This is a genomic window from Micromonospora sp. URMC 105 (assembly GCF_051386295.1).
Lineage (GTDB): Bacteria > Actinomycetota > Actinomycetes > Mycobacteriales > Micromonosporaceae > Micromonospora.
This window is the reverse complement of the sequence record NZ_JBPQTL010000040.1, coordinates 1-49369: the sequence shown is the minus strand read 5'-3', so window position 1 is coordinate 49369 and position 49369 is coordinate 1. Positions and strand designations below refer to the sequence as shown.

At 72.3% G+C, this 49369-nt stretch carries 44 protein-coding genes, 2 pseudogenes and 1 riboswitch; of the genes and pseudogenes, 9 read left to right on the top strand and 37 right to left on the bottom strand.

Features of this window, described 5'->3' with window-relative positions:
• Nucleotides 1-121: 121 nt before the first annotated feature.
• Nucleotides 122-904, bottom strand: coding sequence for an IclR family transcriptional regulator (locus tag ACSNN7_RS15475; RefSeq protein WP_436681482.1), 783 nt, complete (start codon nucleotides 902-904; stop codon nucleotides 122-124).
• Between the two features lie 156 nt (nucleotides 905-1060).
• Between ACSNN7_RS15475 and ACSNN7_RS15470 the strand changes: the two genes are divergently transcribed.
• The gene (locus ACSNN7_RS15470) at nucleotides 1061-2245 is read left to right on the top strand and encodes an MFS transporter (RefSeq protein WP_436681481.1); all 1185 of its coding nucleotides are present in this window, start codon (nucleotides 1061-1063) and stop codon (nucleotides 2243-2245) included.
• 115 nt (nucleotides 2246-2360) lie between these two features.
• Here the strand turns inward: ACSNN7_RS15470 and ACSNN7_RS15465 are convergent, their stop codons facing one another.
• The 27 genes and pseudogenes from ACSNN7_RS15465 to paaA form a co-directional block, all read right to left on the bottom strand.
• Nucleotides 2361-3446 carry a polyprenyl synthetase family protein gene (locus tag ACSNN7_RS15465; protein WP_436681480.1) on the bottom strand — a complete coding sequence of 362 codons (1086 nt, stop codon included), beginning with the start codon at nucleotides 3444-3446 and terminating at the stop codon, nucleotides 2361-2363.
• Between the two features lie 91 nt (nucleotides 3447-3537).
• Nucleotides 3538-5091, bottom strand: a complete 1554-nt coding sequence (gene nuoN / locus ACSNN7_RS15460) for an NADH-quinone oxidoreductase subunit NuoN (RefSeq protein ID WP_436681479.1) — start codon at nucleotides 5089-5091, stop codon at nucleotides 3538-3540.
• Nucleotides 5088-6620: an NADH-quinone oxidoreductase subunit M gene (locus tag ACSNN7_RS15455; RefSeq protein WP_436681478.1), complete on the bottom strand. Its 1533-nt coding sequence runs from the start codon at nucleotides 6618-6620 to the stop codon at nucleotides 5088-5090. The genes nuoN and ACSNN7_RS15455 overlap by 4 nt, the downstream gene beginning before the upstream one ends.
• A gap of 64 nt (nucleotides 6621-6684) precedes the next feature.
• Nucleotides 6685-8610 (bottom strand): NADH-quinone oxidoreductase subunit L, encoded by a 1926-nt coding sequence (gene nuoL / locus ACSNN7_RS15450; protein WP_436681476.1) that lies wholly within the window; start codon nucleotides 8608-8610, stop codon nucleotides 6685-6687.
• A gap of 10 nt (nucleotides 8611-8620) precedes the next feature.
• Nucleotides 8621-8920, bottom strand: a complete 300-nt coding sequence (nuoK, locus tag ACSNN7_RS15445) for an NADH-quinone oxidoreductase subunit NuoK (protein WP_088959269.1) — start codon at nucleotides 8918-8920, stop codon at nucleotides 8621-8623.
• Entirely contained in the window at nucleotides 8917-9687 is a 771-nt protein-coding gene (locus ACSNN7_RS15440) for an NADH-quinone oxidoreductase subunit J (RefSeq protein ID WP_436681475.1), read from the bottom strand. Before ACSNN7_RS15440 ends, nuoK begins: the two co-directional genes overlap by 4 nt.
• On the bottom strand, nucleotides 9684-10325 hold the full coding sequence (gene nuoI, locus ACSNN7_RS15435) for an NADH-quinone oxidoreductase subunit NuoI (protein ID WP_436681474.1): 642 nt from the start codon (nucleotides 10323-10325) through the stop codon (nucleotides 9684-9686). The genes ACSNN7_RS15440 and nuoI overlap by 4 nt, the downstream gene beginning before the upstream one ends.
• A gap of 1 nt (nucleotide 10326) precedes the next feature.
• Entirely contained in the window at nucleotides 10327-11676 is a 1350-nt protein-coding gene (gene nuoH, locus ACSNN7_RS15430) for an NADH-quinone oxidoreductase subunit NuoH (RefSeq protein WP_436681473.1), read from the bottom strand.
• A complete protein-coding gene (locus tag ACSNN7_RS15425; protein ID WP_436681472.1) occupies nucleotides 11673-14189 on the bottom strand; it encodes an NADH-quinone oxidoreductase subunit G in 2517 nt (838 codons plus the stop codon). The genes nuoH and ACSNN7_RS15425 overlap by 4 nt, the downstream gene beginning before the upstream one ends.
• On the bottom strand, nucleotides 14189-15505 hold the full coding sequence (gene nuoF, locus ACSNN7_RS15420) for an NADH-quinone oxidoreductase subunit NuoF (RefSeq protein ID WP_436681470.1): 1317 nt from the start codon (nucleotides 15503-15505) through the stop codon (nucleotides 14189-14191). Before nuoF ends, ACSNN7_RS15425 begins: the two co-directional genes overlap by 1 nt.
• A gap of 293 nt (nucleotides 15506-15798) precedes the next feature.
• Nucleotides 15799-16641, bottom strand: a pseudogene (gene nuoE, locus ACSNN7_RS15415) (NADH-quinone oxidoreductase subunit NuoE); the annotation flags it as partial.
• On the bottom strand, nucleotides 16638-17963 hold the full coding sequence (locus ACSNN7_RS15410; protein ID WP_436681469.1) for an NADH-quinone oxidoreductase subunit D: 1326 nt from the start codon (nucleotides 17961-17963) through the stop codon (nucleotides 16638-16640). The gene ACSNN7_RS15410 and the pseudogene nuoE, both read right to left, overlap by 4 nt.
• Nucleotides 17960-18697, bottom strand: coding sequence for an NADH-quinone oxidoreductase subunit C (locus ACSNN7_RS15405; protein WP_436681468.1), 738 nt, complete (start codon nucleotides 18695-18697; stop codon nucleotides 17960-17962). The genes ACSNN7_RS15410 and ACSNN7_RS15405 overlap by 4 nt, the downstream gene beginning before the upstream one ends.
• A gap of 55 nt (nucleotides 18698-18752) precedes the next feature.
• Nucleotides 18753-19430, bottom strand: a complete 678-nt coding sequence (locus ACSNN7_RS15400) for a NuoB/complex I 20 kDa subunit family protein (RefSeq protein ID WP_436681466.1) — start codon at nucleotides 19428-19430, stop codon at nucleotides 18753-18755.
• Between the two features lie 14 nt (nucleotides 19431-19444).
• Nucleotides 19445-19810 (bottom strand): NADH-quinone oxidoreductase subunit A, encoded by a 366-nt coding sequence (locus ACSNN7_RS15395; RefSeq protein ID WP_088977004.1) that lies wholly within the window; start codon nucleotides 19808-19810, stop codon nucleotides 19445-19447.
• A 133-nt stretch (nucleotides 19811-19943) separates the two neighbouring features.
• Nucleotides 19944-21221 carry a geranylgeranyl reductase family protein gene (locus tag ACSNN7_RS15390; protein ID WP_334452145.1) on the bottom strand — a complete coding sequence of 426 codons (1278 nt, stop codon included), beginning with the start codon at nucleotides 21219-21221 and terminating at the stop codon, nucleotides 19944-19946.
• 134 nt (nucleotides 21222-21355) lie between these two features.
• Nucleotides 21356-21580: a hypothetical protein gene (locus tag ACSNN7_RS15385; RefSeq protein WP_334452143.1), complete on the bottom strand. Its 225-nt coding sequence runs from the start codon at nucleotides 21578-21580 to the stop codon at nucleotides 21356-21358.
• A gap of 86 nt (nucleotides 21581-21666) precedes the next feature.
• Nucleotides 21667-22377, bottom strand: coding sequence for a demethylmenaquinone methyltransferase (locus ACSNN7_RS15380; RefSeq protein WP_436681464.1), 711 nt, complete (start codon nucleotides 22375-22377; stop codon nucleotides 21667-21669).
• Nucleotides 22378-22481: 104 nt separating this feature from the next.
• On the bottom strand, nucleotides 22482-23705 hold the full coding sequence (locus ACSNN7_RS15375; RefSeq protein WP_436681463.1) for an LPXTG cell wall anchor domain-containing protein: 1224 nt from the start codon (nucleotides 23703-23705) through the stop codon (nucleotides 22482-22484).
• Nucleotides 23706-24175: 470 nt separating this feature from the next.
• Nucleotides 24176-24997, bottom strand: coding sequence for a hypothetical protein (locus ACSNN7_RS15370; protein ID WP_436681462.1), 822 nt, complete (start codon nucleotides 24995-24997; stop codon nucleotides 24176-24178).
• A complete protein-coding gene (locus ACSNN7_RS15365; RefSeq protein ID WP_436681461.1) occupies nucleotides 24960-25370 on the bottom strand; it encodes a hypothetical protein in 411 nt (136 codons plus the stop codon). The genes ACSNN7_RS15370 and ACSNN7_RS15365 overlap by 38 nt, the downstream gene beginning before the upstream one ends.
• Nucleotides 25371-25520: 150 nt before the next feature.
• Nucleotides 25521-26711 carry a cyclic dehypoxanthinyl futalosine synthase gene (mqnC, locus tag ACSNN7_RS15360; RefSeq protein WP_334452136.1) on the bottom strand — a complete coding sequence of 397 codons (1191 nt, stop codon included), beginning with the start codon at nucleotides 26709-26711 and terminating at the stop codon, nucleotides 25521-25523.
• 199 nt (nucleotides 26712-26910) lie between these two features.
• Entirely contained in the window at nucleotides 26911-28020 is a 1110-nt protein-coding gene (paaE, locus tag ACSNN7_RS15355; protein ID WP_436681460.1) for a 1,2-phenylacetyl-CoA epoxidase subunit PaaE, read from the bottom strand.
• A complete protein-coding gene (gene paaD, locus ACSNN7_RS15350) occupies nucleotides 28017-28493 on the bottom strand; it encodes a 1,2-phenylacetyl-CoA epoxidase subunit PaaD (protein WP_436681459.1) in 477 nt (158 codons plus the stop codon). Before paaD ends, paaE begins: the two co-directional genes overlap by 4 nt.
• Complete coding sequence (paaC, locus tag ACSNN7_RS15345; protein ID WP_436681457.1) at nucleotides 28487-29212, bottom strand: 1,2-phenylacetyl-CoA epoxidase subunit PaaC; 726 nt, start codon at nucleotides 29210-29212, stop codon at nucleotides 28487-28489. Before paaC ends, paaD begins: the two co-directional genes overlap by 7 nt.
• Nucleotides 29209-29496, bottom strand: coding sequence for a 1,2-phenylacetyl-CoA epoxidase subunit PaaB (gene paaB / locus ACSNN7_RS15340; RefSeq protein WP_088959289.1), 288 nt, complete (start codon nucleotides 29494-29496; stop codon nucleotides 29209-29211). The genes paaC and paaB overlap by 4 nt, the downstream gene beginning before the upstream one ends.
• Entirely contained in the window at nucleotides 29493-30560 is a 1068-nt protein-coding gene (paaA, locus tag ACSNN7_RS15335) for a 1,2-phenylacetyl-CoA epoxidase subunit PaaA (RefSeq protein WP_436681455.1), read from the bottom strand. The genes paaB and paaA overlap by 4 nt, the downstream gene beginning before the upstream one ends.
• 367 nt (nucleotides 30561-30927) lie before the next feature.
• On the opposite strand from paaA, the gene ACSNN7_RS15330 reads away from it, so the two are divergent.
• Together ACSNN7_RS15330 and ACSNN7_RS15325 are read left to right on the top strand one after the other, a co-directional pair.
• On the top strand, nucleotides 30928-31941 hold the full coding sequence (locus tag ACSNN7_RS15330; protein WP_436681454.1) for a hypothetical protein: 1014 nt from the start codon (nucleotides 30928-30930) through the stop codon (nucleotides 31939-31941).
• A complete protein-coding gene (locus tag ACSNN7_RS15325) occupies nucleotides 31941-32876 on the top strand; it encodes a hypothetical protein (RefSeq protein WP_436681453.1) in 936 nt (311 codons plus the stop codon). The genes ACSNN7_RS15330 and ACSNN7_RS15325 overlap by 1 nt, the downstream gene beginning before the upstream one ends.
• An 18-nt stretch (nucleotides 32877-32894) precedes the next feature.
• Here the strand turns inward: ACSNN7_RS15325 and ACSNN7_RS15320 are convergent, their stop codons facing one another.
• Nucleotides 32895-33746, bottom strand: coding sequence for a menaquinone biosynthetic enzyme MqnA/MqnD family protein (locus tag ACSNN7_RS15320; RefSeq protein WP_436681452.1), 852 nt, complete (start codon nucleotides 33744-33746; stop codon nucleotides 32895-32897).
• 33 nt (nucleotides 33747-33779) lie between these two features.
• Complete coding sequence (locus tag ACSNN7_RS15315) at nucleotides 33780-34529, bottom strand: MFS transporter (RefSeq protein ID WP_436681450.1); 750 nt, start codon at nucleotides 34527-34529, stop codon at nucleotides 33780-33782.
• Between the two features lie 234 nt (nucleotides 34530-34763).
• On the opposite strand from ACSNN7_RS15315, the gene ACSNN7_RS15310 reads away from it, so the two are divergent.
• Both ACSNN7_RS15310 and ACSNN7_RS15305 read left to right on the top strand, forming a co-directional pair.
• A complete protein-coding gene (locus ACSNN7_RS15310) occupies nucleotides 34764-36851 on the top strand; it encodes a HelD family protein (protein WP_436681449.1) in 2088 nt (695 codons plus the stop codon).
• Nucleotides 36852-36975: 124 nt separating this feature from the next.
• A complete protein-coding gene (locus ACSNN7_RS15305; protein WP_436681448.1) occupies nucleotides 36976-37746 on the top strand; it encodes a VOC family protein in 771 nt (256 codons plus the stop codon).
• Nucleotides 37747-37771: 25 nt separating this feature from the next.
• Here the strand turns inward: ACSNN7_RS15305 and ACSNN7_RS15300 are convergent, their stop codons facing one another.
• The 3 genes from ACSNN7_RS15300 to ACSNN7_RS15290 are packed head-to-tail and all read right to left on the bottom strand — an operon-like array spanning nucleotide 37772 to nucleotide 40648.
• On the bottom strand, nucleotides 37772-38548 hold the full coding sequence (locus ACSNN7_RS15300) for an ABC transporter ATP-binding protein (RefSeq protein ID WP_436681447.1): 777 nt from the start codon (nucleotides 38546-38548) through the stop codon (nucleotides 37772-37774).
• Complete coding sequence (locus ACSNN7_RS15295; protein ID WP_436681446.1) at nucleotides 38545-39696, bottom strand: FecCD family ABC transporter permease; 1152 nt, start codon at nucleotides 39694-39696, stop codon at nucleotides 38545-38547. The genes ACSNN7_RS15300 and ACSNN7_RS15295 overlap by 4 nt, the downstream gene beginning before the upstream one ends.
• 13 nt (nucleotides 39697-39709) lie before the next feature.
• The gene (locus ACSNN7_RS15290; protein WP_436681445.1) at nucleotides 39710-40648 is read right to left on the bottom strand and encodes an ABC transporter substrate-binding protein; all 939 of its coding nucleotides are present in this window, start codon (nucleotides 40646-40648) and stop codon (nucleotides 39710-39712) included.
• A 109-nt stretch (nucleotides 40649-40757) separates the two neighbouring features.
• A riboswitch (cobalamin riboswitch) is annotated at nucleotides 40758-40819 on the bottom strand.
• A 156-nt stretch (nucleotides 40820-40975) separates the two neighbouring features.
• On the opposite strand from ACSNN7_RS15290, the gene ACSNN7_RS15285 reads away from it, so the two are divergent.
• Complete coding sequence (locus ACSNN7_RS15285; protein ID WP_436681444.1) at nucleotides 40976-41278, top strand: hypothetical protein; 303 nt, start codon at nucleotides 40976-40978, stop codon at nucleotides 41276-41278.
• Nucleotides 41279-41382: 104 nt separating this feature from the next.
• On the opposite strand, the gene ACSNN7_RS15280 is transcribed toward ACSNN7_RS15285, so the two are convergent.
• Nucleotides 41383-43245: a M14 family zinc carboxypeptidase gene (locus tag ACSNN7_RS15280; RefSeq protein ID WP_436681443.1), complete on the bottom strand. Its 1863-nt coding sequence runs from the start codon at nucleotides 43243-43245 to the stop codon at nucleotides 41383-41385.
• Nucleotides 43246-43449: 204 nt separating this feature from the next.
• On the opposite strand from ACSNN7_RS15280, the gene ACSNN7_RS15275 reads away from it, so the two are divergent.
• Complete coding sequence (locus ACSNN7_RS15275) at nucleotides 43450-44778, top strand: C39 family peptidase (RefSeq protein ID WP_436681442.1); 1329 nt, start codon at nucleotides 43450-43452, stop codon at nucleotides 44776-44778.
• Between the two features lie 48 nt (nucleotides 44779-44826).
• On the opposite strand, the gene ACSNN7_RS15270 is transcribed toward ACSNN7_RS15275, so the two are convergent.
• From ACSNN7_RS15270 to mqnE, 3 genes are read right to left on the bottom strand one after another with little or no spacing between them, the layout of a single operon-like run.
• Nucleotides 44827-45117 (bottom strand): DUF4229 domain-containing protein, encoded by a 291-nt coding sequence (locus tag ACSNN7_RS15270; protein ID WP_436681440.1) that lies wholly within the window; start codon nucleotides 45115-45117, stop codon nucleotides 44827-44829.
• Nucleotides 45118-45160: 43 nt separating this feature from the next.
• Complete coding sequence (locus ACSNN7_RS15265; RefSeq protein ID WP_436681439.1) at nucleotides 45161-45583, bottom strand: hypothetical protein; 423 nt, start codon at nucleotides 45581-45583, stop codon at nucleotides 45161-45163.
• 24 nt (nucleotides 45584-45607) lie between these two features.
• Nucleotides 45608-46777, bottom strand: coding sequence for an aminofutalosine synthase MqnE (gene mqnE, locus ACSNN7_RS15260; RefSeq protein ID WP_334452096.1), 1170 nt, complete (start codon nucleotides 46775-46777; stop codon nucleotides 45608-45610).
• A gap of 240 nt (nucleotides 46778-47017) precedes the next feature.
• On the opposite strand from mqnE, the gene ACSNN7_RS15255 reads away from it, so the two are divergent.
• Nucleotides 47018-48586, top strand: a complete 1569-nt coding sequence (locus tag ACSNN7_RS15255) for a C40 family peptidase (RefSeq protein WP_436681438.1) — start codon at nucleotides 47018-47020, stop codon at nucleotides 48584-48586.
• Between the two features lie 125 nt (nucleotides 48587-48711).
• Nucleotides 48712-49369, top strand: a pseudogene (locus ACSNN7_RS15250) (hypothetical protein); the annotation flags it as partial.

Sequence of the window (49369 nt, the reverse complement as noted above, 5' to 3'; positions counted from 1 at the left end):
CCGATTGCGGCGTGTCGGGGTGTCCCGGTGGCTGGTCAACCCGACACGCCGCAAACCGGGGGCCAGCACACCCAGCACGGCCCAGCGCCGGCGCAGGGCAGCGGCGGTGGGCGTGGAAGGGTCAGACGTCGGCGGCGATGCCGTCGGCGACGGCGCGGGCGACGGTGAGCAGCTTGGCCCGGACCACCCGGGCGGAGGTCATCATCTCGCTGGCCGGCAGCGCGCAGGCGAGCACGACCCGGCGTTCCATGTCCTTGTCCGGGGTGACCAGCACCGAGGCGCAGGCCACTCCCTGCCGGAACTGCCCCAGCTCGAGCTGCATGCCGCGCCGGTCGCCGGCCGCCAGGTCGGCCTCGAACGCCTCGACGCTGGTCAGGGTGGCCGTGGTGAACGGGCGCATGCCGTACTCGCGCAGGTAGCGGAAGCGCTGCTCGGCGGTGAGGGTGGCGAGCAGGCTCTTGCCGAGGGCGGTGGCGTGTGCGCCCTCGTCGAAGCCGGGGACCAGGTCCTCCAGGTACGGCGAGCGCGGCCCCTCGGCGACCGCGGTGACCGCGACCTGGCCGCCGACGAAGCGGCCCAGGTAGTGGCTCCAGCCGGTGTCGGCGGCGGCCCGGCGCAGGGTCTCTCCGACGGCCGGCGGCCCCCGGAAGGCGGTGACCAGTTCCCGGTACCGGTCCGCGATCTCCAGACCCACGATGTACGTGCCGTCCTCGCGCCGGATCACGTAGCCCTCGTAGGCCAGGGTGCGGACCAGGTGGTAGGTGGTGGCCACGGTCAGCTCACAGCGCCGGGCGATCTGCTTGACGGTCAGTCCCTTGGGGGCACGACCGACCGACTCGAGAACGCGTAGCGCGCGAGAGACGCTCCGGATGAGATCCGAAGGCTCCGCCAAGGGGTCGCGCACAACCACCTCCGCAGCCGGGGACTTACACCATATGAAAAACCGCCCGGGGACGGAACGCCCGTTCGGGTCGAGGATGCCAGATCAGGCCCCACGTGGCGTGTGCCGCACCGACACGCCGGGTCGTCGGGAAGGCGACTCACGTAGGTTGGCCAGACGATGACCGACACCGCCCTCACCTCCTCACCCAGCCGCCCGGCCGTACCCCCGCTGCGGGCCGGCGCCGGCGCCATCGCCACCACCATCGCGTCGGTGCTGCCGGTCTTCCTCGTCGGCGGCCTGGCCGTGCAGATGGGTGCCGACCTCGGCTTCTCCCCCGCCGGTCTGGGCCTGGCCGTGTCGGTCTACTTCGGCATCAGCGCGCTGGCCTCGGTGCCGTCCGGCCGCCTCGTCGAGCGGTACGGCCCGGCGGTGGTGGCCCGCGCCGGCATCCTGCTGGCCGCCGGCTGCCTGCTCGCCATCGCGGTGGCCGCCCGGTCGTACCCGGTGCTGGTCGTCCTGCTCGGGTTGAGCGCCGCCGCGAACGCGCTCGGGCAGCTCGCCAGCAACGCGGCGCTGGCCCGGCACGTGCCGGCCCGGCGGCAGGGCCTGTCGTTCGGGGTGAAGCAGGCGGCCATCCCGGTCTCCACCCTGCTGGCCGGTGCGGCGGTGCCCACCATCGCGCTCACCGCCGGCTGGCGCTGGGCGTTCGTGGCGGCGGCCGGCGCCGCACTGGCCGCCCTGCCCGCCGTACCCCCGGGAGAGGCCGGACCGGTCCGGAAGGCCGCTGCGGCGCGCGGTGGGCGGGCCACGGCGGCCCTGGTGGTGGTCGGGGTGGCCGCAACCCTCGCCTCGGGGGCAGCCAACGCCCTGGGCACCTTCGTGGTGGACTCGTCGGTGGCGCGCGGCCTGGCGCCGGGGCTGGCCGGGCTGACCCTCACCCTGGGCAGCGCGGTCTGCGTCACCGCCCGGATCGGCGCGGGCTGGCTGGCCGACCGGCGGTCCGAGGGGCACGTGGCCGTGATCGCCGGGATGCTGGTGGTGGGTGCGGCCGGGCTGGGGCTGCTCGCCCTGACCGGCGCGGTGCCGCTCATGGTCGGCGTGGTGCTCGGCTTCGGCCTCGGCTGGGCCTGGCCGGGGCTGATGAACTTCGCTGTGGTCAAGCTGCATCCGCAGGCACCGGCCGCCGCCACCTCGATCACCCAGACCGGGGTGTACGCGGGCGGCTGCCTCGGCCCGCTCGCCCTCGGCGCAACCGCCGCCACCGCCGGCTACCCCACCATGTGGGCGACCGCCGCCCTCGCAATGCTCGCCGCCGCCGCCCTCATGCTCCTAGGCAGCCGCATGCTCACCCACCCGCGCTGACCCGCCCCGCCCCCGTTTGTTGATCATGAGGTTGACGGCGAAGTGGATCGCGAAAGGTGCCGTCAACCTCATGATCGACGGGGAGGGCGACGCGGCGGAGGATGAGCGCGGGGGGTTAGCTGGTGCGGTCGGCGATGTAGTCGCAGAGAGATTCGAGGGCGCGGCGGGCCGGGCCCTGCGGGAGCGGGGCGAGCTGCGTGCGGGCGTCCTCGGCGTAGCTGCGGACGGTCTCCCGCGCGCGCTTGAGCGCCGGGGACTCGCGGAGCAGGCCGAGCGCCTCGGCGTGCAGCGCGTCGTCGACCAGCGGGCCGGTGGCCAGGATCTCGCGCAGCCGCACCGAGGCGGCGTCGGAGTCGTCGGCGGCCTGGGCGTAGAGCACCGGCAGCGTCGGCACACCCTCGCGCAGGTCGGTGCCGGGCGTCTTGCCCGACTGCACCGACTCGCTGGCGATGTCGAGCAGGTCGTCGGAGAGCTGGAAGGCCACCCCGATGGTCTCGCCGTAGCCCGCCAGGGCCTCGGTGTGCTCCGCCGACGCGCCGCCGAACATGCCGCCGAAGCGGGCCGAGGTGGCGATCAGCGAGCCGGTCTTCTCGGCGATCACGTGCAGGTAGTGCGCGACCGGGTCCTCACCGGCCCGCGGGCCGACGGTCTCGGCGATCTGCCCGTGCACCAGCCGGGCGAAGGTGCGCGCCTGCAGCCGGACGGCCTCGGTGCCCAGGTCGGCGGCGATGTCCGCGGCCCGGGCGAAGAGGTAGTCGCCGACCAGGATCGCCACCGAGTTGGTCCAGCGGGAGTTGGCGCTCGGGGCGCCCCGCCGCACGGCCGCCTCGTCCATCACGTCGTCGTGGTAGAGCGTCGCCAGGTGGGTGAGCTCCATCACCACCGCGGCCGGGACGACCTGCGCGCCCTCCGGGTCACCGAACTGGGCGCCCAGCGCCACCAGCAGCGGCCGGAACCGCTTGCCGCCGGCCTCCACCAGGTGGCGGGCGGCCTCGGTGACGAACGGGTCGGCGCTGGCCACACTGGCCCGCAGCTCGGCCTCCACGGAGTCGAGCAGGCCCAGCACGGAGGCCTCGACGCGCGGATCGGCGAGGTAGACGCCGAGCGCGCCGACCTGACTCGTGCCCGCCCGGCTCCGACGACCGCCGGAGCCGACGACGCCTGAACGCTCGCCAGCCGGAATCACCACGCCATCAACCATGCCACACCCGTTCGACCTGCTCCGGGCCGGGGATACAGGCGCGGGGCCGGTACGCCACCGCGCACCGGCCCCGCATCGTCACGCAGACGTCTCACCGTACGAACGCGGCGGCGTCCGTGGCCAGGTCGAGCAGCGGGGCGGGAGCCACGCCCAGGACCAGGGTGGCCACCACGCCGATCATGAGCGCCGTCGCGGTCAGCCCGCCCGGCACGGCCACGGTCGGCGTGGTCTCGCCCGGCTCGGAGAGCCACATCATCACCACGACCCGCAGGTACGGGAAGGCCAGCACCATGCTGGTCAGCACGCCGGCCACCACCAGCCAGGCGTGGCCGCTCTCCAGCGCCGGGCCGAAGACCGCGAACTTGCTGGTGAAGCCGCTGGTCAGCGGGATACCGGCGAAGGCCAGCAGGATGAAGGTGAAGACGCCGGCGTAGAACGGCGACCGGCGGCCCAGCCCCGCCCAGCGGGACAGGTGGGTGGCCTCCCCGTCCGCGTCCCGGACCAGGGTCACCACGGCGAACGCGGCGAGCACCGAGAAGCCGTACGCGGCCAGGTAGAACATCGTGCCGGAGACGCCCTCACCCGTCGGGGCGAGCACCCCGACCAGCAGGTAGCCGGCGTTGGCGATCGAGGAGTACGCCAGCAGCCGCTTGATGTCGGTCTGGGTGACCGCCAGCACCGCGCCGACCAGCATGGTGAGCACCGCGACCGCCCCGAGGACCGGGGTGAAGTCCCAGGCCGCGTCGGCGAACGCCACGTGGAACACCCGCAGCAGGGCACCGAAGGCGGCGACCTTGGTGCAGGCCGCCATGAAGCCGGTGACCGGCGTCGGGGCGCCCTGGTAGACGTCCGGGGTCCAGACGTGGAACGGCGCCGCGGCGGCCTTGAAGAGCAGGCCGATGGAGAGCAGGGCCATGCCGGCGAAGAGCAGCACCGGGCTGGCGGGCGACTCCTTCACCGCGGCGTGCACGGTGGCGAAGTCGACGCCGGCCGGCCGGTCCGGCATCCCGGCGGTGAAGCCGTAGATCAGCGCCACGCCGAACAGGAAGAACGCCGACGCGTACGCCCCGAGCAGGAAGTACTTCATCGCCGCCTCCTGGCTGAGCAGCCGTCGGCGACGGGCCAGCGCGCAGAGCAGGTAGAGCGGCAGGGAGAAGACCTCCAGCGCGATGAACATGGTCAGCAGGTCGTTCGCCGCCACGAAGATCAGCATGCCGCCGATCGCGAAGGTGGTCAGCGGGTAGACCTCGGTGGCGCCGTTGCTCCCCTCGGCCTGCCGCCGGTCGTCGGCCGACTCGGCGGTGACCGCGGCCTGGGCGACGAACGCCCCGCCGCGCTCCACCGTGCGGTCGCCGATCAGCAGCAGCGCCATCGCGGCGAGCACCAGGATGGCGCCCTGGAGGAAGAGCGTGGGGCCGTCCACCGCGATCGCCCCACCGGCGGTGAGCAGCCGGTCGTCGGCGTTGAGCACCACCATCACCAGCGCGGCGAGCACCGCCAGCAGGGCGAGCGACAGCTGCACCACGTGCCGGCGGCGGCGCGGCACGAAGGCCTCCACCAGCACGCCGAACAGAGCGGTGCCCAGCATGATCAGGATCGGAGCGAGCGCCGCGTAGTCGATCGACGGCAACTTCAGCTCGGTCATTTTGCGGCCTCCTGGACGCTGCCGACCGTCGGGGCGGGATCGGTCCGGCCGACGTCGTTCATGGTCGCCTGGATGGCGGGGTTGATGACGTCGGTGACCGGCTTGGGGTAGAAGCCGAGCAGCACGATCAGGGCGATCAGGGGTGCGACCACGACCTTCTCGCGCAGGCTGAGGTCACGGCGCATGGCCTCGACCTCGGTCAGCTCCGGGTTGAGCGTGCCCTGCGTGGTGCGCTGCACCATCCAGAGCACGTACGCGGCGGCCAGGATGATGCCGAGCGTGGCGATCACCGCGACCGGCTTGTTCACCGTGAAGGTGCCGATCAGCACCAGGAACTCGGAGACGAACGGCGCGGTGCCGGGCAGCGCCAGCGAGGCGAGACCGGCGAAGAAGAGCACCCCGGCCAGCAGCGGCACCAGCTTGCCCGCCCCGCCGAAGTCCTTGATCAGGGCCGAGCCGCGGCGGGCGATCAGCATGCCCACCACCAGGAAGAGCAGGCCGGTGGCGAGCCCGTGGTTGAGCATGTAGAGCACCGCGCCGGTGCCGGCCTGGGTGGTGAAGGCGAAGATGCCGACGCCGATGAAGCCGAAGTGCGCGATCGAGGTGTACGACACCAGCCGCTTCAGGTCGGACTGACCGACCGCCAGCAGCGCCGCGTAGATGATGCCGATCAGGCCCAGGGCCAGCGCCCACGGGGCGAACCACTTGGACGCCTCGGGGAAGAGCGGCAGGCAGTAGCGCAGGATGCCGAACGTCCCGACCTTGTCGAGCACGCCGACCAGCAGGGCGGCGGCCCCGGCCGGGGCGGCGCCACCGGCGTCCGGCAGCCAGGTGTGGAACGGGAAGAACGGCGCCTTGATGGCGAAGGCGAGGAAGAAGCCGAGGAAGAGCCAGCGCTCGGTGCCGGTGGAGATGTCCACCTGGGTCAGCGCCTGCCAGTCGAAGGTCTTCCCGCCGACCACCCAGAGGCCGATCACCGCGGCGAGCATGAACAGCCCGCCGACGAGCGAGTAGAGGAAGAACTTCACCGCCGCGTACTGCCGCTGGTGGCCGCCGTAGCTGCCGATCAGGAAGTACATCGGCACCAGCATGACCTCGAAGAACACGTAGAACAGGAAGACGTCGGCGGCGGCGAAGACGCCGATCATCGTGCTCTCGAGGATGAGCAGCAGGGCGAAGTAGACCGGCACCGACCGCTTCGACGACTCGGCGTCGTGCCAGGAGGCCAGGATCACCAGCGGCACCAGCACGGCGATCAGCATCAGCATGACCAGCGCGATGCCGTCGGCGGCGAAGGTGAAGTTGACGCCCCAGTTCGGGATCCACGGGTACGACTCACGGAACTGGAGCCGGTCGCCCCCGGTCTGGAACGAGATCCACATGACCACGGAGAGCACCAGCACGAGCAGCGACCAGCCGAACGCCACCTGCTTGGCCAGCTCCGGCCGGCGACGCGGCAGGAAGGCCACCACCAGGGCGCCGACCAGCGGTGCCACGGTCAGCACCGAGAGGAACGGGAAGTTGGACATTATGCGGCCTTACCTCCGTCGTCACTGCGTGGTCCGCCGGCGGGGGCGGGCGTGTTGAGGTCGATCACGACAGCCACCCCGCCTGCACGGCCAGGAACGCCGCCGTCACGAGCAGCGCGCCGGTGAGGATGGACGTCGCGTACGACCGGACGAAGCCGGTCTGCAGCCGCCGGAGCCGGCCGGAGCCACCGCCGACCGCTGCGGCGAGGCCGTTGACCAGACCGTCGACGCCCCGGTTGTCGAGGAAGACCAGCGCCCGGGTGAGGAAGATGCCCGGCTTCTCGAAGACCGCCTCGTTGAAGGCGTCGGTGTAGAGGTTGCGCCGGGCCGCGGTGACCAGCACGCCGGCCGGCTGCGGCGCGGTGGCCGTGCCGTTGCGGAACAGCATCCAGGCCAGGCCGGCGCCGAGCACGGTGACCAGCAGCGACAGCGCGGTGATCACGCCGTGCGACAGCACCGCGTGGTGGCCCTCCTCCTGGCCGCCGAGGCCGGCGGTGGCCTCCAGCCAGTCCGGCACCGAGGTGGCCATCAGGAAGCCGGCCCCGACCGAGCCGATCGCCAGCAGGATCAGCGGGATGGTCATCAGCTTCGGCGACTCGTGGGGGTGCTCGATCTCCTCGGTCCACCGCTTCGGCCCGTGGAAGGTGAGGACGAAGAGCCGGGTCATGTAGAAGGCGGTCAGCCCGGCGCCGAGCAGCGCTGCGCCGCCGAAGAGCCAGGCCGTCCAGCCCTCCCGCTCGAAGGCGGCCACGATGATCGGCTCCTTGGAGAAGAAGCCGGAGAAGGGGAACATGCCGATGATGGCGAGCCAGCCCATCATGAAGGTGATCCAGGTGACCTTCATGTACTTCGACAGGCCGCCGAAGCGGCGGATGTCGACCTGGTCGTTCATCCCGTGCATGACCGAGCCGGCGCCGAGGAACATGTTGGCCTTGAAGAAGCCGTGCGCCAGCAGGTGCACGATGGCCAGCGCGTACGCCGCGCCGCCGAGACCGACGCCGAGGAACATGTAGCCGATCTGGCTCACCGTCGACCAGGCCAGCACCCGCTTGATGTCGTCCTTGGCGGCGCCGATGATGCAGCCCATCAGCAGGGTCAGCGCGCCGACGCTCACCACGACGAGTTGGAGGGTGGTGTTGGCCGAGAAGATCGGGTTGGAGCGGGCGATCAGGTAGACGCCCGCGGTGACCATGGTGGCGGCGTGGATGAGCGCCGACACCGGGGTTGGGCCCTCCATCGCGTCCGGCAGCCACGCCTGGAGCGGGAACTGGCCGGACTTGCCGGCCGCGCCGAGCAGCAGCAGCAGGCCCAGCGCCAGCACGGTACCGCCGGCCAGGGCGCCGACGCCGTTGAAGACCTCGTCGTACTGGGTGGTGCCGAGGGTGGCGAACATGATGAAGATGCCGATCGCCAGGCCGGCGTCGCCGACCCGGTTCATCAGGAACGCCTTCTTGCCGGCGGTGGCCGCGCTCGGCCGCCCGTACCAGAAGGAGATCAGCAGGTACGACGCCAGACCGACGCCCTCCCAGCCGAAGTAGAGCATCACGTAGTTGTTGCCGAGCACCAGCAGCAGCATCGCGGCGACGAAGAGGTTGAAGTACCCGAAGAACCGTCGCCGGCCCTCGTCGTGCGCCATGTACTCGACCGCGTAGAGGTGGATCAGGAAGCCCACCCCGGTGATCAGCAGGACGAAGACCGCGGCCAGCGGGTCGAAGAGCAGACCGAAGTCCACCTTCAGGTTCCCGACCGTGATGAAGTCCCACAGGCTCAGCTCGACGGACTTGTTCTCCAGCCCGCGAAGCTGGAAGAAGTAGCTGAGCCCGAGCACGAACGCGGCGCCGATGGCGGCCACGCCCAGCCAGTGCCCCCAGCGGTCGGCCCGCCGGCCGAGCAGCAGCAGGATCGCCGCGCTGACCAGCGGGATCGCCACCAGCAGCCAGACGCTGCCGAGGAGCCCCGAGGCTTCGGCGTATCGAACGGTCTCTTCCACCGGGACCCCTCTAGTACTTCAGCAGGTTGGCGTCGTCGACGCTCGCGGAGCGTCGAGTCCGGAAGATCGACATGATGATCGCGAGCCCGACCACGACCTCGGCCGCGGCCACCACCATCACGAAGAACGCCATGATCTGGCCGTTGAGGTCACCGTTGATCCGGCTGAAGGTGACCAGCGTCAGGTTGGCCGCGTTGAGCATCAGCTCGACGCACATGAACAGCACGATCGCGTTCCGCCGGACGAGCACGCCGACGGCGCCGATGGTGAAGAGCACCGCGGCGAGGATCAGGTAGTAGTCCGGCGTCATTTGTCCGTCCCCTTCAGCGTGGTCTCCTCGGCGGTCAGCTCGCGCTGCGGCAGGATCGCCGGGGTGCTGCGGTCGGTCAGCCGGCCGTCGGGCAGGCGGGCCGGGGTGGCCACCGACGAGGAGGTGGCGAAGACACCGGGCCCGGGCTTCGGGCCGGGGTAGTTGCCGGGGCGGAACCGGGCCTTCATGGTGGCGACCTGGTCCAGCTTGTCCTCGCGGTTGCGCTCGATGTGCGCCAGCACCATCGCGCCCACGGCCGCCGTGATCAGCAGCGCGGAGGTCAGCTCGAAGGCGAAGACGTACTTGGTGAAGAGCAGCCGGGCGATGCCCTGGACGTTCCCCTCGGCGTTGGCCTGCTCCAGGCCGACCGCGGTGACCCCGTCGAGCGCCCGGTAGAGGCCGGTGCCGACCAGGCCGGCGAAGCCGAGCCCGAGCAGCACCGCGGCGACCCGCTGGCCGCGCAGCGTCTCGATCAGCGAGTCGGAGGCGTCCCGGCCGACCAGCATCAGCACGAAGAGGAAGAGCATCATGATCGCGCCGGTGTAGACGATGATCTGCACCATGCCGATGAACGGGCCCGCCTGGAGCACGTAGAACACGCCCAGGCAGAGCATGGTGAGCACCAGCCAGAGCGCCGAGTGCACGGCGTTGCGGGCCCACACCATGCCGATGGCGCCGATCAGCGCCAGCGGGGCGAGGATCCAGAAGGTGACCTCCTCACCCCCGGACACCTGGCCCGCCGCGGCGAGCACCGTGGACGTGGTCATGCTCCCGCTCCCTTGCCCGCCTCGGCCCGCTGGGCGTGCTGCTCGGCGCCGGGGAAGGTCACCCCGGGGTGCTCCTCCACCTGGTACCGGCCCGGGTTGTTGGCCGCGTGCTCGGCACCGGCCGAGGTGCCCGGGTTCTCCAGCGCGCCGACGTAGTAGTCCTTCTCGCTGTCGCCCAGCCGCATCGGGTGCGGCGGCTGCTCCATCCCCGGCAGCAGCGGCGCGAGCAGCTGCTCCTTGGTGAAGATCAGGTCCTGCCGGTTGTCCCGGGCCAGCTCGTACTCGTTGCTCATGGTGAGCGAACGGGTCGGGCAGGCCTCGATGCAGAGCCCGCAGAAGATGCACCGGGCGTAGTTGATCTGGTAGGTGCTGGCGTACCGCTCACCCGGCGAGAAGCGCTGCTCGTCGGTGTTGTCGCCACCCTCGACGTAGATCGCGTCCGCCGGGCAGGCCCAGGCGCACAGCTCGCAGCCGATGCACTTCTCCAGGCCGTCCGGGTGCCGGTTGAGGATGTGCCGCCCGTGGTAGCGCGGTGCCGACACCGGCGGCTTGAACGGGTAGTCGGTGGTGACGACCTTCCTGAACATGTGCGAGAAGGTGACCCCGAAGCCCTTGAACGTTCCGGTGATCGCGCCCACGTCACACCTCCCTGGAGTCCGAGCCGGTGGCGATGTTGGCCGGCTCCCGCTCGGCGACCACGCGCTTGGTGCGCGGGCTCGGTGGTACCTGAAGGTCCATCGGTGGCAGCGGGAAGCTGCCGTGCGGCCGATTGTTGACCTGTTCCTGCACGGTCGGCTTCGGCTCCGGCCGGCGACTGGGCCAGAAGAGCGTCACCAGCAGCAGCACGCCCGCCCCGATGGCGGTGGCGAGCAGCCGGTCACGCGACTGCCAGTCCTCGATCGAGCGCAGCCCGGAGAGGACCAGGATCCAGACCAGGTTGATCGGGAGCAGGACCTTCCAGCCGAAGCGCATGAACTGGTCGTAGCGCAGCCGGGGCAGCGTGCCCCGCAGCCACACGAAGACGAAGACCAGGATCAGCACCTTGCCGAAGAACCAGAGCATCGGCCACCAGCCGGAGTTGGCCCCGGCCCAGAAGGTGGTGATCGGCGCGGGCGCCCGCCAGCCGCCGAGGAAGAGCGTCGTGGTGACCGCGGACATGGTCACCATCGACACGTACTCGGAGAGCATGAAGAGCGCGAACTTCAGCGAGCTGTACTCGGTCATGAAGCCCGCGACCAGCTCGGACTCCGCCTCGGGCAGGTCGAACGGCGCCCGGTTGGTCTCACCGACGGTGGAGATGAAGAAGATGATGAAGCTCGGCAGCAGCAGGATCGCGTACCAGCCGGGGGCCGGGAGGTCGAAGCCGCCGATGCTGAGCTGGGTGCCGTTCGCCTGGGCGGCGACGATCCCGCTGGTCGACATCGTGCCGGCGGTCATGAACACCGCCACGATGCTCAGCCCCATCGCGACCTCGTACGAGATCATCTGGGCGCTGGAGCGCAGGCCGCCCAGCAGCGGGTACGTCGAGCCGGAGGCCCAGCCGCCGAGCACGATGCCGTAGATGCCCATCGAGGAGCAGGCAAGCAGCACCAGCACCGCCACCGGCACGTCGGTGACCTGCAACGGCGTCTGGTGGCCGAAGATGCTCACCATCGGGCCGAACGGCACCACCGACAGGGCGGTGACCGCGCAGATCACCGAGATGGTCGGCGCGAAGAAGTAGACGACCTTGTCGGCGGCCCGCGGGAGGATGTCCTCCTTGAACGCCATCTTCAGACCGTCGGCGAGGGTCTGCAGCAGGCCGAACGGGCCGACCTGGTTGGGGCCGGGCCGGACCTGCATGTAGCCGACGACCCGGCGCTCGAACCAGACGCCGAGCAGCGTGGCCAGCAGGCCGAAGACGAAGGCGAACACGATCTTGCCGAGGACCAGCCACCACGGGTCCCTGCCGAAGTCGGCCAGCGTCGGGTCCTGCGCGAGGAAGCTCATGCGACACCCCCGGAGTTGAGGAGCGGACCCGGGCGACCGGCCTCGTCCGCCGCGATCCGTCCGGCCGGGATGGCCGCGCCGGTCGCGGCGGGGACGGAGATCCGTACGACCGTGCCGGACGTCGCGCCGAGGCTGCGCCGGACGGTCGAACCGGGTGAGTTGGTCGGCAGCCAGACGACGCCGTCCGGCATCTCGGTGATCTCCGCCGGCAGGGTCAGCGCCCCCCGGTCGGTGCCCACCGTCACCGGGTCGCCGTCGGCGACGCCGAGCGCCTCCGCGGTGCCCTTGCCCAGCCGGGCCACCGGCGGGCGGGCGGTGCCGGCGAGGTGCTCGTCGCCGTCGGTCAGGCTGCCCAGGTCGAGCAGCTGGTGCCAGGTGGCGAGCACCGCCTCGCCGGCGCCGGGCTGCGGCACCGTGGCCGGCGCGACGGACGGCGCGGCCGGGCGCGCGACCCGGGTCGGCGGCAGGCCGCCCAGCTCGCGGCGGACGCTCGGCACGTCACCCGTGCCCAGCCGGACGTCGAGCTGCGCGGCGAGGGCGTCCAGCACCCGGCCGTCGGTCATCGCGGCGGTGTGCAGCACCGCCTCGAAGGTGCGCAGCCGGCCCTCCCAGTCGAGGAAGCTGCCGGCCTTCTCCACCACCGGGGCGACCGGGAAGACCACGTCCGCCCGGCGGGCCACCGCCGAGTTGCGCAGCTCCAGGCTGACCAGGAACGGCACCGCGTCCAGGGCCTGCTCGGCCAGGCGCGGGTCGGCCAGGTCGGCCGGGTCCACCCCGGCCACCACCAGGGCGCCGAGCTGGCCGTTGGCGGCCGCCGCGACGATCTGGTCGGTGTCCCGCCCGGCCTGGCTGGGGATCACCCCGGCCGGGATGTCCCAGGTCTCGCCCAGCTCGGCGCGGGCGGCCGGCTCGGTGACCGGACGCCCGCCGGGGAGCAGGTTGGGCAGGCAGCCCGCGTCGATCGCACCCCGGTCGCCCGCGCGCCGCGGCACCCAGGCCAGCCGCGCACCGGTACGCCGGGCCACGTCCGCCGCGGCGGAGAGCCCACCCGGCACGCCGGCCAGCCGCTCACCGACGAAGAGGATCGCCCCCTCGGCGCTGAGCGCCTCGGCCACCGTGTCGTGCTCGGCGAGCACGCTCGCCTCCTCGCCCGGCACCACCCGGGCCAGCTTGGCGCCGAGCTTCTCCAGGCCGCGGGTGGCGAACGGGGCGATCGCGTAGACCGTCAGCTTCTTCTTCAGGTACGCCTTGCGCAGCCGCAGGAAGAGGATCGGGCACTCCTCCTCCGGCTCCAGGCCGACCAGCACCACCGCCGGCGCCTTCTCCACGTCGGCGTAGGTCACGTCGGTGACCCCGGCGACCGTGCTGGCCAGGAAGTCGGACTCCTCGCGGGAGACCGGCCGGGCCCGGAAGTCGATGTCGTTGGTGTGCAGCGCCACCCGGGCGAACTTCGCGTACGCGTAGGCGTCCTCGACGGTCAGCCGGCCGCCGGTGAGCACCGCGGTGCCCTGGCCGGAGTCGCGGGCCGCACGCAGCCCCTCGGCGGCCCGGGTCAGCGCTTCGCTCCAGGACGCCTCGCGCAGCTCACCGCTGCGCTCGTCGCGGACCAGCGGGGTGGTGAGCCGGTCGAAGGCGCGGGTGTACTGGAAGCCCCACCGCCCCTTGTCGCAGTTCCACTCCTCGTTCACCGCCGGGTCGTCGCCGGCCAGCCGGCGCAGCACCTTGCCCCGCCGCCAGTCGGTGCGCTGGGCGCAGCCGGCCGAGCAGTGCTCGCAGACGCTCGGGCTGGAGACCAGGTCGAACGGGCGGGCCCGGAACCGGTACTGCGCGCCGGTCAGCGCGCCCACCGGGCAGATCTGCACGGTGTTGCCGGAGAAGTAGGAGTTGAACGGCACGTCGCCGCTGTCGTCCCCGCTCTCCGCGCCGTACGCGTCGTCCCGGTAGATGTTGATCTCCTCGGCGGACGACCGGCCCATCAGGTCGATGAACTTGTCGCCGGCGATCTCCTCGGAGAACCGGGTGCAGCGCTGGCAGAGCACGCACCGCTCGCGGTCGAGCAGCACCTGGGTGCTAATCGGCATCGGCTTCTCGTACTCCCGCTTGTGCTCGTGGAACCGGGAGTCGGTGCGGCCGGTGGACATGGCCTGGTTCTGCAGCGGGCACTCGCCGCCCTTGTCGCACATCGGGCAGTCGAGCGGGTGGTTGAGCAGCAGCAGCTCCATGACCCCCTCCTGCGCCTTCTTGGCGACCGGGGAGGTGAGCTGGGTGCGTACCACCATGCCGTCGGCGACGGTCTGGGTGCAGGAGGCGACCGGCTTGCGCTGCCCCTCCACCTCGACCAGGCACTGCCGGCAGGCGCCGGCCGGGGCCAGCAGCGGGTGGTCGCAGAACCGGGGGATCTCGGTGCCCAGCTGCTCGGCGACCCGGATCAGCAGCGCGCCCTTGGGGGCGGTGACCTCGACACCGTCGATGGTGAGCGTGACGGTTTCCGGGGCCTTGACGACATCGGTCATTAGTGGGCTCCCACCAACTGCTTGTCCGACAGCTTCGGCGCGGTACGTCCCTCGATGTAGTCGAGGTAGTCCTGCTTGAAGTACTTCAGCGACGAGGTCACCGAGCTGGTCGCACCGTCACCGAGGCCGCAGAACGAGCGGCCCAGGATGTTGTCGCAGGTGTCGAGCAGGGTGTCCAGGTCCTCGTGGGTGCCCTGGCCGGCCAGGATGCGCCGGTAGACCCGGACCATCCAGTAGTTGCCCTCCCGGCACGGGGTGCACTTGCCGCACGACTCGTGGTGGTAGAACTCCAGCCACCGGTAGGTCGCGTAGACCGGGCAGTCCTGGTCGGAGAAGATCTGGGTGGCCGTGGTGCCCAGGATCGAGCCGGCCGCCGCCACCCCCTCGAAGTCCAGCGGCACGTCCAGGTGCTCGGCGGTCAGCAGCGGCGTCGAAGAGCCGCCCGGCGTCCAGAACCGCAGGTTGTGCCCGGGCTGCATGCCGCCGGCCAGCTCGATCAGCTCGCGCAGGGTGATCCCCATCGAGCACTCGAACTGCCCGGGGTTGGCGATCCGGCCGGAGAGCGAGTAGATCATCGGCCCGGAGGACTTCTCCGTGCCCATGGTCTTCCACCAGTCCGCGCCGCCCAGCACGATGTACGGCACGCTGGCGATGGTGCCGACGTTGTTGACCACGGTCGGGCTGGCGTACAGGCCGTGGGTCGCCGGGAACGGCGGGCGCAGCCGGGGCTGGCCCCGGAAGCCCTCCAGCGAGTCCAGCAGCGCGGTCTCCTCACCGCAGATGTACGCCCCGGCACCGGAGTGCACCACCAGGTCGAGGTCGAAGCCGCTGCCCCGGATGTTCCGGCCGAGGTATCCCTTGGCGTACGCCTCCTGCACGGCGTTGCGCAGCCGCCGGGCGGCGTGCACCGCCTCGCCCCGGATGTAGATGTAGGCGCGGTTGGCCCGGATCGCGTACGACGCGATGATTACGCCCTCGACCAGTGAGTGCGGGTCGTGCGTCATCAGCGGCAGGTCCTTGCAGGTGCCCGGCTCGCCCTCGTCGGCGTTGACCACCAGGTAGTGCGGCTTGCCGTCGCCCTGCGGGATGAAGCCCCACTTGAGACCGGTGGGGAAGCCGGCGCCACCGCGACCGCGCAGGCCGGAGTCCTTGATCAGCTGGATCAGGTCGTCCGGGTGGGCCTTGAGGGCCTTGCGCAGCGCCGCGTAGCCGTCGAGCTTCTCGTAGGTGCCGATCCGCCAGGCGTCCGGCGACAGCCAGCGCTTGGTGAGCACCGGCGTCAGCTTGGCCAGCGTCTCCGGCCGAGGCGTGGTCACTTCTGGCCCCCCGTTTCGCTCGCGACGGCGGGGCCCGCGTTGGCTCCCGCCTCCGCTTCCTTGAGGTTGCGCTCCTGCGCACCGGTGGCGTCGCCGGCGGGCTTGCCGTCGCCGGCCGGCGGGTTGGCCGCCACGCCGGCGGCCTCCGCCTCCTGCGCGTCGCGCGGCGCCGGCGGGGTGCTGTCGGCCGGGACCTTGGTGCCCGGGGCGTCCGGCACGGCGGTCTGCGCGTCCGGCTGCCGGGTCTCGGCGGTACGGACCTCGGGCGACTTGGCGTCCGGGGCCTTGACGTCGGGGGCGGTGCTGCCGGTCGCCGCGGCGGCGGGAGCCGGCTCGCCGGTGCCGGCGTTGCCGGGCGTACCCGGCTTGGCGCCGTTGCCGGTCGCGGCCGGGGCGGGCTCCGGCTTGGCCGTCTGGGCGGCCTTGGCCTGCTCAGCGGCCTTGTCGGCCTCGGCCTTGCTCCGGATCGGGGTGTTCGGGTCGAAGCCCGGCACCGAGATGCCGTGCTGCTGGGCCAGGCGCAGGCCGCGCAGGGTCGGCTCGCCCGGACCGCCGTCGGCGACCGCGCCCTCGCGCTCGTCGGCGAAGCCGGCGAGCTGCACCGCCATCTCCTTGAGGGTGCAGAGCCGGGCGCCCCGGGTCGGCATCGGCCGGCCGCCGGCGCGCAGCTCCTCGACCACCCCGAGCGCGCCCTGCGGGTCGACGCCGTCGAAGAAGTCGTAGTTGACGGTCATCACCGGGCCGTAGTCGCAGGCCGCGAGGCACTCGGCGTGCTCGAGGGTGATCTTTCCGTCGGCGGTGGTCTCGTCGTGCCCCACGCCCAGGTGCTCGGACAGGGTGTCGTAGACCTCCTGGCCACCGAGCACGTTGCACATCGTGTTGGTGCAGACGCTGACCAGGTAGTCGCCGGTCGGCTTGCGCTTGTACATGGTGTAGAAGGTCGCCACCGCACCGACCTGGGCCTTGTTCAGGCCCAGCACCTCGGCGCAGAACTCGACGCCGGCCGGGGAGACGTAGCCCTCCTCGGACTGCACCAGGTGCAGCAGCGGCAGCAGCGCGGACCGGGACCGGTCCGCCGGGTACCGGGCGATGATCTCCCGCGCCCGCTCCCGCGTCGCGTCAGTGAAAACACTCATCGGTCACATCCACCCATCACGGGGTCCAGCGAGGCGCCGCCGGCGATCACGTCGGCGATCAGGCCGCCCTCGGCCATCGCCGGGAGGGCCTGCAGGTTGACGAAGCTCGGCTCCCGGTAGTGCACCCGGTAGGGCCGGGTGGTGCCGTCGGAGACCGCGTGCACGCCCAGCTCGCCGCGGGGCGACTCGATGGCGACGTACACCTGGCCCGGAGGGACCCGGAAGCCCTCGGTGACCAGCTTGAAGTGGTGGATCAGCGACTCCATCGACTGACCCATGATCTTGGCGACGTGCTCCAGCGAGTTGCCCATGCCGTCCACGCCGATGGCCAGCTGCGCCGGCCAGGCGATCTTGCGGTCGGCGACCATCACCGGGCCCGGCCGCAACCGGTCCAGCGCCTGCTCGACCAGCTTGAGCGACTCGCGGATCTCGGCGAGCCGGACCTGGTAGCGGCCCCACACGTCGCCGTCGGGGTGGGTCGGGACGTCGAACTCGTACGTCTCGTACCCGCAGTACGGCATGGTCTTGCGCAGGTCCCAGGCCAGGCCGGCGGAGCGGAGCACCGGGCCGGTCACGCCGAGCGCGACGCAGCCGGTCACGTCGAGGACCGCGACGCCCTGGGTCCGCTCGGTCCAGATCGGCTGTCCGGAGAGGAGGTCCTCGTACTCCTTGAGCTTCTTCGGCATCATCTTCAGGAAGTCGCGGATCTTGGCGATCGCCTCGTCCGGCACGTCCTGCGCGACGCCGCCCGGCCGGACGTACGCGTGGTTCATCCGCAGGCCGGTGATGGTCTCGAAGATGTCGAGGATGTACTCCCGCTCGCGGAAGCCGTACAGCATGATCGAGATCGCGCCCAGCTCCATGCCGGTGGTCGCCAGCCAGACCAGGTGCGACGAGATCCGGTTCAGCTCCATCATCAGGACCCGGATGGTGGTGGCCCGCTCGGTCACCTCGTCGGTGATGCCGAGCAGCTTCTCCACCGCCAGCGCGTACGCCGTCTCGTTGAACAGCGGGGAGAGGTAGTCCATCCGGGTCACGAAGGTCGAGCCCTGGACCCAGTTGCGGTATTCGAGGTTCTTCTCGATGCCGGTGTGCAGGTAGCCGACGACCGAGCGGGCCTCGCGGACCGTCTCGCCCTCCAGCTCCAGGATCAGCCGGAGCACGCCGTGCGTGGACGGGTGCTGCGGACCCATGTTGACGACGATCCGCTCGTCGTTGATCGGGTCGGTGCCGGAGACGACCTGGTCCCAGTCCCCACCGGTGACGGTGAAGACCCTGCCCTCGGTGGTCTCGCGCTCGGTCGCGTAGTTGGACGTGGTCACTGGTAGGACCTCCTGCGGTCCGGCGGCGGGATCTCGGCGCCCTTGTACTCGACGGGCACGCCGCCGAGCGGGTAGTCCTTGCGCTGCGGGTGCCCCTCCCAGTCGTCCGGCATGAGGATCCGGGTGAGGTTGGGGTGACCGTCGAAGACGATGCCGAACATGTCGTACGCCTCCCGCTCCTGCCAGTCGGCGGTCGGGTAGACAGCGGTGACGCTGGGCAGGTGGGGCTGCTCGGCGGAGACCGCGGCCTCCAGCCGGACCCGGCGCCGGTAGGTCATCGAGGTGAGCTGGTAGACCACGTGCAGCCGCCGGTCGTCGGCGCCCAGGTAGTCCACGCCGGAGACCGAGGAGCAGAGCTCGAAGCGGAGCGCAAGGTCGTCCCGCATCACCTGGCAGACCTCGGCGATCCGCTCCGGGCGTACGTGCAGGGTCAGCTCGCCGCGGTCGACGACGACCTTCTCGATCGCCTCGCCGAAGGCCGGGTACGCCTCCTCCAGCGCGTCGCGGACCTCGTCGAAGTACCCGCCGTACGGCCGGGGGGTCTCCTCGATCGGCCGGCGCTGGCGGACCAGGCCACCGAAGCCGGAGACGTCGCCGCTGCCCTGGATGCCGAACATGCCACGGCCGGCCGGGCTGGACGGCGGGTACTCCGCCGGGGCGCCACTGCTGGCCCCCGCCGGGGTCACCGGTACCGGCACCCCGCCGTCGTTGTTCCTGTCGTTCGGTGCGGTCACCGTGCCTGCCCTCCGTTCGCGACTGCGGGGCTCCGCTTCGCTGCACTCCTCGCGCTCACTTGGGGCCCCGCGCAGCGTGGAGGTGGTTCTGGGCGTTCATCCAGTTCTCGATCCGCAGCTGCTCCTCGCGCCCCTCACGGACGGCCTTCGTCCACTCGGCACGCCGGGCCTTGTCGTTGCGGTACGAGGACGGCATCGAGCCGTACGGCACGACCGGGACGTCGCCGCGCTCCTGGCGGGCCTGGAGCATCTTGCGGCCGTTCGGGCCCAGCGGCTCGTACATGATCTTCTCGCGGAGCTTGAGGATCGCGTCGATGAGCATCTCGGGCCGGGGCGGGCAGCCCGGGAGGTACATGTCCACCGGCACCACGTGGTCGACGCCCTGGACGATCGCGTAGTTGTTGAACATGCCGCCGCTGCTGGCGCAGACGCCCATGGAGAGCACCCAGCGGGGCTCCGCCATCTGGTCGTAGATCTGGCGCAGCACCGGGGCCATCTTCTGGCTGACCCGGCCGGCCACGATCATCAGGTCGGCCTGGCGCGGCGAGGCCCGGAAGACCTCCATGCCCCAGCGGCCCATGTCGTAGTGCGGGCCACCGGCGGCCATCATCTCGATGGCGCAGCAGGCCAGGCCGAAGGTGGCGCCCCAGACGGACGACTTCCGCGACCAGTTGACCAGCTTCTCCACGGAGGTGAGCAGGACGCCGGCGGGGAGCTTCTCCTCGATGCCCATCTGACGTACCTCCCTCAGTCCCAGTCCAGGCCGCCGCGCCGCCACACGTAGGCGTACGCGACGAAGACCGCGACGATGAACAGGACCATCTCCACGAAGCCGAAGATCGGCAGGGCGTCGAACGAGACCGCCCAGGGGTAGAGGAAGATGATCTCGATGTCGAAGACGATGAAGAGCATCGCCGTCAGGTAGAACTTGATCGGGAACCGGCCGCCGCCGACCGGCTGCGGGCTCGGCTCGATGCCGCACTCGTACGCCTCGAGCTTGGCCTTGTTGAAGCGCCGGGGACCGGCGAAGCGGGCGGCGGCCACGGAGAACAGCGAGAACCCCGCGGCGAGGGCGAACAGCCCGATGATCGGTGCGTAAGGCGAGAGCGACATCTTTTCTCCTGCTCGTCCTTCCCCTGCCCCTGGTGCTTGACGAAAATCACACTATTCACGTCCCTCGCCGGCTTCTTCAGCGGGGGTCGATCTCTGTCCCGGTCCGGGCCGGCACCGGCCCGCACCTGGTCCTTCAGACGGCCGGGGCCGCCTTCGTCATCGCGTTGATGACCCGGTCCATCGCGTCCCCACCGCGCGGGTCGGTCAGGTTGGCCAGCAGCTTGAGCACGAAGCGCATCAGCGTCGGGTGCGGCATGCCGTGCTTCGTGGCGATGCGCATGATCTCCGGCCGGCCGATCAGCTTCACGAAGATCCCGCCGAGGCGGTAGTAGCCGCCGAAGCGCGCCTTCAGCTCCGTCGGGTACGCCGCCAGCGCGCGCTCCCGCTCCGGACCGGCGGGCCGGGCCAGCGCCTGCACCACGACCTCCGCGGCCAGCTCGCCGGACTCCATCGCGTACGCGATGCCCTCGCCGTTGAACGGGTTGACCATGCCGCCGGAGTCGCCGACCAGCAGCACACCCCGGGTGTAGTGCGGGACCCGGTTGAAGCCCATCGGCAGCGCCGCGCCGAGGATCGGCCCCTCGGCGTTCGCCTCGTCGGTCATCCCCCAGTCCTCGGGGGTGTTGGCCAGCCAGTCGGTGAGCAGCCGGCGGTAGTTGGTCTTGCCGAAGGCCGAGGAGGAGTTGAGCACGCCCAGGCCGACGTTGACCCGCCCGTCACCGAGGCCGAAGATCCAGCCGTAGCCGGGCAGCAGGTTGTCGCCGCTGTCCTTGCTGCGCAGCTCCAGCCACGACTCCAGGTAGTTGTCGTCGTGCTTGGCCGGCGAGCGGTAGTAGCGCCGGACGGCCACGCCGATCGGCCGGTCCTCGCGCTTGGCCAGCCCGAGGGCGAGCGGGAACCGGCCGGAGACGCCGTCGGCGGCGACCACCAGCGGGGCGTGGAAGGTGGCCGGCTCCTTGTCCGGGCCGACCTCGGCCTGCACGCCGATCACCCGGTCGTCGGCGTCGAGCACCGGGCCGACCACGTTGACGCTGGTGCGCAGCTTGGCACCGGCGGCGATCGCGCGCTGCGCGAGCAGGTCGTCGAAGTCCAGCCGGGTGCGGACCAGGCCGTAGTTGGGGAAGCTGGCCAGGTCGGGCCAGTCCAGTTCGAGGCGGACCCCGCCGCCGATCACGCGCAGGCCCTTGTTGTGCAGCCAGCCCGCCTCGGGCGAGGTGTCCACGCCCATCCGGATGAGCTGCCGCACGGCCCGCGGGGTCAGCCCGTCGCCGCAGACCTTCTCCCGGGGGAACTCGGTCTTCTCCAGCAGCAGCACGCGCACGCCGTGCCGCGCCAGGTGGTACGCGGTCGCCGATCCACCGGGACCGGCGCCCACGACGATCACGTCGGCGTCGTTCTCCACCGCGGTCATCTGCGCCTCCTCCCGCATGCTCGTGAAATGCTTCACAAGCCGATCGGGTTGGAGTCTATGACCGGCGTTACACCCGCGCCGGATGAGGGGTACCTAACTTGCCGAAAATCCGCCGGTCGGCGTCCACTTCGGGGTCAGTGACGGGCCGGTGCGGCGGTGTCCAGGCCGGCATCGACGCGGATGGCCTCGGGCAGGTGTTCGCGCAGCGCGCCGCCGGCGGCGCGGTCCAGCGCGGCGAGCACCTCGGCGACCACCTGACGGACGTCCGCCGGATCCGCGCCGGCCAGCTCCTTGAGCTGGGCGATGAGTTCGGCGGCGTCGTCGTCGGTGGCTCCGCCCACCTGGTCTGGTCCCGTCATGGAGGCGAGCCTACGGGGCAAAGTGGAGCAAAATCGGATATTCACGAAACAAGACCGGGTGGCCGGGTTGCGGCCCGCCGGCCGCCTCAGTCGCGGACCGCCCGGTGCAGCGCCACCACGCCGCCGGTCAGGTTGCGCCAGGCCACCCGCCCCCAGCCGGCCGCGCCGACCCGCGCGGCGAGCGCGGCCTGGTCCGGCCAGGCCCGGATCGACTCGGCGAGATAGACGTACGCGTCGGGGTTGCTGGACACCGCGCGCGCCACCGCCGGCAGCGACCGCATCAGGTACGACAGGTAGACCGTGCGGAAGGCCGGGTTGACCGGCGTGCTGAACTCGCAGACCACCAGGCGGCCACCGGGCTTGGTCACCCGGGCCAGCTCGCGCAGGGCCGCGTCGGTGTCGTTGACGTTGCGCAGCGCGAAGGAGATCGTCACCGCGTCGAAGCTTGCGTCGGCGAAGGGCAGCTTCAGTGCGTCACCGGCCAGCAGCGGCACCCCCGGCCGGGTCCGCTTGCCGGCGTGCAGCATGCCCAGCGACAGGTCGGCGCCGACCGCGTACGCCCCGGACTGGGCCAGCTCCTCGGTCGAGACGCCGGTGCCCGCGCCCACGTCCAGCACCCGCTCCCCCGGCCGCAGGTCGAGCGCGGCCCGGGTCGCCCGCCGCCAGGACCGGTCCTGCCCGAAGGAGAGCACGGTGTTGGTCAGGTCGTAGCGGGCGGCCACGCCGTCGAACATCGCGGCGACCTCGTGCGGCTGCTTGTCCAGGCTGGCGCGCTGGCCCTGCGGGGTACGGCTCACCCCTCCACTCTGCCAGCCGGGCTCCGCGCGGCGGTCGCAGGGTCGGCCGCCCCCGGGTACGCGAAAGGGCGGGATGGTCGCCCACCCCGCCCTTTCGCGTCGGATCAGTTCTCGGACTTCTCGTCGCCCGGGGCCACCAGCACCACCTTGCGCCGGCGGGAGAGCATCAGCAGCGCCCCACCCGCGAGCAGCACGCCGGCACCGATGCCACCGATCACGCCGACCTGCACACCGGTCACCGGCAGACCGCCGTCACCGCCGCCGCTGCCGCCCCCCGAGGTCGGGGTCGCGGTCGGCTGGCCGCTCGGCGTGGCGGTCGGGGTCGGCGTCGGCGTCGGCTGCGCCGACAGGTCGACGAAGGCCTCGAAGGTCGTGTGGTTGTCCAGCTCGTCGGCCTCGGTGAAGGCCTTGCGCTGCGCCTGGGTGGCGACCTCCGGCTCCTCCTCCGGCTGCCCCTCGACGCCGTCGAGGCCCACGGCGAACAGGTCACCCTCGCGGAGCACCGGCTGGGTCACGTCCTCGCCGACGGTCACCTGCACGTCCGCCGTGTAGTACTGCCCGGGCTTGACGACGGCGCCGGCGTCCTCGCAGAAGAGCTGGGCCTTGCCCTGGAACTCCTGCTCGATGCAGCCCTCCGGCTTCTGCGCGAAGCGCACGCCGGCCGGCAGGGTCAGCCCGTAGAAGATGCCGGTCGCCCGGCGGCTGCCGTCGTTGTAGACCGCCCAGTCCAGCGGCACCGTAGCGCCGCGCGGGACCGGCTTGAGGTCGGGCTCGTCGCCGGCCGCGCCGTCGACGACGACGTTGGCCTGCACGTCCTGCACCCAGGCGGTCAGGTCGTAGCCGACCCGGGTGACCCGGACGTCCACGTCGGCCTGGTTGTTGTCCTTGTCGGGGTCGCCGGTGGCGGAGCTGATGGACACGTCCAGCGTGCCGGCCTTGCCCCGGCCCCCGGTGCTGAACAGCGGGATGCCGAAGTCCTCACTGGTACCGCCGCGCAGGTCGCCCAGCAGGCAGGTGAAGACCGTCCCCTTCAGGTCACAGCCGGCCGGCGTGACGAAGCCGACCTTCTTCGGGTTCAGACCCGCGGTGTCGACGGTGACGACGACCGCCTTGGCGTCGACCGCCGGAGTCAGGTTGTGGACGGCGAACTTGAACGGCTTGGCCTTCGCCTCCTTGACGCCCTTGGCCAACTGGGAGCTGACCGGGGCGAGTTCGAGATCCGCCTGGTCGGCGGCGTGCGCCGGGGCGGCGACGGTGGCGAGGCCACCGGCCGCGAGCAGGACCACGGCGCCGGCGCGTGCCAGGGCCGAGCGGTGGAGCAGTGTCATCGATCCCCCGGGGATTAGGGACAGTGGAATGGGTTGCGGACCGAGCGGACGGTATCGGAGATCGACGCGCGTACGCCAGCGCAGCGGTGCGATTCGCGTCCATCGGTGTCCGGACGGACGAAACAGTGGGGGCGGGATGGTCACCCATCCCGCCCCCACTGCCGTGCGTTATGTGAACGGCCCTCATGGGCCGATGGAGGACGTACCCCCGGCCTGCTCGCATCCCGCCGCCGGCGAATCCCGACGAACAGCAGGTGCGACGGCCGCACGTTAGCCGTCGCCGGCCGGGCCCCGCCATCCCCGCGCGCCGATCGTTTCCGAGCTGTGCCCCAGCCGCCACCAGGCGATCGTCCGGATCACCGGGCTTGTGCCGGATGCCCACCCGCGACGTCGTCCGAACGGCCGCCACGGCTGCCCGTCCGACCGACGGACCCCGGACGCGGCGAGGCCGGTCGATCCACTCCCGCCGGTCAGGCGGTCGGCTTCTCGTCGCCCGGGGTCACCAGGACCACCCGGCGACGCCGCGCCAGCACGAAGAGCGCGCCACCGGCAGCCAGCACCGCCACGCCGACGCCGCCGATCAGACCCGCCTGCGGGCCGGTCACCGGCAGGCCACCGCCGCCACCCTCGCCGCCGGTCGGGGCGGCCACGATCACCGCGAAGTTGTCGCTGTTGTCGCTCGGGTCCACGTCCTTCGCCAGCCCGGCCGGAGCGGTGGTGGTGAGGAACGAGGGCAGCTTGCTGGGGGTGGTGGCCAGGCTCCGCTCGGTGGCCGGCAGGGCACCCCGGGAGCTGACCTCGACCGCGCCGCCGGTCAGGCTCACCGGAGCGTCGAGGTCGGCCGCGACCTTTACCGGGAAGAAGCCGTACAGGTCCTGGCCCGGCTTGAGCCGGGTGAGGCCACTCTCGCAGTCGGCGGTACGCCGGTCGGCGGTGTACCTGCACTCCTTCAGGTCGGTGCTGAAGGTGACGCCCTTGGGCAGGGACATCGTCAGGTCGACGCCGTCGGCGATCATGTCGCCCTGGTTGACGATGAGCGCGAAGACGGTGGTCTCGTCGCCGGGGTTCAGGATCGGCTTCTTCACGTCCGGCTCGCCGTCGGCCCGCCAGACGACCTGGCTGCGGACGTCCGGCGCCAGCACCAGCAGGTCGACGCCGTTCTCCGTGGTGAATTCCACCTGGGTGGTCCGGACGTTGTTCCCGGTGTCGGTGTCGTTGGCCGAGACCACGCGGAACGTGACGGGCGCCGAGTAGTCACCCTTGATCGCGTCGGTGTCCTTGAAGAGGAACACCGGCAGCTCGAGGGTCGCGCCCGGCGTCGGGATCTCGTGCTCGGCCAGCGGGCACAGCCAGGTGCGCCGTCCCTCGACCGTGTCCTCCTCGCACCCGGCGAGCAGCGGGGCGGCCTCCACCTTGGGCCGGGTCCAGCTTGGACACGTCGACGGTGAGCGTGACCTCGGTCGGCGTGCTCTCGCCCTTGTTGGAGAGCTTGACGAAGGCGGCCTTGCCCTCGGTGCCCGCCGCGACGCGGGTGCCCGCGACGTCCAGCGACAGATCGTTGGCCGGGTTGTCGGCGTACGCCGGGGTGCCGAGGACGGTGAACGCGCCGGAGGCGAGCAGCGCGGCGGCGCCCAGCCGCGCCAGCGGCCGGTTACGGAAGATCATGGAAGGGTTCCCCCCGTGGGAAGACGACAGGTACGGCGCAGGCTAGCGGCGCGTCGTCCGCCGCGCTGCCCCGTACGCCGTCCCGTCACCATTCCGACGGCCGCCGTGCCCCTTCTCGTACCCGTGGGGTCGGCTGCGTCGCCGCGAGCGTCAGCGGGCGTCGACCAGCGGCAGGGACTTCCCGGCGCCGCCGCCCGGCATGGCGATCGAGGAGAAGTGCGAGACCACCCGCTCGTCGGTGGGGTCGTCCGCCGGGGTGTGGTGCACCGCGAGGCGGTGGTAGAGGGTGTCCCGCTGCGCGGGGATCCGGCCCGCCGAGCGGATCATGCCGATCAGCTCGTGCAGGTTGGAGCGGTGCCGCGCGCCGGCCGAGGAGATGACGTTCTCCTCCAGCATGATCGAGCCGAGGTCGTCCACGCCCATGTGCAGCGCGAGCTGCCCGACGTCCTTGCCGGTGGTGAGCCAGGACGCCTGCAGGTGCGGCACGGTCTCGAAGAAGAGCCGGGAGACCGCGACCAGCCGCAGGTACTCCAGGGTGGTCGCCTGGGTGCGCCCCTTGAGGTGGTTGTTCTCCGGCTGGTACGTCCACGGGATGAACGCCCGGAAGCCCCGCGTGCGGTCCTGCACGTCGCGGATCATCCGCAGGTGCTCGATCCGCTCGGCGTTGGTCTCGCCGGTGCCCATCATCATCGTCGCGGTCGACTCGATGCCCTGCCGGTGGGCCAGCTCCATGACCTCCAGCCAGCGCGCGCCGGACTCCTTGAGCGGGGCGATGGCCTTGCGCGGCCGGTCGGGCAGCATCTCCGCGCCGGCGCCGGCGATCGAGTCCAGACCGGCGGCCTTGATCCGGGCGATGGCCTCGTCCAGGCTCACGCCGGAGACCTTCGCCATGTGCAGGATCTCGCTCGGCCCGATCGAGTGGATGGCGAGCTGCGGGTACGCCTGCTTGACCGAGGAGAAGAGCTCCTCGTAGTACTCGACGCCGTAGTCCGGGTGGTGGCCGCCCTGGAGCATCACCTGGGTGGCGCCCAGCTCGACCGCCTCGCCGCAGCGGCGCAGGATCTCCTCGGTCGGGTGGGTCCAGCCCTCCTTGTGCTTGGGGGCCCGGTAGAACGCGCAGAACTTGCACGCCGTCACGCAGACGTTGGTGTAGTTGATGTTGCGGTCGATCAGGTACGTGACGATGTTGTCGGGGTAGCGCCGCCGGCGTACCGCGTCCGCCGCCTCGCCCAGCGCGTGGAAGGGCGCCTCGGTGTAGAGCAGCAGGGCCTCCTCGGGCGTGATCCGCCCGCCGTCCGCGCCGCGCTGCAGGATGTCGTCGATCTCCCGGCTCACCGTCACGCCCCCGAGCCTACGTCGGGCTGCGGCGGCACCGCACCGGGCACCGCCACCGGTGACCCGCACCCCACGAGCGCCGAGCGGCCCGGCGCGCCGGGCTCAGCGGCGCTCCCACAGCGTGTAGCGCAAGGTGAGGAAGCGCGCAGCGATCCGTCCCGGCCGTCGCCCCGGATAGGCCGTCAGCGTGCGGCGGCGCGGGTCGTCAGGCGTCGTAGTCGACCGTGAGCTTGTCGGTCGTCGGGCTGGACTGGCAGGTCAGCACGTACCCGGCGGCCACCTCGTCGGGCTCCAGGGCGTAGTTGCGGGCCATCGTCACCGCCCCGTCCACGACCTTGGCCTTGCAGGTCGAGCAGACGCCACCCTTGCAGGCGTACGGCAACTCGCCGCGGACCTTGAGCGCCGCGTCCAGCACCCGCTCGTCGCGTCCCATGGTGAAGCGCGACGAGCGGCCGTCGAGCACGATCGTCACCTCCGCCCCGGCGCCCGGCTCGTCGCCGGGGCGGCGCACCGGCTCCGGCGGGGCGTCGACGTGGAACAGCTCGGTGTGCACCGCCGACTCCGGCAGGCCCCGGCCGGTCAGCAGCTCCCGGGCGGCCACCACCATGCCGTACGGGCCGCAGAGGAACCACTCCTCGATGGCGTCGCCCGGCACGATCGTCTCCAGCAGCCGGCCCAGCCGCTCGGCGTCGATCCGCCCGGACAGCAGTGGCGACTCGCCCTGCTCGCGGGAGAGCACGTGCACCAGGTGCAGCCGGGTCGGGTAGCGGTCCTTCAGGTCGGCCAGCTCCTCGGCGAACATCACCGTGTTGGCCGTGCGGTTGCCGTACACCAGGGTGAAGGTGCTGGCCGGCTCGACGGCCAGGGCGGTCGCGACCAGCGAGAGCACCGGGGTGATGCCGGAACCGGCGACCACCGCGCCGTAGTGCCGGGCCCGGTCCGGCGCGAACGCCGTGGTGAAGTGCCCCAGCGGGGGCAGCACCTCGACCGTGTCCCCGCTGCGCAGCGCCCCGCAGGCGAACGCGGAGAACGCCCCGCCCGGAATCTCCCGCACGCCGATCCGCAACCGGCCGTGCCGGGCCAGGTCGTCGGGGGTGGAGCAGATCGAGTACGACCGCCGCACGTCCGCGCCGTCGGCACCCACGCGGCGCACGGTGAGGTGCTGGCCGGCGGAGAACGCGAAGGCCTCCCGCAACTCCTCGGGCACGGCGAAGGTGATCGCCACGGCGTCCTCGGTGAGCCGGTCGACGGCGGCGACGTGCAGCGGGTGGAAGGCCGGCCGGCGGCGGACCGGTCGGGTGATGGTGACAGTCACAGCGCCTTCAGGTGGTCGAAGGGTTCGGAGCAGGAGCGGCAGCGCCACAGGGCCTTGCACGCGGTGGAGCCGAACCGGCTGACCTGCTCGGTCTCCGGCGAGCCGCAGCGCGGGCAGCGCACGGACAGCGACAGGGGAACCAGGTTACCCGCGCGTACCGGGGCCGGCGGGGCGATGCCGGCGGCGGCCAGCTTCGCCCGGCCGCGCTCGGAGATCCAGTCCGTGCTCCAGGCCGGGCTGTAGACCGTGCGCACCTCGGCGTCGGGGTGGCCGGCGCCGGCCAGGGCCCGGCGGATGTCGGCGCGGATCACGTCCATCGCCGGGCAGCCGGTGTAGGTGGGGGTGATGGTGACCACGACCCGGCCGGTGGCCGGGTCCTCGTCGACCGCCCGCAGGATGCCGAGCTCGTCGATGGTGATCACCCGGATCTCCGGGTCCACCACCGCCGCCACGGCGTCCCGCGCATTCACCACTTCGCCCCCGGATGGGCGCGGTGCAGCACCTGCATCTCGGCGAGCAGGTACGACAGGTGCTCGGTGTGCACGCCCTCGCGCCCACCGGCCGGCGCCCAGCCGGTCTGCGGCCGGGTCAGCGTCGCCTCGTCGAGCACGGCGGACACGCACGTGTCGAAGTCGGCCCGCAGGGTGGCCGGGTCGACCGGCGCCGCCGGGTCCGCCGTGAAGAACTCGTGGTGGTACGGCCACACAAGATCCAGCGCGGCCTGGGCCCGCCGGTGCGACTCCTCGGTGCCGTCGCCGAGCCGCTTCACCCAGAGCGAGCTGTGGTCCAGGTGGTAGGCGGACTCCTTGCGCGCCTTGGCCCCGATCGCGGCGAGCCGCTCGTCGGCGCAGCCGGCCAGCGCGGTGTAGAGCGGCAGCTGGTACGCCGAGAGCAGCAGCAGCTTCACCATGGTCACCGCGAAGTCGCCGTTGGGCAGCTCCACCAGCAGACAGTTGCGGAACTCGCGGTCGTCGCGCAGGTACGCCAGCGCGTCCTCGTCCCGGCCGGCGCCCTCCAGCTCGCCCGCGTACGACAGCAGCAGGCGCGCCGCGCCGAGCTGGTCGAGGGCGATGTTGGCCAGCGCGATGTCCTCCTCCATCTCCGGCGCGCGGGTGGCCCACTCGCCGAGCCGCTGCGCAGCGACCAGGGCGTCGTCGGCGAGCGCGAGGGTGAAGTCGAAGGGGCCGTTCACAGGTGCGCCACCCCGTCCGGCACCTCGTAGAAGGTGGGGTGGCGGTAGACCTTGTCGGCGGCCGGGTCGAAGAAGGCGTCCTTCTCGTCGGGGCTGGACGCGGTGATGGCGCTCGCCGGCACCACCCAGATCGACACCCCCTCCTGGCGGCGGGTGTAGAGGTCGCGGGCGTTGCGCAGGGCCAGCTCGGCGTCCGGCGCGTGCAGGCTGCCGACGTGGGTGTGCGACAGCCCGCGCCGGGCCCGGACGAAGACCTCCCACAGTGGCGAGGATTCCTTGCTCACGCGGCCACCTTCTCCCTCTGCTGCGCCCGCTTGGCGGCGTACGCCGCGGCGGCCTCGCGTACCCAGGCGCCCTCGTCGTGGGCGCGGCGGCGGTGTTCCATCCGCTGCCGGTTGCACGGGCCCTCGCCCTTGATCACCCGCATCAGCTCGTCGTAGTCCGGCTGGGTGTAGTCGTACGACTGCCGTTCGTCGTTCCAGCGCAGGTCCGGATCGGGCAGGGTGAGATTGAGGATCTCGGCCTGCTGCACGCACATGTCCACGAAGCGCTGGCGCAGCTCGTCGTTGGAGAAGCGCTTGATCTTCCAGGCCATCGACTGCGCGGAGTGGGTCGAGTCCCCGTCCGGCGGGCCGAACATCGCCAGCGACGGGTACCACCAGCGGTCGACGGCGTCCTGGGCCATCGCCTTCTGCGCCGGGGTGCCGTGCGCCAGCGTGTGCAGGATCTCGTAGCCCTGCCGCTGGTGGAACGACTCCTCCTTGCAGACCCGGATCATCGCCCGCGCGTACGGCCCGTAGGAGCAGCGGCAGAGCGGCACCTGGTTGACGATCGCGGCGCCGTCCACGAGCCAGCCGATGGCGCCCACGTCGGCCCAGGTCAGGGTGGGGTAGTTGAAGATCGAGCTGTACTTCTGCCGCCCGTTGAGCAGCATCTCGACCAGCTCGTCGCGGCTGATGCCGAGGGTCTCGGCCGCCGCGTAGAGGTAGAGCCCGTGGCCGGCCTCGTCCTGCACCTTGGCCAGCAGGATCGCCTTGCGCTTGAGCGACGGGGCCCGGCTGATCCAGTTCCCCTCGGGCTGCATGCCGATGATCTCGGAGTGCGCGTGCTGGGCGATCTGCCGGATCAGCGTCCTGCGGTACGCCTCGGGCATCCAGTCGCGCGGCTCGATCTTCTGGTCCGCGTCGATGACCTCGGCGAAGTACGCCGCCAGGTCCGCACCGGGCTCCGGCGCGCCGCGCCGGCCGCGCGCCGCGGCCTCCCGTAGCGCGGCCTCGGCCGCCTCGACCTGACCGAGCAGGTCACCGCCCGGGGCGTCCCCCTCGGCGGCGAAGTCGTTGCCATACATGGCCCAAGTGTTACAGCTCGGCCCCCGCGACACCAGAGGGTGTAACAGGATTCCGAAAGGTCTTTGCGTCACCGGACAGCCGCTCTCGGTTGACACCTGCACCCGGGCAGGGCTGTGACATGCGTCACTTGCCGAAGATGAATCCCCCTAAGAGCGGCATACCGGCTCTTTATCACGGCTTAACGGCAAGTTGCCGAGCGTCGGGTTCTGGCGAGTCGCCGGTCCGGACGTAGACTTCCCCCGGTCACCACCGATCGGCTGCTGACGATCGCACCACGACGACGGCCACTCCCCCGGCCTCGGCGGTCGAGTCGACCATGCGGAAACAGCCGGCCCCCCGGCCCTGACATCTGGAGTTCACCCACTCATGCGATCTCGCGTGACCATGGTGCTCGCCGTTCTGGCAGTCCTGCTCGGCGCCGGCCTGCTGGTGCCGACCGCCTACGCGAAGCTGGCCGGCGACGGCGACGGTCTGGGCGGCATCGGCGGCGGCGCGCAACAGGTCCCCGTTCCGGCCCCCACCACGCCCCCGCCGCCGACGCTCACCGCCGGCCCGGTGTCGGTGAACTTCAAGGGCGAGTTCTTCGGCTGGGCCCTGATGGACCGGCGGACGGGCAAGATCGCCGGTTCGAAGAACATGGCGTCTACCAGCTCGACCGAGTCGATGATCAAGGCGTGGATCGTCGCCGACTACCTGCGCCAGCTCGGCGACAAGCAGCCGACGGCGGCGCTCAAGAAGGCCGCGAGCCTGGCCATCCGGGACAGCAACGACACCGCGGCGAACCAGGTCTACGCCGCGGCGGGCGGCTCCTACAAGGTGCCGGCCGGCGGCCAGCCGGGCCCGGTGATCAAGCGGGCGATCAGCATCTGCGGCCTCACCGACACCAAGCGCGGCAACGTGGCCGGCTACGAGGGCTACTGGAGCTTCACCCGGATGTCCCCGCGCGACGCCGCCCGGCTCGGCGACTGCATCGCCGACGGCAGGGCGGCCGGCCAGAAGTGGACCAAGTGGGTGCTGGACGAGATGAGCAAGGTCCGCGGTAGCGTCAAGACCCAGCAGCTCCGGTCGGGCGGCGGCAAGTGGGGCATCGTCGACGGACTGCCCGCCGCGATCAAGGCGCAGGGCCCGGTCGCCATCAAGAACGGCTGGACCCCGCTCAGCTACGACGGCAACTGGCACGTGAGCTGCCTCGCCGTCACGGACAAGTGGAGCCTCGCGGTGATGCTGCGCTACCCGCAGAGCAGCAAGCTGGACTACGGCGCGAAGGTCTGCGCCAGCGTCGCCACCCAGCTGGTGACGCCACAGCCCGGCGCGGCACTGAAGGTGCCCCAGCAGCTGAACCAGGTACCGCCGCCGCCCCAGCCGGCCGGTGAGCTCTGATGGCCCGCAGCCGCCGCGCTGACCGGCGGGACGCCACGCCGCTGAAGCTGGCCGCCTTCGCCGCCATCCTGATCGGCCTGGTGCTGGTGTCGCTGCGGCTGCTGCCCGGCTCGCCGCTGGAGTCGGCCGCCGCCTCGCAGTGGGGCGAGCCGCCCACGACGGACCGCTCCACCGCCGGGCCCACCGACCGCAGCAACCGTCCGAAGCCGACCCCCACCCCGGCGCCGGCGCCGCTGCCCTTCTCCGACGAGCAGATCGACCTCGACCTCAAGGGCTGGTACGCCTGGAGCGTCCTGGACACCCGGACCGGAAAGATCATCGGCTCGGAGAACATGGGCGAGACCAGCACCACCGCGTCGCTGATCAAGGCCTGGATCGTCGCCGACTACCTGCGCAAGGCCGCCGAGGCCGGGCAGACCCCGAGCGACGCCAAGCTCGCCGACGCCACCCGCATCATCCGGGACAGCGACAACACCCGCGCCGAGCAGTTCTACACCGGCATCGGCCGGTCCGCGTCGATCAAGCGGATGATCTCCATCTGCAAGACCACCGACAGCAGCCCGGCCGCCGACGGCGGCTGGAGCCGGACCAACCTCTCCCCCCGGGACACCGCCCGGCTCGGCGCGTGCATCGCCGACGGACGCGCCGCTGGTCCGAAGTGGACCAAGTGGCTGCTCGGCGAGATGCGGCTGGTGCGCGGCGCGGGCGACTTCGGCATCCGCAAGGCGTTCCCGACCGCCGAGCGGAAGACCATCGCCATCAAGAACGGCTGGGTCGACCGGACCCGCGAGCAGGAGTGGCACGTCAACTGCCTGGCCATCGGCGACACCTGGACGATGGGCGTGATGGTCCGCTACCCGATCGGCTCGGGCGTCGAGTACGGCATGAAGAACTGCCAGAAGATCACCGAGGCGGTGCTCCGCCCGGGCACCTGACCGCGCCCCCGACGTAAATCAGCCGGCGAAGAACTCGGGGCCGCCGTCCGGCAGCGCCGGGGCCTCGCCGATCGCCGCGGCCCGCCGGGCGAACTCGCGCAGCCCGGCCACCTGCCGCTCGCCGAGGGAGAAGTCGAGGGCACGGAAGTACGTGGCCAGCGTCGCCGCGTCGAACGGCTCCCAGCGGGCGGCCGCCTCGGCCACCTGGTCCAGCTCGGCCAGACACAGGTCACGGGAGCGCAGGAACGCCTCGTGCACCTCCTTGACCAGGCCCGGGTGGGCGGCGGCGAAGTCGCGGCGTACCGCCCAGACGGCGAAGACCATCGGCAGCCCGGTCCACTCCCGCCAGGCCTGCCCGAGGTCGGTGACCTCCAGCCCCCGGCGCGGCGCCTCGTAGAGCGCGCGCAGCGCCACGTCGCCGATGAGCACCCCCGCGTCGGCCTCCAGCAGCATCTGGGTCAGGTCCGGCGGGCAGCGGAAGTAGTCGGGGCGGACGTCGTACCGGTCGGCGAGCAGGAGCTGGGCGAGCAGCACCCCGGTACGCGAGGTGGAGCCGAGCGCCACCCGGCCGCCGTCCAGCTCGGCCAGCGGCTTCGTGGAGACCACGTTGACCGAGAGCACCGGCCCGTCGCTGCCGACCGCCAGGTCGGGCAGGAGCAGCAGCTCGTCGGCGTGGCGCAGGTACTCCACGTGCGAGACGGGCCCGATGTCCAGGTCACCGGCGACCAGCGCGGCGCTCAGCCGGTCCGGCGAGTCCTTGTGCAGGTCGACGTCGAGCAGCGCGCCGGAGCGCATCAGACCCCAGTAGATGGGCAGGCAGTTCAGGAACTGGATGTGTCCGACCCGGGGGCGCGCCACGCGTTCAACCATGACCCGACGGTATCCCCGTGCTCCTCGCCCGGCTCAGCGGCCCGGCCCGGGAGTGGCCAACTCCGCAGCCGGGACCCGGTCGCCGGCCGCCGCCGGTTCGACCGGGCCGGCAGCGATTCCCGCGTGCCGGACGGCGCGGACGACGACGGGCACGAACGCGAGGACGACCAGCAGGCCGGCGCTCCCGGCCAGCGCGATCAACGGCCGCGGCGGCAGCACCGCGAGCAGCGCGCCGCCGACCAGGTACCCGGCCATCGAGCCGCCCTGGACGGCCGCTCCGTAGGCGGCGTACGCCCGGGCGCGCAGCGCCTCGGGGGCCCGCCGGGCGGTCAGCACGTTGGCGAAGACGTTCTCGCCGCCGTTCGCCGCGCCGGCCACCAGCCAGAGCGGGACCAGCAGCCCGGCCGACGGCACGGCCGACGCGAGGACCACCATCAGACAGCAGCCGCCGAGGGTGGCCAGCACGCCGTACACCAGGGCACCGTCGTCGGTGAGCCGGCGAGCCAGCCGGGCGGCGAGCCAGCTGCCCGGCAGCATGCCGGCCATCCAGGCCGCGCCGACCAGGCCGTAGACGGTGGGCGAACCGTCGAGCGTGTCGCGGATGAAGAACACCTCGATCACGTTGATGCCGCCGACCGCGGCGATCACCGCCGCCGTGCTGACCACCATGGCCAGCAGCAGCGGATCACGCCGCAGCCGCCAGGCCGGCACGGCCGGCGTCGCGGTCGCGGCCGTGGCGGTTGCGGTCCGCCGGCCACCCCGGCGGGTCCGCAGCAGCTCCACAGCGACGGGTAGAGCACCTCCCGACGGCCGGGCTGCCGCCCGGTTCCGGACGCCGGCCGGTAGCCGGGGGCCGGCGGTAAATGCGTGGTCGCCACCGGCGGCGAGGCGTAACGTGGAGCGCCGCGCGCGCACCGCGCGCCTCTCTTCACCGGGCACAGCCGGTACCGCGCCTGACGGAGCGCCGGGCGGCCCAGGTCAACCGATCACACGAACGCCACCGGAAGGTCGCCTCGGATGACCCGTGCCGTCACGCCCACCACCGACCCGGCCGCCACCCTCGACGGGCAGCTCGCCGCCGAGCGGGCCCACCTGGACACCTCCCGCGCCGCGCTGCGCCGGATGCGCGAACGCGCCGAAGCGCTCTTCGCCACCGGCGACAAGGTCGCCGGGGACGCCTATACCGCCGAGCAGCTCGGCCGGCACATGGCCCGGCGGGTCAAGGAGCTGGCCGACGACCCGACCACCCCGCTCTTCTTCGGCCGGCTCGACTTCGGGCAGACGGATCCCGACCATGCCGGACGCGACTACCACGTCGGCCGGCGGCACGTCACCGACGAGCGGGGCGAGCCGCTGGTGCTGGACTGGCGGGCCCCGGTCTCCCGGTCGTTCTACCGGGCCAGCGCCCGCGACCCGCAGGGCGTCGCCGTCCGGCGGCGGTTCGGGTTCAGCGCCGGGGCGCTGACCAGCTTCGAGGACGAACATCTGGACCGGGGTGAGGAATTGGGCACCGCCAGCCGGATCCTCACCGCCGAGATCGAGCGCCCCCGCGTCGGCCCGATGCGCGACATCGTCGCCACCATCCAGCCCGAGCAGGACGAACTGGTCCGGGCCGACCTGGCCGACTCGATCTGCGTCCAGGGCGCGCCGGGCACCGGCAAGACGGCCGTCGGGCTGCACCGGGCCGCGTACCTGCTCTACCTGCACCGGGAACGGCTGCGCCGCTCCGGCGTGCTGATCGTCGGACCGAACCGGGCCTTCCTGTCGTACATCGCGGCGGTGCTGCCGGCGCTCGGCGAGGTCGAGGTCGAGCAGGCCACGGTCGAGGACCTGGTCAGCCGGGTACCGGTGCGCGCGGTCGACGACCCCGCCGTCGCCACCCTCAAGCACGACGTCCGGATGGCCGAGGTGCTACGCCGGGCCGTCGACGCGCACATCGGCGCGCCCACCGAGCCGATCATGGTGTCGGACGGCTCGTTCCGCTGGCGGATCGGCCTCGACCCGCTGCACCGGGTGGTCACGGAGACCCGTCGGGAGGGGCTGCCGTACGCCACCGGCCGGGAGCGCGTCCGGGCCCGGGTGGTGGGGCTGCTGCAACGCCAGGCCGAGGCGCGCCGGGCCGAGTCCCCGAGCGACGCCTGGCTGCGCCGGACGGGTAAGGCCCGGCCGGTCGCCGCCTTCCTGGACGCGGTCTGGCCGGCGCTCACCCCGGACGGCCTGGTGCACACGCTGCTCGGCGACCCGCAGGTGCTCGCCGCCGCCGCCGACGGACTGCTCACCGCCGAGGAACAGGCGCTGCTGGTGGGCGCCGGCACCGCCGCGCGGACCGGGACGAAGCTGGGGCGGACTCCGAAGGCGACGCGGTGGACCGCCGCCGACGCGGTGCTGATCGACGAGGCGGCCGGGCTGATCGAGCGGCCCGGCGGCTTCGGGCACGTGGTGGTGGACGAGGCGCAGGACCTCTCCCCCATGCAGTGCCGGGCCATCGCCCGGCGCAGCGAACACGGCTCGATCACCCTCCTCGGCGACCTGGCCCAGGGCACCGCCCCGTGGGCCGCCACCGACTGGCGGGAATCCCTGACCCACCTGGGCAAGCCGGACGCGGCGGTGGTCCCGCTGAGCGTTGGCTTCCGGGTGCCCGCGGCGGTGGTGGCGTTCGCCAACCGGCTGCTGCCCGCGCTCGCCGTCGACGTACCCGCGGCGGAGTCGCTGCGCCGCGACGGCACGCTGGACGTGCGTACCGTGACCGACCTGGAGGCGGCGACGGTGGCCGAGGTGCGGGCGGCGCTCGCGCACGACGGCTCCGTCGGCGTGATCGCCGCCGACGACGCGGTGGAGCGGCTGCGCGCGGCGCTGGCCGCCGCCGGGGTGCAGACCGCGACCGCCGACGACGTCGAGACCGCGGCGCGGGTCACCGTCGTCCCCGCGACGCTGGCCAAGGGCCTGGAGTACGACCACGTGGTGGTCGTCGAGCCGGCCGCGATCGTCGCCGCCGAGCCGCGCGGCCTGCACCGCCTCTACGTGGTGCTGACCCGGGCGGTCTCCCGGCTCGCCGTGCTGCACACCACGCCGCTGCCCGCCCCGCTGACCGACCCGGCCGGCTGAGCGGGACGAGGGTCGCCGGTACGGCTGACCTTTCGTCCGTTTCCCCCGCACCCGAGGGCGGGACGGTGCCACGATGCCGCCAGGGCGTGCCGTCGGCGGCCGCCACCGGCGGAGAGGGGCCACCGTGAGCGGCGTCGAGCCCGGCACGCCCTGCTGGACCGACCTGGCCACCCCCGACCTGGAGGGCGCGAAGCGCTTCTACCCGGAGTTGTTCGGCTGGACCGGCCGGGTCGCGCCCGAGCCGGAGGCGGGCGGCTACACCATCTTCCTCAAGGACGGCCGGGCGGTGGCCGGCGCGGGACCACCGGCCACCCCGGACCAGGTGCCGATCTGGTCCACCTACGTCGCCACCGACGACGCCGACCTGGCCGCCACCCGGGTCTCCTCGGCGGGCGGGCAGGTGCTGGTCGACCCGTTCGACGTCTTCGACCAGGGGCGGATGGGGGTCTTCGCGGACCCGGCCGGCGCAGTGTTCAGCGTCTGGCAGCCGATGGCGATGACCGGGGCGGAGCTGTTCAACGTCCCCGGCGCGATGAGCTGGAACGAGCTGGTCACCCCGGACCCGGAGGGCGCGAAGGCCTTCTACGAGCTGGTCTTCGGCTGGCATCCGGAGGACCAGCCGATGGGGCCGGCCGCCTACACCGGCTGGCGGTGCGGGGCGCGGATCGTGGCGGGCATGATGCCGCCGCTCGGCGACGACTTCCCCGCCGACATGCCGGCCTACTGGTCGGTCTACTTCGCGGTGGCGGACGCCGACGCCACCGCCGCCCGGGCCGCCGCGATCGGCGGCAGCATCCTCGTCCCGCCCCGGGACATCCCACAGGGCCGCCTGGCCGCCCTCCGCGACCCCCAGGGCGCCCTCTTCTCCGTCATCGCCCTGGCCACCCCGGCGTGATCCGGCCGCACGCCGCAGGGCCGGGTCAGTAGGGGCGGATGGGCACCACCAGCGGGCCGTGGTCGCCGTCGATGACCCGGACGTGCGCGCGGTAGTGCGTGGCGAGCAACTCCTGGGTGAGGACCTCGCGGGGCGGGCCGGCCGCGACCACCCGGCCGCCGGCCAGCAGCACCAGCCGGTCGGCGTACTCGCCGGCGACGGAGAGGTCGTGCATGGTGGCGAACACGGTCAGCCCGTGCGCCCGGCGCAACTGGTCGACCAGCTCCAGCACCTCCTGCTGGTGGCCGATGTCCAGCGCGCTGGTCGGCTCGTCGAGCAGCAGCAGGGTGGCGCCCTGAGCGAGCGCCCGGGCCAGGAAGACCCGCTGCCGCTCACCGCCGGAGAGGGTGGCCAGCTCCCGGCCGTGGAACGCGGCCAGGTCCAGCCGGTCCAGCACCTCGTGCACGGCCGCCAGGTCGGCGGCGGACTCGCGCCCGAGCGGCGGGATGTACGGGGTGCGGCCGAGCAGGACGTAGTCGAGCACCGACATCCCGGCCGGCACGGTCGGGGACTGGGCGACGGTGGCCACCACCCGGGCGCGCTCGCGGGGGCGCAGGGCCCGCAGCGGCGTACCGAAGAGGGAGACGGCGTGCGACGCGGGCAGCAGGCCGCCGACGGCGCGCAACAGGGTCGACTTGCCGGCGCCGTTCGGGCCGATCACGGTGACCCACTCGCCGGGCGCCACGGTCAGGTCGACCCCGGCCAGGATCGGCACTCCGCCGAGCTTGACGTGCAGGTCGCGCAGATCGACGGCGGGCGTCACGAGAGCATCCGCCGGGAGGTGCGCAGCACCAGGACGAAGAACGGGCCGCCGAGCAGCGCGGTCACCACGCCGATCGGGATCTCGGCCGGGGCGGCGACGGTCCGGGCCGCCACGTCGGTCAGTGCCAGGAACGCACCGCCGAAGAGCATGGAGAGCGGCAGGATCACCCGGTAGCTGGAGCCGGCGAGCAGCCGCACGGTGTGCGGGACGATGATGCCGACGAAGCCGATCAGCCCGGAGGCGGAGACCGCCGCCGCGGTGCCGAGCGAGGCGGCGGCGATCAGCAGGTAGCGGGAGCGCTGCGGGTGCAGCCCGAGGCTGCTGGCCTCGTCGTCGCCGAGTGACAGCACGTCCAGCTCCCGGCGGTGCAGCAGGACCACGACCGCGGTCAGCACGAAGTACGGCAGGACCAGCAGCACGTCGTGCCAGCCCGCGGTGGCGAGCCGGCCGAGCAGCCACGAGTAGACCATCTGGATGCTGTCCGAGTGCCGTTGCAGCAGGTACGTCTGCCCGGCCGAGAGGAACGCCGAGACCGCCACCCCGGCCAGGATCAGCGTCGCCGGGGATCGGCCGCGCGCGCCGGCCACCCCCAGCAGGTACGTCATCGCCACCGCCCCGAGGGAGCCTGCGAACGCGGCCAGCGGCACGGTCAGCGGCAGCCCGGTCAGCGCCTCCCCGCCCGCACCGAGGGCGATCACCGCGGTGACCGCCAGCCCCGCCCCGGCCGCCACGCCCAGCAGGTACGGGTCGGCCAGCGGGTTGCGGAACACCCCCTGGTACGCGCCGCCGGCCAGGGCGAGCAGCGCACCGACCAGCAGCCCGAGCACCACCCGGGGCAGCCGCAGCTCGGTGACGATGGCGATCTCACCGGCGGTCAGGCCGCTGTCGAGGTGCACCCCGGGCAGCAGGTTCAGCAGCTCGGCGGCGACGCTGCCGGGTGGCAGGCTGACCGGACCGAGCGACACCCCGGCGATCAGGGCGACCAGCACCGCGGCCAGCCCGGCGGCCAGCCAGCGCCGGCGCAGCCCGGCCGGCCTGGCCGTACCGGTGGAGGCCGGCGTGCCGCCCCGTCGGGTACCGGGCACGCCGACCGGACGGGACGCGTCAGAGGTCCCGACCGGTCGACGTCCGGTGGCTCGCACGGTCATCGAGGGTGGATGGTCACGCCGGTACCTTGGCGACCGCGTCGACGATGGTCCGAACCTGGTCGACCACCCGCGGGCCCCAGCGCGAGGCGATGTCGTCGTCCAGCTCGACGATCCGGTTCTCCCTGACCGCGGTCAGGCCGGCCCAGCCGCTGCGGGCCTTGACGGTGGCCGCGCTCTGCTTCGCCTGCTTCACGTCGCCGAGGAAGATGAAATCGGGGTCGGCCTTGACGACAAGCTCCTGGGAAACCTGCGGGTATCCGCCGTTCTTGCCGTCGGCATCCGCGGCGTCGGCGATGTTCTCCAGGCCGACCAGCGCGTAGATCGAGCCGATGAAGGTCTTACTGGTGGCGGTGTAGAGCTCCGGGCCCAGCTCGTGGAAGTAGGTGAGCTTCTCCGTCCGCTGCGGCAGATCCTTCACCAGCTTGGCGATGTCGTCCTTCATCCGCCTGGTGACGTCGGCGGCCTCGGCCGGGTGACCGGTCAGCGCGCCCAGGTCGGTGATCTGCTGGTAGGAGTCGTCCAGGGTGGCCGCCGCCGGGGTGAGCAGGACCGGGATCTTCAGCGTGGTGAGCTGGTCGACGATCTTGTTGGTGTCGTTGGAGAGCACCACCAGGTCGGGCGTCTTGGCCGCGATCGCCTCGGCGTTGGGCTGGAAGCCGGACAGGTCGCTCTTCGGCGCCTCCGGCGGGTAGTTCGAGTTGTCGTCGACGGCGGTGACCTGCTTGCCGGCGCCGATGGCGAAGAGCATCTCGGTCGCGCTCGGCGACAGTGAGACGATCTTCTCGGGGCGCTTGTCCAGCGTCAGCTTGCCGACCGTGACGGGAAAGGTGGCCGCCGAGCCGCTGCTGCCGGCGGCGGGGGTGTCGTTCGAGGTCTTCTCGGCGCAGGCGCCGAGGGTCAGCGCCGCCACCGCGAGGGTCGCGGCGAGCAGCCGGGGGGTACGTCCGGACATCTGTCCTCCTGTCGGTCGAGGAGTGTGGTGCTTCGCCGACAGGAACCTGCGTACCCGTCCGCGAGGCGCCCTTCCTCGAGAGCGCGTGTCGCGACCACGACGCAGGCGACCTGGCTCGTCCCCGACGGGCGGGGCATCACAGTTGCGGGACAGCGCCGGTTTCACACCGGCTTCGCTGCGGTTGGTCGGAGCCACGGTAACGCACCCACCCTGGCCGCTCTCCGCGCGGTGACGCTGGCCGGCCGACCACCCGGACCTGCCTGACAGTCGAGGATGAACGGGACAGCCGAGTGGCGAGGGACCTGTTAGGTTTCAACGATGATCAATATGAGCGGAATCCCTCGTTCGGGAACGAAGCGGGGCAGCGCCCGACGGATCGGTGCCACCCTCGTCGCCGCCGCCGTTCTCGGCACGGGCGGCACGTTGGCCGTCGCCTCACCGGCGCTGGCCGGACCCGAGCCGTACGGCAACTGCCCGAAGAGCTTCTACCAGTACGGCTCGATGTACTACCTCACCGACCTCTGGCAGGGCCGCCCTCCGGCGGAGAATGATCGGTACATCTACGGGATGTACTGGCGCTCGTACAGCGGGTCACCCGCCTCCATCAAGCGCCTCTGCGGCCCGGTCTGATCCGAGGCACCTGACGTCCTCCCCCTTCCCGCGCGGATCGCACGGGAAGGGGGAGGACGATCGAGCGGGCCTCCGTCGGGGGCGGAACGGGGCCCACCCGGGCATCAGGAACTGGTGATGGTGACGTTGTCCACAGCCGCCTCGACCAGGCTCGCGCCGGAGGCGTCCGCGGCTTCCACCACGATCCGCACCGACTGCCCGGCGTACGGCGTCAGGTTGAGGTTCGCCACCGCCCAGGCGGCGTCCCGGTCGGTGGCCGCACCGGCCTGGTTGAGCAGGGTGGTGGTGCCACCGTTGTGCACCACGCTGACCCGCAGGTAGTCCGCCGACGAGGCGTTCGACCCGTGCGCCAGGTACCAGGCGAGCGAGAGGGTGAGCGTGCCGGTGGCCGGGAGGGTCACCGCCGGGGAACGGGCGCTGGTCACCCCGCCGTCGACGTCGTAGTCACCCGCCGCCGTGCCGGCCAGCCGGCCGGTGACCAGGTCGTTGGCGCCCGCGTACGGGGTGAGCTGCTTGGCCCCGGAGGAGTTGGTCGCCTGGGCGGCGCCCCGCTCCCACGCCCCGGTGGTGGCGGTGTCCGTGCCGGCCGGGTTGATGGTCCAGCCGGTGGCCGTCTCGAAGGTGTCCGACCAGACCGTGGTCCCGCCGCCCCCACCGCAGTACTGCGCCTGCTTGCCGATCGCCCGGTACGGGCAGTCGGCGTACTCGGAGAGCAGCAGCACGGCGTCGCGGTTGCGGGAGGTCTGCGCGGGGATCACCTCGTCCGGCGGGTAGAAGCCGCCGCCGGTGGCCGAGCCCGGGTACATCTCGAAGGTGTACGCCCAGATGCCGTGTGCGCCCCACATCCAGTCGATGCTGGTGCCGTCGGCGACGTAGAGGTCACTGGACTGTTCCGGGGTGTAGCCGTTGGTGTTCGCCATCTGCTGGCCGATGGTGGCGAAGGTGTTGTACTGGTCGGCGCTCATCCCGGTGGGGGTGTTCGCGGTGGTGTAGCCGAACGGCCAGAGCACCAGCTGTGAGTAGGTGTGGAAGTCGATGTTGGCCTTGATCTGCTGCGTCCCGCCGACCACCCGGCTGTTGACGAAGTTGCGCAGGGCCTGGGTCTCCGGGGCGGAGAAGGCGGACGGGCCGCGGTAGGTGTCCGACGAGGTGCTGCCGGACGAGCCGCCGCAGCAGCCCCACTGGTACGACCAGTTCCGGTTCAGGTCGGTGCCGACGGCGGTGGAGCCGCTGTTGGGCTGCCGGTTCTTGCGCCAGGAGCGGTACGAGCCGGTGGCGATGTCGTACTCGCTGCCGTCGGGGTTGACCGTCGGCACGATCCAGATCTCCCGGGAGTTGACGATGTTGCTGATCCGGGAGTCGCTGCCGTAGCTGTCGGTGAAGAGGTTGAGCAGGTAGATCGCCATCTCGACGGTCAGGTGCTCCCGGGCGTGCTGCTGAGCGTTGAAGAGGATCTCCGGCTCGTTCTCGTCGGTGCCGACGTTGTCGGAGATCTTCACCGCCATCAGGTCGCGGCCCTCGTACGACGTACCGATGCTGATCTTGCGGGCGATGGCCGGATGGTCCGCGACCGCCTGGTTCACGACGGCGGTCAGTTCCGCGTAGTCGTGGTAGTTGGAGTCGGCCGGCGGAAAGGCGAGGGTGCCGGCGTGGTCGTGGTCGTGGTGGCTCGGGGCGGGGTCCGACTCCAGCCGGAAGCCCAGCCGGGTGATCGCCGCCGCCTCGGCCCGGGTGGCCGAGACGTGCAGCACGCCGTGTTCGGAGTAGTCGATCGCCGCGCCGGTGCGGGCGACGGCGTTCCGGTCGGCGACGGTGCGCGGGCCGAGCACCCGGTACGCGGCGGCGGCCGGTTCCGGGTCGGGGGCGGGTCGGGCGGAGACCGGCCCGGCGGCGACGGTGACGAAGCCGAGCCCGACGGCGACGGCCAGCGCCAACCGGCGGCGGAGTGGGGACGTGCGGAGGGCCATGGACAACCTCCTCGGAGTACGGGAGATCCCGTTGTCCGCACACTTCACCAGGAGTCACATGGTCATATCAACGTTCATCATTGTCATGGTCCATCCCGGCCGCATCCTCCCGTCGGCAATTATTTTCCATCTCTTCACATCTGGCGGAAGTTCCCTCCAAGCGGGACAGTGAACGGCAACGATTCCCCACCTCGCGGAGTTGCCATGGCCAGCACATCCCTGCGCGCCGTCGCCCTCACCGGCGTCGCCGCGCTCACCCTCGTCGGCACCACCGTTGCGGCCCAGGCCGACCCGGTCACCGCGCTCGTACACGACGAGCAGATCACCTGGCAGGACTGGGCCGGCGACAGCGACTGGCGCTCCGGCACCGCCGCCGGCACCGCCGTCACCGCCGCCGGGCTCACCCTCGGCACCCCGGTCGGCACCACCCTCTACCGGGACCCGCACACCAGCACCAAGCGGAGCTGGGCGTACGGCACCTGGACCTCGCCCGTCACCCAGGTCGGCTTCGACGCCAGCGAACTGGTCGCCTCCTGGAACGCCGACACCCCCGTCGGCACCTGGATCCAGGTCGAACTGCAGGGCACGTACACCACCGGCACCCGCACCCCCTGGTACGTCCTGGGCCGCTGGGCCTCCGGCGACGCCGACATCAAGCGGACCAGCGTCGACAAGCAGGGCGACAAGACGTCCAGCGTCTGGACCGACACCTTCGCCGTCAACGACGTCACGAAGGGTGTGCTGCTCCGGGCCTACCAGCTCCGGCTGACCCTCTACCGGGACCCGGCGACCACCGCCACCCCGACGGTCCGGACGGTCGGCGCGATGAGCTCGTCCGTGCCGGACCGCTTCACCGTGCCGGCCAGTGCCGGCGGCATCGCCTGGGGCACCGAACTGGCCGTGCCGCGCTACTCGCAGAACGTCCACGCCGGCCACTACCCCGAGTACGACGGTGGCGGCGAGGCCTGGTGCTCGCCCACCTCGACGGAGATGGTGGTCGAGTACTGGGGACGCCGCCCCAGCGCCGCCGACACTGCCTGGGTCGACCCGACCTACCCCGACCCCACCGTCAACCACGCCGCCCGGTCCACCTACGACCACCAGTACGACGGCGCCGGCAACTGGCCGTTCAACACCGCGTACGCGGCCAGCTTCCCCGGCCTGGAGGGGCGGGTCACCCGGCTGCACTCGCTGGACGAGCTGGAACACTTCATCGCCGCCGGCATCCCCGTGGTGACCAGCCAGTCCTTCCTCGCCAGCGAGCTGGACGGCGCCGGCTACGGCACCTCCGGGCACCTGATGGTGGTCGTCGGCTTCACCGCCGACGGCGACGTCATCGCCAACGACCCCGCCTCGTCCAGCAACGAGGCGGTCCGGAACGTCTACCAGCGGGAGCAGTTCGAGCAGATCTGGCTGCGGACGAAGCAGACCACCGCCGGCGGCGGCGTCGGCAGCGGCTCCGGCGGCATCGCCTACCTGATCAAGCCGACCGACGTGCCCTGGCCGACGGTCGCCGGCTCCACCAACTGGTGACGGCAACCGGGTCCGGCGCGACGTCCGCGTCGGACCCGGACGCCCGGTTCAGCCCTCCCGGCGCTCGCCCTCGGTCGGCTGGCCCTCGGTCGGCTGGTCCTCGCCGGCCAGCGCCGAGCGCAGCCGCTCCTTCTCCGTGCGCCGCCGCTCGGCCGCCACGGCCATCTCCTCGGCCATCTCGTCGCGCCAACCCTTGAGCAGGAAGAACGAGGCGGCGGCGGAGAACACCAGCGCCAGCATCAGCTTGAGGAAGACGTTCATGTCGACCGGCCAGAGGGCCAGCACGACCACGACGAACAGCCCGATCCGGCCCAGCGTGTACTTGACCGCCGCGCTCACGTTCCCACTCCGTTCTCCGCCGCCGGCATGACCCGGGCGGGGTTCAGCCCGTGCGTCGGGCCAGCCAGTGCACGCCATGGAACCAGAGCACCGCGTACACCAGGGTGAACGCGAGGGCGGCCAGGCCGCCGGTGAACAGCGGTGCCAGGCCGTCGGTCACCCCGGCGACCAGCAGCCCGCCGACCACCGCGAGCACGGCGGCGAACAGCGCCGCCACCACCCGGGCCGCGCCGAACTCCCAGGCCCGGAAGTCGTCCCAGAACAGCCACGCCGGCAGGATCACCGCCAGCCAGCCGTTGGTGCGCCCGAACTCCCCCGCGCCGACCGACGCGAAGGCCCATTCGAACAGCACCAGCGCCAGCAGCCCGATGACCCACCCGGCGAGGCTGACCCCGAGCAGGTCGCCCAGGGTGAGGACGCGCCCCTCGGCGTCGCGCCGGGGGAACCCGCTCCGCTGCTCCGTCATGGTGCTACGAGGATACGGCCGGGCTCAGGCCCAGACCTGCTGCGGCTCGGAACGCCGCTCGGCCAGCGACGGGGCCTTGTCGTACTCCCGGACCACGTTGTAGCGGGTGTCCCGCTCGACGGGCTGGAAGCCGGCGTCCCAGATCAGGTGCAGCAGGTCGTCCCGGTGCATGGTGTTCGGGGTGCCGTACGAGTCGGCGTCGTGGGTGATCTTGTATTCCACGACCGAGCCGTCCAGGTCGTCCACACCGAAGTTGAGCGAGAGCTGGGCCACCGAGAGACCGTGCATCACCCAGAAGCACTTCACGTGCGGGACGTTGTCGAAGAGCAGCCGGGAGACCGCGAAGGTCTTCAGCGACTCGGCCGGCGACGCCATCGTGGTGCGGGCCTGGATCCGGTTACGGATCTTGCCGTCCGCCGAGTCGACGAAGTCGTGCTGGTAACGCAGCGGGATGAAGACCGCGAAGCCACCCGTCTCGTCCTGCAGCTCACGCAGCCGCAGCACGTGGTCGACCCGGTGCCGGGGCTCCTCGATGTGGCCGTAGAGCATCGTCGACGGGGTCTTCATGCCCTTCGAGTGGGCCAGCCGGTGGATCCGCGACCAGTCCTCCCAGTGGCACTCGTGGTCGACGATGTGCTGCCGGACCTCCCAGTCGAAGATCTCCGCGCCGCCGCCGGTCAGCGACTCCAGACCGGCGTCCATCAGCTCGTCGAGGATCTCGTCGGCGCTCAGCCCGCTGATCTTCTCGAACCACTGCACCTCGGTGGCGGTGAAGCACTTGAGCTTGACGTTCGGCAGCGCCGCCTTCAGCTCGCGCAGCACCTTCGGGTAGTAGCGCCACGGCAGGGTCGGGTGCAGACCGTTGACGATGTGCAGCTCGGTGAGCTGCTCGTCCTCCATCTCCTTGGCCTTGCGCACGGCCTCGTCGATGCGCATCGTGTACGCGTCCTTCTCGCCCGGCTTGCGCTGGAACGAGCAGTACGCGCAGGAGGCGGAACAGACGTTGGTCAGGTTCAGGTGCCGGTTGACGTTGAACATCACCCGGTCGCCGTTGAGCTCGGTGCGGCGGTGGTGGGCCAGCCGCCCCAGCCAGGCCAGGTCGTCGCTGTCGTAGAGCGCGATCCCGTCCTCCCGGGTGAGCCGCTCACCGGCGTACACCTTCGCTTCGAGCTCGCGCTTGAGTCCGGCGTCCATCGAAAGCCACGTCCCTTCCAGCTGCGGTCCGCGTCGAGCCTACGTCGGCCCGCCGACGACCCGGCAGCACGGGCACCGCCCGCGACGTACTTCACCGGACTCTCAGGTTGCCGTGACCGGGCTACACATCGACATCGCTGCCTCGGTGCGGTAAGACAGGGTGGGGCGCGACACACACTGGTAGCGTCCCGGTCGCCGCGCCCACCGTGCGCGGCACGAGCGCGCCGGACGGGGAGCGGAATGGTCGACAGCGGGCACGGGCGACGGCAGCGACGACGCAGGAGCCCGGTGATCTCGCCGGTGCTGCGTCCCGCGCTCTGGTCGGCCCTGCTCGGCGCCGTGGCCGCGATGGCCCTGGCCACCCCCGCGTACGCCGATCCCGCGCTGCCCAACGCCGTGCCCGACACCGGCTCCCGCCCGGTCGCCAGCGGCGGCCTGCGGCTGCCCGGCGCGGCACCGGGCCTCTCCGGCGGCGTGACCGGCCTGCCCACCACGGGGCCGACCCTGCCGGTCGGTGGCGTCGTCACCAGCCCGCTGCTGACCCAGATCACCGCCCTGGAGGCGCAGAACGGCCAGCTCGGCGACCAACTGCTCGGGCTCCGCCAGCAGCGCGACGACGCCCGGACGCAGCTCACCGCCGCCGAGGGCGAGCTGGCCCGCGCCCGCGACGCCCTGGCCGCCGCCCAGCAGCGCGCCGACGCCGTCGCCGCCGACGCCTTCAAGGCCGCCGCCGCCCTGCCGCCCGGTCAGATCGCCGAGGACCTGCGGGGGCTCAGCGACCTGTCGCGGATCTCCCGCGGCGAGCAGGCCGAGGGCTCCACCACCGCCGCGGCCGGTGAGCTGTCCCGGGCCCGTACGGCCGAGCAGGTCGCGACCCAGGCGGCCGCCGCCACGCGGGACCGGGTCCGCCGGGCGGAGGAGCAGTTCACCGCGGTCGAGAAGGCGCTGCGGGAGAACGAGCGGAAGCTGGTCAAGCTCCGCGCGGACAACCAGGCCAAGCTGATCGAGCTGGAACGCCAGCAGGAGGCCGCCGAGCAGAAGCTCGGGGCCGGCTACGTCGAGGGGCAGAGCGCCACCGGCCTGATCGCCAGCCCGCAGGCCCTCGCCGCCGTCCGCTACGCGCTGGCGCAGCTCGGCGACCCGTACCTGTGGTCGGCCGAGGGGCCGGACCGGTTCGACTGCTCCGGCCTGATGTGGGCCGCGTACCGGTCGGCCGGCTACTACGACCTGCCCCGCGTCTCCCGGGACCAGTACTACGCCACCCGGGCCCGCTCCGTGGACCGCAGCGCCCTGCTCCCCGGCGACCTGCTCTTCTTCGCCTCGGGCAGCAGCTGGACGACGATCCACCACGTCGGGATGTACATCGGCGGCGGGAAGATGGTACAGGCGCCCTCCACCGGCGACGTGGTCAAGATCTCCACGGTCCGGTGGTCCGGCCTCTACGCCGCCACCCGCGTCGTCGGCGCGGTGCCCGCGCCGGCCACGCCGCCGCCCGCGCCCACCACGCCTCCGCCCACCACGCCGGCCCCGAAGCCGACGGGCTCGACGTCGCCGAAGCCGACCACCCCGGCGCCGAACCCCTCGCCCACCGTCACCAAGGCGCCCACCAGGCCGCCGACGCGCCCGACCACCCCGCCGCCGTCGCCGTCGCAGAGCCCGTCGCCGACGCCGAGCGTGACGAGCTCCGGTGCGCCGAGCCCGACGACCGGCGGCACGGAGCCGAGCACCGCGCCGAGCAGCCTGGCCCCGGCCACCAGCGCTCCGGCCGGCAGCGCCCCGGCCTCGGCCTCGGCGAGCACCGGCGCCTGACCGGACGGCACACTGCGGTACGCCGCTCCGGCTGTGCCGGCGGGGTGGAATGTGGCACCGTGACACCCAGGCACATCCGGTCCGGTGTCACGGGTGCGGGTGCGAGCGCGGCGCGGAGGGCGAGCATGGGCGAGCAACAGATTCCGGCGGAGAACGTCGACCGCGGATCCGTGCCCGAACCGGCCTCCACGGCCGGCTCCGCTGCGACCGCACCGTCCGGTGTCGACGCCCCGCGCGCCGGCACGGACGCCTCGCCTGCCGCACCCGACGCCTCGCCTGCCGCTTCGCCGGCCGGGGACGGCCCGCCGGGCCGCGCGAGCGTGGACGCGTCGCCGGCCACGGCGGAGTCGTCCGCCGCGCCGGCCCGCGCCCGGGCCAGCGTCGCCACCGTGACCGCACCACCGCAGGACGGCCACCTGCCGACACCGCCCGCCGGCGGCACCACCTACCGGGGTGGTGCCCCGGAGCCCAGCGGCGAGGAGGGCGCGGCCGTCGGCTCACCTGACGGTGGAGAGCGCGCCGCCGGCCGGGCCGAGGCCGCCGGGCCGACGGACAGGCCGGGCGCCGCCGCGCCGGTCGTCGGAGCCGCGTCCGTACCGGGGCAGCGGGCCGGCGGTTCGACGCCGGGCACCCGGGCCAGCGCCTCCGTGCCGGGGCTGAGCCGGATCTCGGCCGAGGAGGCCGCCGCCGGCGCGGTCGCCCGGGCCGGCGGTGGCGCCGCGACGGTCTACCGGTCGACCCCGGTCAACCCCGAGCCGCCCGAGCCCGCCCAGCCCCCGGAGC

Excerpts from the sequence above, each read along its gene's own strand:
- nuoN (WP_436681479.1), bottom strand. The coding sequence starts at position 5,091 with ATGACCGAGCTGAAGTTGCCGTCGATCGACTACGCGGCGCTCGCTCCG.
- ACSNN7_RS15330 (WP_436681454.1), top strand. The coding sequence starts at position 30,928 with ATGCGATCTCGCGTGACCATGGTGCTCGCCGTTCTGGCAGTCCTGCTC.
- ACSNN7_RS15385 (WP_334452143.1), bottom strand. The coding sequence starts at position 21,580 with ATGACGGGACCAGACCAGGTGGGCGGAGCCACCGACGACGACGCCGCC.
- ACSNN7_RS15390 (WP_334452145.1), bottom strand. The coding sequence starts at position 21,221 with ATGACCGCGGTGGAGAACGACGCCGACGTGATCGTCGTGGGCGCCGGT.
- paaA (WP_436681455.1), bottom strand. The coding sequence starts at position 30,560 with ATGTATGGCAACGACTTCGCCGCCGAGGGGGACGCCCCGGGCGGTGAC.
- ACSNN7_RS15470 (WP_436681481.1), top strand. The coding sequence starts at position 1,061 with ATGACCGACACCGCCCTCACCTCCTCACCCAGCCGCCCGGCCGTACCC.
- ACSNN7_RS15400 (WP_436681466.1), bottom strand. The coding sequence starts at position 19,430 with ATGGGCATCGAGGAGAAGCTCCCCGCCGGCGTCCTGCTCACCTCCGTG.
- ACSNN7_RS15285 (WP_436681444.1), top strand. The coding sequence starts at position 40,976 with ATGAGCGGAATCCCTCGTTCGGGAACGAAGCGGGGCAGCGCCCGACGG.
- mqnE (WP_334452096.1), bottom strand. The coding sequence starts at position 46,777 with ATGGACGCCGGACTCAAGCGCGAGCTCGAAGCGAAGGTGTACGCCGGT.
- ACSNN7_RS15455 (WP_436681478.1), bottom strand. The coding sequence starts at position 6,620 with ATGTCCAACTTCCCGTTCCTCTCGGTGCTGACCGTGGCACCGCTGGTC.
- ACSNN7_RS15275 (WP_436681442.1), top strand. The coding sequence starts at position 43,450 with ATGGCCAGCACATCCCTGCGCGCCGTCGCCCTCACCGGCGTCGCCGCG.
- ACSNN7_RS15280 (WP_436681443.1), bottom strand. The coding sequence starts at position 43,245 with ATGGCCCTCCGCACGTCCCCACTCCGCCGCCGGTTGGCGCTGGCCGTC.
- nuoH (WP_436681473.1), bottom strand. The coding sequence starts at position 11,676 with ATGAGCTTCCTCGCGCAGGACCCGACGCTGGCCGACTTCGGCAGGGAC.
- ACSNN7_RS15290 (WP_436681445.1), bottom strand. The coding sequence starts at position 40,648 with ATGTCCGGACGTACCCCCCGGCTGCTCGCCGCGACCCTCGCGGTGGCG.
- ACSNN7_RS15310 (WP_436681449.1), top strand. The coding sequence starts at position 34,764 with ATGACCCGTGCCGTCACGCCCACCACCGACCCGGCCGCCACCCTCGAC.
- ACSNN7_RS15365 (WP_436681461.1), bottom strand. The coding sequence starts at position 25,370 with ATGATCTTCCGTAACCGGCCGCTGGCGCGGCTGGGCGCCGCCGCGCTG.
- ACSNN7_RS15295 (WP_436681446.1), bottom strand. The coding sequence starts at position 39,696 with ATGACCGTGCGAGCCACCGGACGTCGACCGGTCGGGACCTCTGACGCG.
- ACSNN7_RS15425 (WP_436681472.1), bottom strand. The coding sequence starts at position 14,189 with ATGACCGATGTCGTCAAGGCCCCGGAAACCGTCACGCTCACCATCGAC.
- ACSNN7_RS15465 (WP_436681480.1), bottom strand. The coding sequence starts at position 3,446 with ATGGTTGATGGCGTGGTGATTCCGGCTGGCGAGCGTTCAGGCGTCGTC.
- nuoK (WP_088959269.1), bottom strand. The coding sequence starts at position 8,920 with ATGACGCCGGACTACTACCTGATCCTCGCCGCGGTGCTCTTCACCATC.
- ACSNN7_RS15320 (WP_436681452.1), bottom strand. The coding sequence starts at position 33,746 with ATGGTTGAACGCGTGGCGCGCCCCCGGGTCGGACACATCCAGTTCCTG.
- ACSNN7_RS15265 (WP_436681439.1), bottom strand. The coding sequence starts at position 45,583 with ATGACGGAGCAGCGGAGCGGGTTCCCCCGGCGCGACGCCGAGGGGCGC.
- ACSNN7_RS15255 (WP_436681438.1), top strand. The coding sequence starts at position 47,018 with ATGGTCGACAGCGGGCACGGGCGACGGCAGCGACGACGCAGGAGCCCG.
- ACSNN7_RS15375 (WP_436681463.1), bottom strand. The coding sequence starts at position 23,705 with ATGACACTGCTCCACCGCTCGGCCCTGGCACGCGCCGGCGCCGTGGTC.
- ACSNN7_RS15440 (WP_436681475.1), bottom strand. The coding sequence starts at position 9,687 with ATGACCACGTCCACGGTGCTCGCCGCGGCGGGCCAGGTGTCCGGGGGT.
- ACSNN7_RS15395 (WP_088977004.1), bottom strand. The coding sequence starts at position 19,810 with ATGTCGCTCTCGCCTTACGCACCGATCATCGGGCTGTTCGCCCTCGCC.
- ACSNN7_RS15325 (WP_436681453.1), top strand. The coding sequence starts at position 31,941 with ATGGCCCGCAGCCGCCGCGCTGACCGGCGGGACGCCACGCCGCTGAAG.